The organism is Mycolicibacterium arseniciresistens (genome assembly GCF_030519285.1).
In the GTDB taxonomy this organism is placed as follows: domain Bacteria; phylum Actinomycetota; class Actinomycetes; order Mycobacteriales; family Mycobacteriaceae; genus Mycobacterium; species Mycobacterium arseniciresistens.
Window position 1 is genome coordinate 1 of the sequence record NZ_JAUMSQ010000036.1, and the last position, 49069, is coordinate 49069.

The following is a 49069-nucleotide window of genomic DNA, read 5'->3' on the forward strand; positions in this document are numbered from 1 at the left end:
TAAGGCCCCGACGCGGCGCGCCTGAGCGACGGCCCGGCGCGGCCTCAGACCTCGATGACGACCGCGCCGCCCTGACCGCCGCCCGCGCACATCGCCGCCACGCCGATACCGCCGCCGCGCCGCTGCAGTTCGTAGATGAGGGTGGTGACCATGCGCGCGCCCGACGCGGCGATGGGATGGCCGAGGCTGCAACCGCTTCCGGAGAAGTTCACCCTCTCCTCGTCCAGTCCGTACTCGCGGCATGCCGCGATCGGCACCGACGCGAACGCCTCGTTGATCTCCCACAGCGCCACGTCGCCCGGCGACAATCCGGCCCGCTGCAACACCTTTCCGATCACCTTCACGGCGCCGAGGCCGGTGTCGCGCGGCGCGACGCCCGCAGCGGCCCACGCCCGCACCCTCGCCAGCACGGCGAGATTCTCCGCGGCGGCGTAGTCCGCGTCGACCAGGGCCACCGCGGCGGCCGCGTCGTTGGTGCCACTGCTGTTGCCCGCGGTGATCGAGAAGCCCTCGATCTCCGGGTGCAGCACCTTGAGCCCGGCGAGTTTCTCGACGGTGGTGTCACGGCGCGGGTGCTCGTCGACACTGAAATCGACGAACGAGCCGTCGGCCTGGGTGACCTTCAGCGAGACGATCTCGTCGAGGAACTTCCCGGCGTCCATCGCGGCGATGGCCCGTTGGTGGGACCGCGCGGCCCACGCATCCATCTCCTCGCGGGTGATGCCGACCGCCTGTGCGGTGTTCCAGCCGACCGTGATCGACATGTCCTTGGCCGGCGCGTCGGGGGTCTCGACGTGCGTCGGCGGCATCCACCGCTCCTCGAACTTCAGCTCGGGACCGGGGATGCGCCAGTTGGTCAGCGGTGTCATCGACAGCGACTGCACGCCGCCGGCGACCAGCGCCCGCTCCATGCCGGAACCGATCTGGGCCGATGCGTTGCCGATCGCGGTGAGGCTGCCCGCGCAGTGCCGGTTCACCGACTGGCCCGGCACCTGCTCCATCCCGGTGGCCGTCGCGGCATACCGGGCGAGATCGCCTCCGCCGTAATGTGATTCGGCGAAGATGATGTCGTCGAACGCCGCCGGATCCACGCCTGATCGCCGCACCACCTCGGGCAGCACCGTGGTGATGAGGGTTTCGGGCGGCGTGTTGACCAGCGTGCCCTTGAACGATCGGCCGATGGCCGTGCGGGTCGCGCCGACGATGACGGGTGTGCCCATGGTGTCGAACCTCGGTGTGTCGGGCCGCCGCAGCGGCGATACTTGACACAAAAGGTATCAGGTGTAACGGGGGCCGTTCTAGTCCGTGTCCGGTTCCGGGACGTGGAAGTGCTCGTCACGCAGCCGGAACGCCTCCTTCGTCCCGTGCTCGGCACGGGTCTTGACGAAGTTGAATTCGCCGGGTGCGAACTGCAGGTTCGTGCCGTAGGCGTGGAAGAGGTAGCTCGCCACCTCCTCGCCCTGGTAGGCCTGGCTCTGCTCGACCAGCCGGAACGCCTCCTTGGCGATGACCACGCCGTCGGCGGGCATCTTGGCCGCCTTCTCCGCCCAGTACCGTGCCCGCGCGGTGACGGCGGTCGTCGCGCAGGTCTCGGTGAACACGCCGAGGTGCTCGATCGCACCCGCCTCGATGATGTCGCCGGTCAGCAACATCCGGCGGGCCAGCACCGGGCCGAGGCGGTGGAAGAACATGTGCAGGCTGCCCAGCGCCGGTCCGAGGAAACGGGTGGCGGGCATCCCGATCCTGGCGTCGCGGGCGATCACCGAGATGTCGGTCATCAACGCCATCTCGAACCCGCCGCCGAGCGCGTACCCGCTGATCTCACCGACGGTGACCTTCGGGAAGCCCATCAGGTTGTGGTAGAAGCCGAACGATTTGCGGTCGACGGTCAGCCGCCGGCGCTGACTCGGCCTGCGTTTGGAGCGCTCGTCCGCCGGTGAGCTCGCGCCGTACCACCCGTAGGCGTTGTTCATGTCCGCGCCGGTGGAGAACACTCCCTCCGCTCCGCGCAGCAGTACGACCGTGAGGTCGTCGTCCTCGGCCACCCGGTCCAGGCAGCGGGCGAGCGCGTCGCGCATCGTCGCGTCGTAGGAGTTCCGCTGCGCGGGATTGTTCAGCGTGATGGTGGCGATCCGCTTCTCCGGGTCGGCCTCGAAAAGCACCCGGTCGTCTCCTGCATCCGAAGTCGTCATCGACCGGACTCCTCTCGTCGGTGTGTGGCCGGTCGATGGCGATACTCGCCGCCGGCGTAGAGCCCGAAGTGCTCGTCGGCGATCAATCTCGCCTCGATGGTCCTGTCCCTGCCGTACTCCAGCGTGTTCCGCCGGGCGGCGGCCAGGTGATTGCCTGCGAGGCGCTCCGCCCGCACGGCATCGCCCTCGACGATGGCGTCGAGCAGCCGCTGGTGATCGCGCAGCGCCGCGCGCATGGTCCGCCGCGCCACCGGTCCTTCACCGTCGTCGCTCCACACCGCCGACTCGTGCGCCGACCAGATGAGTTCGAGCGAACCGATCAGCAGGATCATCGGCTCGTTGCCGCACCGTGCGACGAGGGCTTCGTGAAACCGCCGCGCGTTGGGCACGTAGCGCGACACGTCGTCGAACTGCGCACTCTGCCTGTCGATCTCGGCCTGCAGGTAGGGCACGACCTCGGTCAGCCGGTCGTCACGGGTGGCGCACATCCCGGCACAGATCGGCTCGAGATGCGTGAGCGCGCCGCTGACGTCGGCGGGCGTCGCGGCCCGTGACTGCAGCACCATGCTGATCATGTGCGCGGTCCGCTCCGCAGACGGCAGATGCACCACCGCGCCGCCGACGTTGCCCCGGCGCACCGAGATCAGGCCGTCGGCCTCCAGCATGTGGATCGCCTCGCGCAGCGCGGGTGGGCTCACCCCGAACTCGCCGAAGAGTTGCTCCTGGCTCGGCAGCACGTCGCCCTCCCGCAGCCGTCCGGACAGGATGTCGTCGCGCAGCCGGGACGCCACGATCTCGGCCACCCGCGGCTGGCGTATGCGCGGCACGACCACCTGCCCACATCCCGTCCGTCGTCGGTTCCGTCGAAGCGCTTTCCTTGCTAACTTGTACAAGATAGTAACGGTATTAGCTACTGTAGGGCTAACCGTAATTTGGAGAGGCGGGGCGCGGTGAGTCCAGAAGGTGGCACCCCTACCGAGGGCACGGTCCGCGTGGAACACTCCGGCGCCGTCCTGCGCATCACCATCGAGCGGACGTCCCGGCGGAATTCGCTCAGCCACACGATGGTCGACACCCTGGTCGACACCCTGACCCGCGCGGCGACCGACGACGCCCTGCGCGCGATACACCTCACCGGCGCGGGCGCGGACTTCTGCACCGGCGCGGACTGGGTCGCGACCAACGAGTCCTCGACGCGGCCGCGCACCGGCGACCTGGTCCGGCGGATCCCGCACACCGCGAACCGGGTGGTCGAACTCCTGCACGGCATTCATCTGCCGGTCGTGTGCGGCGTGCGGGGATGGGCCGTCGGCCTCGGATGCAATCTGGCGCTGGCGGCCGATTTCACCGTCGCCGCCGAGGACGCCACGTTCTGGGAACCCTTCGTCACCCGCGGGTTCTCCCCCGACTCCGGTGCCACCTGGCTGCTCCCCCGCCTGGTCGGACTGGCCAGGGCCAGGCGCATGCTGCTGCTCGGCGAGAAGGTCGGCGGCGCCGACGCGGCGCAGTGGGGCATGATCCACCAGGCCGTTCCGCCCGCGGATCTGGACGACGTCGCCGCGGACCTCCTGGCGAGGCTCACCGCGGGGCCGACGGTCGCGATCGGGCTGGCCAAGCAGGCACTGGGCGCCGCCGGATCCACCGGACTCGCCGAAGCCATGACCCGGGAGCTCCACCACCTCGAACTCTCATGCCGCACAGGTGACTTCAAGGAAGGCCTGGCGGCGTTCCGGGAGCGCCGTGACCCGGAGTTCCGCGGCCGATGACCATCACCCAGGAAGGGACACCCATGTCCGGCAGGTCCTACGACGACATCAGATACGAGGTCGACGGACACACGGCGACGATCACCCTCGACCGCCCCAAGGCCCTCAACGCGTTGAGCCCGCACATGATCGCCGAACTCCGCTCGGCATACCAGGAGGCGGAGAACGACGACGAGGTGTGGCTGCTCATCGTCACGGGCACCGGACGGGGCTTCTGCACCGGCGCCGACGTCACCGAGATCCCGGAGGACGGCCGGGTGATCTACGAGCGGCCCTATCTGTCCACCTACGACCAGTGGGAGGCGCCGCAGGAGGGCACGCCGCCGTTTCGCACCATGGCCAAACCGGTGCTCGCCGCCATCAACGGATTGTGTTGCGGCGCAGGGCTCGATTGGGTCACCACCGGCGACATCGTGATCGCCTCCGACCAGGCCACCTTCTTCGACCCCCACGTCAGCATCGGCCTGGTGGCCGGGCGCGAGATGGTGCGGCTGGCCCGGGTGCTGCCGCGGAACATCGCACTGCGCACCGCGCTGATGGGCAAGCACGAGCGGATGAGTGCCCAGCGGGCCTACGAACTCGGCATGATCAGCGAGGTCGTCGAGCACGACCGGCTACTCGAACGCGCCCACGAGATCGCCGACATCGTGAACTCCAACGCGCCGCTGGCGGTGCGCGGCACCAGGCTGGCGATCCACAAGACGCTCGATCTGCCGCTGCACGAGGCGGAGATCCTCGCCGAAACCTTCCGTGAACGCGTGGTGCGCACCGAGGACGCCGCCGAGGGGCCGAAGGCGTTCACGGAGAAACGGAAACCGAATTGGCAGTGCCGATGACGGGGTCGCCGGACTTCGAGACGATCCTGCTCGACGTCGATGCGGGCGACCACGTCGCCACCATCACGCTGAACCGGCCGGAGCGGCTCAACGCCTTCGATCGCACGATGTGCGAGGAGATGGCGCGTGCCTGGCGGACGGTCAAGCTCGACGATTCGGTGCACGCGGTCGTGCTGCGCGCCGCAGGCGAGCGTGCGTTCTCCGCCGGCCTCGACATCAAGAGCTCCTACGGCCAACCCGACAACGTGTGGAACCACGAGGATCCCGGCGAACTGCTCAGCCCCAAGTGGCAGAAGATGTGGAAGCCGGTGGTCTGCGCGGTGCAGGGGATGTGCACCGCAGGCGCGTTCTACTTCGTCAACGAGGCCGACGTGGTGATCTGCTCGACCGAGGCCACGTTCTTCGACTCGCACGTCACCGCCGGCCTGGTGTGCGCGCTCGAGCCGATCGGCCTGATGCGCAAGGTGGGCCTCGGCGAGACGCTACGCATCGCGCTGATGGGCAACGACGAGCGGGTTGGCGCGCAGACCGCCCTGCGGATCGGACTCGTGACCGAGGTGGTCGACACCGCCGACCTCTGGTCACGCGCACACGACATCGCCGCCACCATCGCCGCCAAGCCGCCGTCGGCGACCCAGGGCACCGTGAAGGCAATCTGGGAATCACTCGACCGGCCCTACCGGGCGGCGATGGAGCAGGGCCTGATCTACACCCGCCTCGGGAATCCGCTCGGCACCGCCGAACTGGCCGCCCGCGGCACCGTACCCGCCCGTCCGCCCCGAGTGCGCTAGATGCCGCATCCGCTCAGCAGACGGATCGACGACGTGCTCGGCCTGCAGGCCGAGTCCGGCGCCGTGGAGTTCGACCGGCAGTGGGTCACCCGGGGACACCTGCGCGACCTCGCCCGCGACATCGGAACCCTCGTCACGCAGCACACCGCGCAGCGCCCCGCGCAGGTCGGAGTGCTGTTGCGCAACCGCCCCGCGCACGTCGCCGCGCTGCTCGGCGTCCTCATGTGCGAGGCGACCGTCGTGGTGATCAACCCGTCCCGCGGCGACGAACGCACCCGCTCCGATATCGCCGCGCTCGCCCTGCCCGTCGTCATCGGCGAACCCGCCGACCTGTCGGCACTGGTGGCGCCCTCGCCGCACACCACGCTCGTCGAGCTGACCGGCATGGACACCGCGCCGAGGGTCACCGCGGCGGAGAGGGCAGGCGCCACCTGCGAAACCCGGCCGGGCGTCGCGGTGCGGATGCTCACCAGCGGCACCACCGGCCCGCCGAAGCGCGTCGACCTCGGCTACGACATGCTGGCGCACAGCGTGATCGGCGCGGACTTCGACACGGCGGATGCGCCCACCGCACCGCGCCGCGGCGTCGCGATCGTCAACTCCCCTCTGGTGCACATCGGCGGCGTCTTCCGGGTGTTGTCGTGTATCGCCGAGGCCCGCCCGTTCGTGCTGCTCGAGCGCTTCGACCTGGACCGCTGGGCCGACGCCGTGCGGCGCCACCGGCCCAGGGCCGCCTCGCTGGTGCCCGCCGCGCTGCGCATGGTGCTGCACTCCGATCTGCACCGCGACGACCTCAGCAGCCTGCAGGTGGTCACCTCGGGCACCGCGCCGCTGTCGGCCGACGACGCCGACGCCTTCGCCGCGCGATTCGGTGTCCCGGTGCTGACGTCCTACGCCGCCACCGAATTCGGTGGCGGCGTGGCCGGCTGGACCCTGGCCGACCACCGGCGATTCTGGGCCGCCAAGCGCGGCAGCGTCGGCCGCGCGAACCCGGGTGCGCAGCTGCGTGTCGTCGGTGATGACGGCACCCCGCTGCCGCCCGGCGATCCCGGGGTCCTCGAGGTCAGGCCGGCACAGCTCGGTCCCGAAGCCGGCTGGCTCCGCACCACCGACCTCGCCCGCATCGACGCCGACGGGTTCCTGTGGATACTCGGACGGGCCGATCAGGCGATCATCCGGGGCGGCTTCAAGGTCATGCCCGACGACGTGCGGACCGCACTGGAGAACCATCCCGACGTCGCAGGCGCGACCGTGGTCGGCAGGCCCGACGACCGGCTCGGCGAGACCCCGGTCGCGATGGTCGAGCTGCGCGATCGGCGCAGCACCGACGCCGCCGCACTCACGCGGTATCTGTCGGACAAGCTGGCGCGTTACGAGATTCCCACCGAGATCGCGGTGGTGGACTCGATCCCGCGCACGCCGTCGGGCAAGGCCGACCTCGCCGCCGTCCGCCGCTTCTTCGGCTCCTCCGCCAGCACCGGGCACGACGATGCCCGTTGACCCGCAGACGATTCCCGCGCTGCTGAGCCGACAGGCACGGCTGCGCGGGACACACCCGCTGCTGGTCTGTGACGACGACCGGCTGACCTACGCCGAGGCCGCTGACCGGTCGGCACGACTGAGCCGCGGCCTCATCGCGCTCGGCGCCGGCAAGGGCACCCATGTCGGCGTGCTGTATCCGAACGGTCCCTCCTTCGTCGTCGCCGCGCTGGCCGCCGCCCGCATCGGCGCGACGGTGGTGCCGTTCTCCACCTTCGTCACGGCCCGCGAGCTCGGTGACCAACTGCGTCACAGTGACGTCTCGATCCTGCTGTCCGCAACGGCGTACCGGTCACACGACTACCGCGAACGGCTCGCCGCGGTGTCGACCGGCGAACCCGCAGGCCGGACAACGGAACTGCTCGACCCCGCGGTGCCCAACCTGCGGCACGTGGTCTTCGGCCTGCAGTCGCTGGACATGTCCGTCGATGCGGTGGACGACACGCTGCTCGCGGCGATGGAGGACGACGTCGACGGAAGCGATCCGCTGGCGATCGTGTACACCTCGGGGTCGACCGGCGCCCCCAAGGGCGCCGTGCACACCCATGCCGCGCTGCTCGGCCACCAGCACAACCTCAACGCGGTCCGCCGCTACACCGCCGACGACACGCTGTTCTGCAACTCGCCGTTCTTCTGGATCGGCGGCTTCGCCTTCGCCCTGCTGGCCACCATGGCCGCAGGCGCCACCCTGGTGTGCTCCAACGCCGAGGACCCCGGCGTCACCCTCGACCTCCTCGAACGCGAATCGCCCACGCTGACCAACGGTTTCGCCGCCGGAGTCGCCCACCTGGCGCGGCATCCGAGCTTCGCCGGCCGCAATCTGTCGGCGCTGCGCCGGGGCAACCTCTACCCGATCATGGCACCCGAGGTGCGGCCCGCCGACCCCGAACTGCGCCACAACATGCTCGGGATGACCGAGGCCGGCGGCGTGGTGCTTCTCAGCGACGACGACACCGACCAACCGGAACACCGCCGCGGTTCGTTCGGCAGGCCGGCGCCCGGATTCGACATCCAGGTGGTCGATCCCGGCACCGCCGCTGCCGTCGGGACCGGCGAACCCGGCGAGCTGTGGATCCGCGGGCCCTACCTGATGCAGCACTACCATCGCCGCAGCCGGGAGGACAGTTTCGAACCCGACGGCTGGTTCCGCACCGGCGACCTGGTGCGCACCGACGCCGACGGATTCGTCTACTACCTCGGCCGGCTCGGGTCGATGATCAAGACCGCGGGTGCCAACGTCGCTCCCGCCGAGGTCGAGCGGGCCATCGCCAGGGTCACCGGTGTGCCCGCGCACGTGATCGGCATCCCCGACGCCGACCGCGGCCAGCTCGTCGCCGCCGTGCTCACCCCCGACCCAGGTGTCGAGGTCGACGAGGCCGGCCTCGCGCGCCGCCTGAGCGCCGAACTCTCCAGCTACAAGATCCCGCGCCGGGTCGTGGTGCTGCACCGCGGTGAGGTGCCGCTGCTGCCGAGCGGCAAGGTCGACGTCGGCGGCCTTGCGGAGTTCTTCCGATGACACGGACGATCGACCGCGTGCTGCGCGGCCACGCAGCCGACCACCCCGCAAGGCCCGCGGTGATCGACCCGACCACCCGCCTCACCTACGCCGAACTCGATTTTGAGACAGCTGAACTCGCGGCGGAGCTGATTCTCGCCGGTGTCACCAAGGGCACCCGGGTCGGGCTGATCATGCCCAACAGTGTCCGGTGGGTCGTCGTCGCGACGGCACTCACCCGGGTGGGAGCTGTCCTCGTACCGTTGAGCACGCTGCTGAGCGCTCCTGAACTCCTCGCCCAGCTGCGCACCGCAGCCGTTCGGCTCCTCCTCACGGTCGAAGAGTTCCGCGGCCATCGCTACCTGGACGGGCTACGCGCGGCGGCCGGCCTGCCGGACGACGTCGGCGGGCCTCTGCGATCACCGGAACTGCCCGCGCTGCGCAGGATCTGGATCATCGACCGGCTCCACGACGCGGTCGGCGACGCAACGGGGCGCGCGCAGAGCATGGTGGCGGCGATGGCCGGTGCCGTCGAGCCGAGCGACCCGCTGGCGATCCTGTTCACCTCCGGCAGCAGCGGCGCGCCGAAGGCGGTGATCCACTCGCACGGCAACGCGCTTGCCGCCGCGCGCTCCGGGCTGACCGCCAGGTGCATCGGCGCCGACACCCGGCTCTACCTGCCGATGCCGTTCTTCTGGGTGGGCGGATTCGGCAGCGGCGTCATCTCGGCGCTGGTCGCCGGCGCCACCCTGGTGACCGAGCAGATCCCCCGCCCCGAAACGACGATGGCGCTGTTGGAGCGCGAGCGCGTCACACTCTTTCGCGGTTGGCCCGAGCAGGCGGAGGCACTGGCGCGGGCGTCTGCGGTGGGACAGGCGGACCTCTCGGCGCTGCGGCCGGGCAGCCTTGAGGCGCTGCTGGCGCCGGAGCTTCGCGCCGAGCCGGGTGCCCGCGCGCGGCTGTTCGGCATGACCGAATCCTTCGGCCCCTACAGCGGATATCCGGCCGACACCGACATGCCCCGGCCGCAGTGGGGCAGCTGCGGACGCCCGTTCGACGGGATGACGGTGCGCATCGCCGACCCGTCGACCGGTGCGGCGGTCCCGGACGGGACAACGGGCGTGATCCAGATCCGCGGGCCGCACATCATGCGGGGCATGTGCCGGCGCAGCCGCGAGGAGCTGTTCACCCCCGACGGCTGGTATTCCACCGGTGATCTCGGCCACCTCGACGACGCCGGCTTCCTCTTCTACCACGGTCGCGTCGACGACATGTTCAAGGTCAGCGGCGCCACCGTCTACCCCGCAGAGGTCGAACGGGCCCTGCGCGCCGTCGACGGCGTGCAGCTCGCGGTGGTCACCAACGTGCTCGACGACCGCGTCGGGGCCGCCGTGGTGTGCGACCCCGCAACGATGACCGTCGGGCGACTCACTGCGGCGGTCCGGAAGTCGTTGAGTGCGTTCAAGGTGCCGACGGTGTGGGTGTTGCTGGACTCCGACGACGCGGTCCCGCGGCTGGCCTCGGGCAAGGTCGACGTGCGCGGACTACGAACGCTCCTGGAAAGTGAGGCGGACACATGAGAACCAAGGGCGCACTGCTGTGGGACTTCCACCGGCCCTGGTCGGTCGAGGAGATCGACATCGGCGACCCCCGTGCGGGTGAGGTGAAGGTCCGGTTGGAGACCGCTGGTCTGTGCCACTCCGATCACCACCTCGTCACCGGCGACATCCCGGCGGCGGGCTTTCCGATCCTCGGCGGGCACGAGGGCGCCGGCGTGGTCATCGAAATCGGACCGGGGGTGCACGATCTCGAGGTAGGCGACCACGTGGTGATGTCGTTCATCCCGTCGTGCGGCACGTGTCCGCCGTGCCGGAGCGGACTGCGCAACCTGTGCGATCTCGGGGCCGGCCTGCTGTCGGGGGCCTCGGTGTCCGACGGCACCTTCCGCATCCAGGCGGGCGGTACGGACGTGACCGCGATGTCGCTGCTCGGCACCTTCGCGCCCTACGTCGTGGTGCACCGGAGCTCGGTGGTTCCGATCGACCCCGCGATCCCGTTCGAGGTGGCCTGCCTGGTCGGCTGCGGCGTGACGACGGGCTACGGCTCGGCGGTCCACACCGCCGAGGTGCGGCCGGGTGAGGACGTGGCGATCGTCGGTGTCGGTGGTGTGGGAACGGCGGCGCTGCAGGCCACGGCCCTGTCGGGTGCGCGCAGGATCTTCGCGGTGGACCCGGTGGAGTGGAAGCGGGACCAGGCGCGGCGCTTCGGCGCCACGCACACCTATCCGGACCTGGTGTCCGCGGCCGCCGGCATCGCCGAGGCGACCGAAGGGGTGATGTGCCGCAAGGTGATCGTCACCGTCGGACGCGCCGAGGGCGCAGACGTCGACTCGTGGCTCGCGCTCACGGCGAAGGCAGGCACCTGCGTGGTCACCGCGATGGGAGATGTCCTGGCGAACGGCGTCACGATGAACGTCGCACTCCTCACCCTGCTGCAGAAGAGTTTGCGCGGCAGCATCTTCGGCGGGGCCAACCCGCAGCACGACATCCCGGAGGTGCTCGCCCTCTACCGCGCGGGCCGCCTGGACCTCGACGGGATGGTCACCCGCGAGTACGCGCTCGAACAGATCAACGAGGGCTACCGCGACATGCTCGAGGGCCGCAACATCCGCGGCGTCATCCGGTTCACCGATGCGGACTGGTGACGCGCAGAGCCGTCACACGATCTCTCGACGCCGCAGGTCGGCGATATCCGCAGCGCCGTAGCCGATCTCGCCGAGGATCTCGTCGGTGTGCTCGCCCAGCAGCGGCGCCCGCCTACGGATCGTGCCGGGCGTCGCGGACATCCGGAACGGCGTGTCGAGGATCGGCACGTCGCGCGCCGCGCCGGGAAACGGGATGCGCTGCAGATAACCCATCGCCCGAACGTGCGGGTCGTCGAGCACGTCCTGAGTCGAATGCAGCGGCGCCGCAGGCAGTTTCGCGGATTCCAGCAGCGCGAGCACCTCGGCCTTGGTCTTGTCCGCGCACCACGCCGACATCAGGTCGTTGAGGACGTCGCCGTGTCTCCACCGCTTGTCGTCGTCGGCGAACCGCGGATCGTCGAACAGGTCCTCCCGGCCCATCAGCCGGCACCACCGCTTGAACATCGGCTGCCCGGCCACCTGCAGCAGCACCCAGCCGTCGTCGGCGGTGCGGTACAGGTCGCACGGCGCCACCGACGCACCCTGGTTCCCCATCCGGGGTTTGTCGGTGCCGAGCAGTTCACGCTCGATCAGAAATGCATTGGACAGCATCATGGCGGTCGGCAGCAGCGCACCCTCCACGTGCTGGCCCTGCCCCGTGCGCTCGCGGTGATACAGCGCCATCATCACACCGATGGTCAGGGTCAGCGCCGTGCCGAAGTCGGCGTAGGGCACGACGGTCCGGATGGGCATATCGGGCAGTCCCTGCCGGAACACCGCGCCCGACATCACCTGTCCGGCGCCGTCGAAACCGATGCGGTCGCTGTAGGGACCGCCCTCGCCGTAGGCGGTGGCGCTGGCCAGGATGATGTCGGGCCGGACGGCGCGCAGCGTCTCGTAGTCCAGCCCGTTGGCCCGCATGCCCGCCGCGGGCATGTTCGCGACCACGATGTCGGCGTCCGCCACCAGCGTGCGGGTGATCTGCGCGCCGGCGTCGGTGGTGGTGTCCAGCGTCAGCGAGCGTTTGTTGCGGTTGCACTGCAGGAAGGTGCCACCCTCACCGCTCTCGGTGACCGCCTGCACCCAACGGTCCTCACCGCCTTCGCGTTTCTCGATACGGATGACGTCGGCGCCCATGTCGGCCAGCAGTGCGCTGCACCACGGCGCGGCGATGAACCGGCCGAAGTCGAGCACCCGCACACCGTCGAGGACACCCATCACGCGCCCCCCTTGACCGCGAGCAGACACGAATTCGCACGGAACAGCCCCGCGTTGTGCGACTTTGCGTCTGCTCGCGGGATCACCGGACCACTCCGCGGGTGAGCAGGTGAGCGATCAGCGGCTCCGCGCCTGCCGCGAGATGTTCCGACATCACCTCGCGCGCCATCGGTTCGTCGTGCGCCGCCAGCGCGGCCAGCAGCCTGCGGTGGTGGTCGGTGGACTGGGCGGGCCAACCGGCGATCGTCGGGAACACCGACTCCGGTGCGTATCTGGTGATCAGCGACATCAGCTGCGCCAGCTTCGGCGAGTCAGCGGCGACATTGATGGCCCGGTGGAAATCGTGGTTCAGCCGCGTCGCGGCCTCGTCGTCGTCGCGGGCGTAGGCGGCCTCCAGCGCCTCCTGGATGGCGGCCAGCTCGCGGACCTGTTCGTCGGTGACGGCGGCGGCCGCCCGCGCGGCGAGTTCACCTCCGACGTGGGCCTGCAGGTTCGCCACGTCGGCGATGTCGCGGCTTGTGACCGGAAGCACCACGAAGCCCCGGCGCGGCTGCTGGTCGAGCAGGCCCTCGGCGCGCAGCGCGAACAGTGCCTCGCGGACCGGCGTGACACTGATGCCGAGTTCGACGGCGAGTTGGTCGAGCCGGATGTACTCCCCCGCCGGGTAACTGCCATCGAAGATCCGCCTGCGCACCAGCCGGGCGACGTCCTCCGAGAGTTGAGGCCGCGCAGCGAAATCCGGGACGGTCATCGGTCAGACCCGGTAATCGGCCAGCAGGCGCTTGCTGATGATGTTCTTCTGGATCTCGCTCGTGCCCTCGCCGATGAGCAGGAACGGCGCATCGCGCATCAGCCGCTCGATCTCGTACTCCTTGGAATAGCCGTAGCCGCCGTGGATCCGGAAACTCTGCTGGGTGACCTCCGAGCACACCTCGCTGGCGAAGTACTTCGCCATCCCCGCCGCGACGTCGTTGCGCTCGCCGGAGTCCTTGAGCCGGGCGGCGTTGACCATCATCAGATGCGCGGCCTCCACCTTGGTGGCCATCTCGGCGAGCTGGAAGGCGATCGCCTGGTGCTCGGCGATCGGCTTGCCGAACGTCTGGCGCTGCTGTGCGTATCGGACGGCCAGCTCGAAGGCCCGCACACCCACACCGCACGCCCTGGCCGACACGTTCACCCGGCCGACCTCGACGCCGTCCATCATCTGGAAGAACCCCTGCCCGGGTGCCTCCCCCAGCACGGTGTCCGCGGCAGCCTGGTAGCCGTCGAAGATCATCTCGGTGGTGTCGATTCCCTTGTACCCGAGCTTGTCGAGCTTGCCGGGGATCAGCAGCCCCGGTGCGACCTCGCCGAAGCCGGCCGGCTTCTCGACCAGGAAGGCGGTCAGGTTGCGGTGCGGCTTGTCCGCGCCCTCGTCGGTGCGCACCAGGGCGGCCACCAGGGTCGAACTCCCGCCGTTGGTGAGCCACATCTTCTGCCCGTCGATCGTGTATCCGCCGTCGCCGTTGTGCCGGGCACGGGTGCGGATGGCTGCGACGTCGGAGCCGAGTTCGGGCTCGGACATCGAGAACGCGCCGCGGGTCTCGCCGGTGGCCATCCGCGGCAGGAAGTGGCGCTTCTGCTCGTCGGTGCCGTGCTGACGAATCATGTAGGCGACGATGAAGTGGGTGTTGATCACCCCCGACACGCTCATCCACCCGCGCGCCAACTCCTCCACGCACAACGCGTAGGTGAGCAGCGACTCGCCCAGGCCGCCGTACTCCTCCGGGATCATCAGCCCGAACAGACCCATCTCCCGCATGGCGTCGACGATCGCCTGCGGGTAGGTGTCGGCGTGTTCGAGTTCCTGTGCGGTCGGGATCACCTCTTTGTCCACGAATTGCCGCACGGTGGCGAGGATCTCGGTCTGGAACTCGCTGAGCCCCAGCGTCTGCGCGAGTCTGGTCATGCGCCCACCCTCTCGAACACGGCCGCCAGCCCCTGGCCGCCGCCGATACACATGGTCTCCAGGCCGTAGCGCCCGCCCCGGCGGTGCAGTTCGCGCGCCAGTGTCGCCAGCATCCGTCCCCCGGTCGCTCCCACCGGGTGGCCGAGCGAGATCCCCGAGCCGTGCACGTTGGTGCGCTCCAGATCGGCGGATGAGAATCCCCACTCGCGGGTGCAGGCCAGCGCCTGCGCAGCGAACGCCTCGTTCAGTTCGATGAGATCCATGTCGGCGAGGCCGAGTCCGGCCCTGGCCAGTGCGGCCTCGGTGGCGGGAACCGGGCCGATGCCCATCTCCTCGGGCGGCACGCCGGCGACGGCCCAGGACACCATCCGGACCAGCGGCGTGAGCCCGAGGTCGGCCGCCCGCTCCGCCGTGGTCACCAGGCACATCGCCGCGGCGTCGTTCTGCCCGCTCGAATTCCCGGCCGTCACAGTGGCTTCCGGGTCGGTCCTGCCGAGCACGGGCTTGAGTTTCGACAGCGACTCCATCGAGGTGTCGGCGCGGGGGTGCTCGTCGGTGTCGACCACCTCCGTCCCGCTGCGTGTCGACACCGTCACCGGGACGATCGTCTCGGCCAGCAGCCCGTCGGTCTGCGCCCCGACGGCGCGCCGGTGGGACAACACGGCCAGTTCGTCCTGCTCCTCGCGCGGTATCGAGTACCGGCGGCGCAGGTTCTCGGCGGTCTCCAGCATGCCGCCGGGCACGGGATGGTTCCTGCCGCCTGCGGTCGTCCTGCCGCGCGCGAGCGCATCGTGGACGGTGATGCCGCCGCGGGCGCCACCCCATCGCATGTCGGTGGAGTGGAACACCACGTTGCTCATGGACTCGGCGCCACCGGCGACGACGAGTTCGTTGTGGCCGCCCGCCACCTGCATGCACGCCTGGATCACCGCCTGCAAACCGGATCCGCAGCGGCGGTCGATCTGCATACCGGGCACCGACACCGGCAGTCCCGCGTCCAGCGCGATCACCCGCCCGATCGCCGGCGCCTCCATACTCGGATAGCAGTGCCCCACGATCACGTCCTCGACCGTGTCGGGAGCCAGACCGGTCCGCTCGAGCAGTCCCTGAAGTGCGGCGACGCCGAGGTCGACCGCGGTGAGCGACGTCAGCGATCCGTGATAGCGCCCGATCGGCGTGCGCACGGGTTCGCAGATGACCGCCTCACGCATCACAGATGCCGTCCCCCGGTGACCTCGAGGACCGTGCCCGTCATGTACGAGGACAGGTCGGAGGCAAGGAAGAGGGCCACCTTGGCGACCTCCTCGGGCTCGCCGGCCCGGCCCATCGGGACCTCGGCCACCTTGGAATCCCAGATGCGTTGCGGCATCGCCTCGGTCATCGCCGACCGGATCAGTCCCGGCTGGATCGCGTTGACCCGCACCCCGAGATGGGCGAGCTCCTTGGAGGCGGCCTTGGTCATCCCGACGATGCCCGCTTTGGCCGCCGAGTAGTTGGTCTGCCCGACCATGCCGACCTTGCCCGAGATCGACGACATGTTGACGATGGCGCCGCGCTTGTTCTCGCGCATCACCGCGGCGGCTGCCCGCAGGCCGTTCCAGGTGCCCTTCAGGTGGACGGCGATCACCTGGTCGAACTGGTCCTCGGTCATCTTGCGCAGGGTCGCGTCGCGGGTGATGCCGGCGTTGTTCACCATGATGTCGAACCGGCCGAACCGCTCGGTCGCCGCGGCGACCAGTGCGTCGACGTCGGCGCCCGAGGTCACGTCGCACTGCACTGCGACCGCCGTGTCGTCCCCTCCCAGCCGCTCGGCGGCGGCCTGCGTGGCCTCCAGGTTCAGGTCGCCGAGTACGACGCGTGCCCCTTCGGCGACGAACCGCTCGGCGATGGCCAGGCCGAGACCCTGCGCACCGCCGGTGACGACCGCCGTCTGACCACTGAGCAACGACACTGCCTACCCCTCTCCTCGACCCCGGACCGCCCGGTTCGGGTGATCATATTTCATATACGATGCACGAGAACCCTGGCCCGCGGAAGGAGAATCTCCATGAGTGAAGTCGGCGACGAAGATTTCCGCGAGATCCTCGACCAGACCCGGCACTTCGTGCGCACCGCCGTGGTGCCGCGCGAGCAGGAGATCCTGGCCGCCGACCGCGTCCCCGACGACCTGCGTGAGCAGGCCAAGAAAATGGGACTGTTCGGCTACGCGATCCCCCAGGAGTGGGGCGGCCTCGGCCTCGACCTCGCCCAGGACGTGGAACTGGCGATGGAGTTCGGCTACACCTCGCTGGCGCTGCGGTCGATGTTCGGCACCAACAACGGCATCGCCGGACAGGTGCTCGTGGGCTTCGGCACCGATGAACAGAAGACCCGCTGGCTCGAGGACATCGCGTCCGGCGCCGTGGTCGCGTCGTTCGCGCTCACCGAACCCGGCGCCGGTTCGAACCCGGCGGGGCTGCGCACGAAGGCGGTTCGCGACGGTTCGCAAAACGACGCGGACTGGGTGATCACCGGGAGCAAGCAGTACATCACCAACGCCCCGACGGCCGACCTCTTCGTCACCTTCGCGCGGACCCGGCCGGCGGATTCCGACGGGCCCGGCATCGCGGTGTTCCTGGTTCCCGCCGACGCCGACGGCGTCACGGTCGGCGCCAAGGACGCGAAGATGGGCCAGGAGGGCGCCTGGACCGCGGACGTCAACTTCGACGACGTCCGGGTCGAAGCCTCGGCGCTGATCGGCGGCGCCGAGGACATCGGCTATCGCGCCGCGATGACGTCACTCGCCCGCGGACGGATCCACATCGCCGCGCTGTCGGTCGGGGCGGCCCAGCGTGCGCTCGACGAGTCGGTCGCCTACGCCGCCAGCGCCACCCAGGGCGGTACGCCGATCGGAAGCTTCCAGCTCGTCCAGGCGATGCTCGCCGACATGCAGGCGGGCGTGATGGCCGGCCGTGCGCTGGTGCGCGACGCGGCCAGGATGTGGGTGACCGGTGAGGACCGCCGGATCGCCCCGTCCACCGCGAAACTGTTCTGCACCGAGATGGTCGGCAAGGTCGCCGACCTGGCGGTGCAGGTCCACGGCGGCAGCGGCTACATGCGCGACGTGCCCGTCGAGCGGATCTACCGCGATGTCCGGCTGCTGCGCCTCTACGAAGGCACCAGCGAGATCCAGCGGTTGATCATCGGCGGCGGGCTGGTACGGGCGGCACAGCGCCGAAGCTGAGCCACCTCGACACACATGACCGAGACGACATAGGAGTACGGATTTGAGCGAGAGACTCAGTGGCAGAGTGGCGTTCGTGACCGGGGCCGCGCGCGGACAGGGGCGGGCCCACGCCGTCCGGCTGGCCTCCGAGGGCGCCGACATCATCGCGGTGGACGTCGCGGGCAAGTTGCCGTCGTGCGTCCCCTACGATTCCGCCACTCCGGAGGACCTCGCCGAGACCGTCGAGCTGGTGGAGGCGACCGGACGCCGGATCCTGTCCTCGGTGGTCGACACCCGCGACCACGACGGACTCCGCGAGGCGGTCGACGCGGGGGTCGCCGAGCTGGGCCGGCTCGACGTCGTCATCGCCAACGCCGGGATCACCGCACCGCAGGCGTGGAACACCATCACGCCCGAGGACTTCCGCGACGTGACCGACGTCAACATCACCGGCACCTGGAACACGGTGATGGCAGCCGCACAGCACCTCATCGACGGTGGCCGCGGCGGGTCGGTGATCCTGATCAGTTCGGCCGCAGGGTTGAAGATGCAGCCGTTCATGGTGCACTACACGGCCAGCAAGCACGCCGTCACTGGCATGGCGCGGGCGTTCGCCGCCGAACTGGGCAAGCACCGGATCCGGGTCAACAGTGTGCATCCCGGAGCGGTCAACACACCGATGGGCACCGGCGACATGGTGGAAGGGCTGGTTCGCGCCGACGCGACGAACCCGGGTCTGATGAACATGGTCACCCCGTTCATCCCCGACATCGCCCAGCCCGAGGACATCGCCGACGCGGTGGCCTGGCTGGCCAGCGACGAGTCACGCTTCGTGACCGCCGCCGCGATCGCCGTCGACTGCGGCTCTACCCAGTTCTGACCGGCGGGGCCTGCTGCGCGAGCGCGCGCCGAAGGAAGGCGACCTGGTGTCCGGCGGCGGTCATGAACCAGTCGTGCCCCGGCCACACGTCGAAGTGGTCGCACGGGTAGTGGTGCACCTGCGCGCGGGCCTGCACGGCGGTGCGGGCGACCGAGTCAGCAGGCACGAACCGGTCGAAGTCGGCGATCTGCACCAGGACGTGGGCGCGAATCTGCTTGGCGGCCTTCGTGGTCCGGATCTTGGCCAGCTCGAAGCCGATTCCGGCGTCGATCTCGTTGCGCCACGTCGGTCCGGCGATGCGGCGGTAACTCTCGTAGGCACCGTCGAGGGCGAGTGCACCCGACTCGCCCGGCGGCGCCGCCAACGGCATCAGAGACGGACGCCGCCCCCGCGCCACCTGCACCCGGCTCTTCACACCCACCAGGGTCCACCGCAACGCGGCGAGGAGGTCTCGGTGCGCCACCGCCGCACGGCTCGCCGCCAGCCCACTGGTCAACGGGGTCATGGCGATCACCGCCGCGACCTCCGGGCACTCGGCGGCCACTCGCAGCACGTGACTGCCCGAGAACGACGAGCCCCACAGCACGACGCGACGACGGTCCACGCCGGGTAGGCGCTGCGCGGCCGCCAAAGCGGCGCGGTAGTCCGCCAGCTGCCGGGCGACGGAGACGCTCTGGCGCGGTTCACCTTCCGAGGAGCCGAAGCCGCGGTAGTCGAACGCCAGAACATCGAGGCCTGCGGCGCTGAACTGCTCGGCGAACGGCGCCAGTCCCGAATCCTTGGTACCGCCGAACCCGTGCGCCATCACCACCACAGGACGCCCGCCCGGTGAGTCGAAGTCCGCAGTCCGCGCCGGGAAATGCCAGGCGCTGCACGTGACGCCGTCCGATTCGAAGGAGATCTCGTTGCGGGTCATGCCAGCTCCTGCGATCGGTCCAGCGTCGTGTTGATTCCGTAGATCGTGCCAAGCCAGACCGCGGCGGCGCCGTCCAGCAGCTGCTGCGGGGTCAGCGTCCCGCCCAGGGTCAGCCGTTCCAGCAGCCGGTCGTTGAATTCCAGCAGCACCGTCGCCAGCACCTCCGCATCGGCGCCCTCGGGTGCGATGCCCGCAGCGCGGTCGGCACGGATCATCGCCGCGATCGAGTCGACGAAAGCCTCACGCGCGCGGTCCCAGATCTCGCGCACCGACGCGCTGGACCCCCGCGCTTCGAGCATCGCCTGGAACAGGTGCCGATGGCGCTCCCAGGTGTCGAAGAGTCCGTCGAGCATCGCCCGCACGCGGGCCGGGGGCGGCTGAGGCGTCGCGGTGAACGCATCGTTGACGACGAAGGTCTCGTCGACGATCCGCTCCATCAGCGCCGCGACCGCGGCGGCCTTGTTCTCGAAGTAGAAGTAGAACGCCGAGCGCGTCACTCCGGCCTGCTGCGCGATGTGGGCGATGTTGACGTCGTCGAGGCTGGTCTCGCGCAACCACTGGTCGAGTGCGGACAGGATCGCCTCGCGGCGCACATCGCTGCGGTTCGGCGGTCGGCGGTCGGTCGCCGATCTCACGACGCCGCCTGCACCAGTGGCGATGTGGCGGCGGCTCTCCTGGCGCCCGCGGGAAGCTCGCGGGTCCGGATGTCGTGCTCGTAGTAGAAGTAGTCGACCTGCTGCGTGTGCCGTGGCCGATCCGTGCAGTGCCCGACGTAACGCTGCTGGTCGGCGTCGATCACCCGGTCCATCTCCCCGGCCGGCGGCAGCGCATAGCGCCCGATCGCGTAGGCGGCCAGCAGGCGGGACTGGCACTCGACGAACGGGAAGAGCGTCGGGACGGCCTGGGCGAATCCGATGAACACCAGATCGGCGATGCCGGGCATGAACATCCGCTTGTAGAGCCGAATGGTGTTGTCGGGTGCGCTGATGAAGTCCGGATCGAAGAACGGGAACGTGATGTTGTAGCCGGTGGCGTAGACGATCACGTCGAACTCGTCGCTCGTGCCGTCCTCGAAGTGCACCGCCGCGCCGTCCAGCCTTGCGACATTCGGCTTGGGGATGACGTCGCCCGATCCGAGTCGCAGCGGCAGCTCGACCGATTGCGTCGGATGCGCCTCGAACAGTTTGTGATTCGCCGGCGGCAGGCCGTACCGGGTCGGGTCGGTGCCCATCGCCGGCGCCACCATCTGCAGTGCCTTGCGCTGCCACGAAAGCGGGAGGTACGGGGTGGTGCGCCACATGGTGTCCCCGGGCCGGCCCGCGATGTACTTCGGGACGATCCACGCGCTCGACCGTGTGGAGAGGGTGACCCGGTTCTGCAGCGCCTTGGACGACAGTTCGACGGTGATGTCGGCGGCGCTGTTGCCCAGACCGACCACGAGGATCCGCTTCCCGGTGAGCACGAGCGGTGCCGTCGGGTCGACGTAATGGTGCGAGTGGATCGACTGACCGGTGAAGGTGCCCGGGAATTCCGGGAACCGGGGGTCCCAGTGGTGGCCGTTGGCGACCACCAGCAGGTCGAACCGGCGCCGCTCCCCACCCTGGTCGAGGATCTCCCAGCCGCCCCCGTCGAGGCGATCCGCGCGGACCACGCCGTTGCCGAACTCGATGTGGTCGAGCAGTCCGAAGGTGTCGGCGTAGGCGTCCAGATACTCCTTCACATCCGAATGGTGCGGAAAGGTCGGGAAGTGTTCCGGCATCGGGAAGTCCTTGAACGACAGGCGTTGTCTGGACGTGTCGATGTGCAGCGAACGGTAGGCGCTGCTGTGGCCGTTGGGATTGCCGAACGCCCAGTTGCCGCCGATGCGGTCCGAGCTCTCGAACGTGGTGTACGGCACCCCGTAGTCGTTGAGCATCTTGCCTGCCGTGAGGCCACTGATGCCCGCACCGATGACTGCGACCCGCGGATGCTGCGTGCCCATGCCCACCTCCTGCTGTGAGCCAGGACACTAACAGCGCTTCTGACACACGTCAATGAACGTTGACGTGTGTCAGATACTGCGCGGCCGCCCGCGCCGCGGAGTCGACCTCGGCGACGAGTTCGAGCGTCCGCAGGTCGCGGACGGCCACGCAGGCGCGGTGCAGCATCGCGAGCAACGGGTCCGCCGCATGCCCGCCGGATGTCGCCACGGTGAGCGCCGACACGCAGCTCAGCACGGCCTGCAACATGGCGTACCGGTAGTCGTGCCAGCAGGTTTCGAGGTCGTATCCGGTCACGCCGCGCTCGACCAGTGCGGAGTGGTAGGCCGTCACGAGATCATGGTCTGCCGTCGACCTGAGCTCGGGCTCCAGGCCGGTTCCGGCCAGGCAGGCGACATCTCGGGCCGGTAGTCCGACCGTGAGTGTCTGCCAGCCGGTCACCCGGACCGCCACACCGTCGGGGGCGAACAGCAGATGCTCGAGGCGGAAGTCGCCGTGCAGCAGGCTGTATCGGCCCTGTGCGACAGACACCCACGAGCTGACCGCCGCCATGGCCTCGGCAAGGGTCGCGGTGTCCTCGACGGTGAGCCGCCCGCCGAACCGCTCGACGATCTGCTCCCCTCCCGCGCGGGCGGCGTCGCCGAGCGCCCTGGCCGCGGCACTGTCCGGCAGCGGTGCGGTGAGGCCGGGAAAGCGCAACCATTCGGGCGCACACCAGGTCGGCGCGTGCAGCCCGGCGATTGCCGAGGCGGCCACCCGTGCGCGCTCCTCGTCGCAGCCGTCAAGCGGGTCAACCAGGACCACGGGCGCTGGATCGGCCAGCAGCAACACGGATTCACCAGTGTCGGCGTCGATCTCACAGAGCATGCACTCGGGCGCCGGCACCTCCACCCGACCGCGGACCGATGCGTAGAACGCGCACTCGCTGCGGTGTGCGAAGTCCCCGGATGTCTCGAGGATGAAACTGCCAGGCAGGTCCGGCTGCGCAGCCGCATACGTCGGTGTCAGCCGGAACGCTCCGCTGTCAACGGATCCGATCGGCGTCACCTCGACGGCGTCCACACCGACGTGGCGACCGCCTGCGCTGAGCACCGCCCCCAGCCAGGCGCCGGTGATCTCGGGCGGACGCGGGGTCGGCGGGCTCACGTCGCGGTCTCCGGTGCCGCCGCGGCGCGCTGACGAGCGACGAAGCGGATCGCCATCCGCTGCATGAGCCCCGGTGCGAACCGGGCGAACATCCAGCCCGCGTACGCCTGGCGGGGCGTGACCAGCAGCGCGCGGTTGCGCCGCACGGCGCGCAGGGTATCGCGTGCCAGTTTGTCGGGGTCGTGGAAGTGCTTGCTGCCCTGGCCCCGTCGATAGAATTCGCGGCCGTCGAAGGGGCCCACCGCGCCCTTGTCCAGGATGGGCGTCTCGACTGCCGTCGGGCACACGGCGAGCACCCCCACCCCGTGCGCGGCCGCCTCGCTGCGCAGCGCCAGAGACAGCCCGACCACCGCGTGCTTGGTCATCACGTAGCTCGTGATCTGGCCGGCTGCAGCCAGTCCGGCCATCGACGCGGTGTTGACGATGTGGCCGCCGCCCTGGCGGATCATCTGCGGGTAGGCCGCCGCGACGCCGTGCACGACTCCCCGGATGTTGACGTCGATGATCGCGTTCCAGTGCTCCAGGGTCAGCAGCTCCGTGTCGCCGGCCCACGTGATGCCCGCGTTGTTGAACATCAGGTCGAGCCGGCCGGCACGTGCGACGACGCCGTCGACCGCGGCTTGCACGGCGGCGGCGTCGGTGACGTCGAGACGCGCCGATCGCGCCGCAGCGCCCAGTCCGGCGGCCGTGCCCGCCGCGGCGACCTCGTCGATGTCGGTGCACAGCACCTCGGCTCCCGCCGCCACGAGTGCGCGGCACAGCGCCGCCCCGATACCCGATCCGGCACCGGTGACGATGGCCTGCCTGCCTGAGAAGTCGGACACCCTGCCTCCAGTCCAGCCACCTGCGAACTGCCGTGACGATACGTCGACTGTAAGCAATACGGTAGGGACGCGGGGCAGGCCCCGTTGGGGTCAGCCGATGAAGCGGACGATCGACTCCGCGACCGCGGCCGGCTTGTCCGACCCGTCGACCTCCACGGTCACGGTCATGGTCGCCTGCACGGCGCCGTCGAGCTGCTTGACCTCGGCGATCTCGGCGCGCGCCCGCAGTTTCGCACCGACCGGCACGGGCGTGATGAACCGAACCTTGTTGTAGCCGTAGTTGATGGCCATCGCCACGTTCTCGACGCGGTAGAGCTGATGGGTGAAGTGCGGAAGCAGCGAGAGGGTCAGCAGACCGTGCGCGATGGTGCCGCCGAACGGACCCTCCGCCGCACGCGCCGGGTCGATGTGGATCCACTGATGGTCGTCGGTCGCGTCGGCGAACAGGTTGACGCGCTCCTGGCTGACCTCCAGCCATTCGGTCGGACCGAGCTGAACGCCCTCCGCGGCGACGAGCTCGTCGAGACCGGCGAACACCTTCATGACTTCTCCTCTCGACGCCGTCCTCGCGGCGGCGGCACTCGACCACAAGATAACCGCTCGAGGGCCGCGTGGATCCACCCGGCACGGCGGATCCGCAGTACCGTGCACCACGGCACGTTCACCGTTCGCGGTCACGAACGGGCCAGAAGGCCCGTGAGCCGCCGGCCGACGTCTGCCCCGCCCGCCCCTCGAGTCGTGTGCTGCCGCGTCTGCCAGCTTCGTACCCGAACAGTCGCGGCGTCAGCCGGCTCACTGCCCGACGGATCGACCGCTTGTCGTTTTCGAACATCGATCGACGATTTACGGCCGCGCCATTTTTTTCATTGCGTCAATTGTCAATTCCGCCCCGCAGCGACCCGATGTGTGGTTTGACGCAGCAGACAATTGGACGGCCGTAACAGTTATTGGTCCGGTGTGAGCAACGACACTGCGATTGGTGCCCCCACCGGGCACGTGATCTGCGCTTTCACCACAGTGGCGAACGATATTGCCGTCGCTGCGACGGCAAAACACGAAGCCTGTCAACGTACCGGGCCGGCCCCGTTTTCTGCACGCCGGCGTTTCTGATCATGAATGGTCGACCGCCGGAAGGCGGCAGCCGTCACCGCACCGGCCGACCACCACGGCGAGCGGCGCGTGTATCGGCGCGTGCGCCGGAAGACATGGCCGGTGCGACCGGCTCCGCGGCCGCACCGCATCGTTCGACGCCGGACCACACCGGCGAAACCGGCGCGGCGGCCGGGAACTTCCCTGCAGCGACGCGATCGGCCCCGTTTTCTGTGAACCGCGTGAACGTTCAACGATCGACGACCGGCAGGCAAACACCGCGACGCCGGCCGTCCGGCCGGTCCAGCGGCCGGCGAGACGCGCGAGCCGGGTCATCCCGTGGTACCGCTCACCTGGGCGCCCAGCGTCCGACCTGCGGCCGGGGACGCCATCGGGGGTGACGGAATGCGGCCGGCCACCGTTCCCGACGAATCCCGCCGGACGCGCGGGGACGCTCTACGCCACTGTCCAATGGCGAGGAAATCGACTTCCCGGCTCACCTCTGCGGCAAACACGAAAAATTGCGATGCGGCCTCTCACGACGGCCTTTCGGTCCGCCGAAACTATTGCAAAGTTCGCCAGCGCACGACGATGACGCAATACGACCAGCGGTGACAATGATTAGCCGAGATTGCCATCTTTCGCGGGCCGGGTGCGAACTCCGATGCACAGTCGTAACCATTAAGCGCAATGCTGGACAAGTCTCTCTCGCTAGCTGGAATTGAAGTCGCCGTGAGCGGGATACTCATCAACGCGTATTCGTAACCCCGCGTGATGCGCGCCAGAATCAGCCGCTTCGACCCCGGTGGTCGGCTGCCCGAAGGATGGACTCACATGACCGCTCCCCAGCTAGACACCTCCGGCTCGGTCGACCTGCGCCTGGAGACGAGCCCGAGCTGGTGGGACCCCGACAGCGAATGCACCATTGTGGTGGCACAACCGGCGGCCGAACCCGAGCTGTGGTCCGAGTATGTTCGCGGCGCCGAACTCAGCTATCGAAAGCACGGCGTGGAAGCAGCCCTCGATGTGCCGGCATTGCGTAGCGGAAATGACACGGCTTTGTTTTGCGCGGGAATCAATACCGACGGCCGCGTCGTCGGCGGAGTGCGGGCAAAGGGTCCATACCTGAATGTCGACGATTGCCATGCCGTTGTTGAATGGAGCGGTCAACCGGGATTGGACGCGGTGCGAAAAATGGTCAGTGATCGACTACCGTTCGGCGTCGTGGAGATCAAATCGGCGTGGGTGTCCGATGACCCCGAACAGAGCCGAAAGCTGACAAATGTGTTGGCACGTATGCCCCTGCATTCGATGGTATTGCTCGATATCCAGTTCGCCGTCGCGACCGCAGCGGCCTACGTCCTCAACCGCTGGCTATCATCGGGTGGTGTGCTGGCGGCCAGGATCCCGGCGACGCCATATCCCGACGAGCGCTATCAGACCAAGATGATGTGGTGGGACCGGCGCACCTTCGCCAACCGCGCGGACGCCCACCAGGTGTCCACCTTCTTCTCAGAGCTGCAGAAGATCGCTGCGCTGACCGGATCCGGAGAGCCGGCGGCGGCCGCCGTGACCACCTGATGACCGCCGGCGCCGACCGGGGCAGCCTCGACGATCTCGTCGCGGCGGTCGCGACCGAGTTGATGGCCGTCGATGCCGCGACATCGGCGCAGGCCAGTGACCGGGTGCTGGCCCTCGTGGGCACGTACTTCGAAGTCGACACCGGATTCCTGCGGCACAACGACCACAGCAGCCGCGAATCCGTCCTGATCGCCGAATGGCCGCCCCGCGACGCCGCCGACCCGTACAGCGTCCAGCCGTTCGACACGGACGCGGACTTCGGCCGCGTCGAGCACCTCAAGGAGCCTCTGGTTCTCGAGAAGCGGCTCGACAGCGCGTCCACTTCGGCCGAGCAGCGATCGATCGAGACGGCATTGGTGCCGTTGCTGTCCGGCGACGTGACCACCGGCGTCCTCGGCTTCGCCACGTCGGGTCACCACGAATGGCAGGCGGCGGAGTTCAATGCGCTCAAGGCAATCGCGTCACTGTTCGCGCAGGTGCAGGCGCGCATCACCGCCGAAGACAGGTTGCGCTACCTCGCCGACCACGACGACCTCACCGGCCTGTACAACCGCCGGGCGCTCTGGTCGCACCTCGACGCCAGACTGGCGCCGGGCCGGCCCGGGCCGGTGTCGGTGCTGTTCATCGACCTCGACCGGCTCAAGGCCATCAACGACTACCTCGGCCACACCGCCGGCGACTGGTTCATCCGGATACTGGCCGAGCGCCTCCGACAGGACGACGGGGACCACAAGCTGATCGCGCGACTCGGCGGCGACGAATTCGTGGTCGTGCCCGCCTCGCCACTTTCGCCCGAGGAAGCCGAACGGCTGGCCTACCGACTGCAGGCGGTGCTGCGCGAGCGCGTCTCGATCGACGGCGAGATGCTGACCCGCACGGTCAGCATCGGCGTGGCCGTCGGTGTGCCGGGACATGACACCACGTCGAACCTTCTCAGCCGCGCCGATCAGGCTGTGCTGACCGCGAAGTCGCACGGCGGCAATCAGGTGGCGGTCTACTCGGCGGAGATGTCGCTGGACAGCGAATTCCGCAACGACATCGAACTGCACCTGCAGAACGTCATCGAGAGCGGGTCTCTGGTGCTGCACTACCTGCCGGAGGTGGACATGCGCACCGGCGAGATCCTCGCTGTCGAGGCACTCGTGCGGTGGCAGCACCCGACCCGCGGCCTGTTGTCGCCGGACGCGTTCATCGGCGTGGCCGAGTCGATCAACCTCGCCGGTGAGCTCGGCCGGTGGGTGATGCGCAACGCGTGCGCGGAGTTCGCAGGGTGGCGTGCAGCCGGCGTCGGACACGGGATCGTACTGCGCATCAACGTCTCTCCGGTGCAGCTGGTCACCGACGGCTTCATCGACTCGGTGGCCGAAATCGTCGAGGAGTTCGGCCTCGAGCGCGGTTCGGTGTGCCTGGAGATCACCGAGAGCGTGGTCGTCCAGGACATCGAGACGACCAGGGTGACGATCGGCGGCCTGAAGGACGTCGGCGTGCAGGTGGCGATCGACGACTTCGGGACGGGTTACAGCGTGCTGTCGCTGCTGAAGTCACTGCCGGTGGACGCCCTCAAGATCGACAAGGGCTTCGTCGTGGATCTCGGCTCCAATCCCGGTGACCTGGCCATCGTGCGCGCGATCATCGCCCTTGCCGAGGCGTTCGGCCTCGAGCTGGTGGCCGAGGGCGTGGAGACCGAGGCCGCAGCCGTCGCGCTGCTGCGACACGGCTGCCATCGGGCGCAGGGTTTCCTGCTGTCGCGACCGCTGCCCAGCGACGCGATGGAGGCGCTACTGGCCGGCGGGCGGGTACCGGTGCAGTTTTCGCCCACGCCCAGCTTCTGAACGCAGTGCCCGCCCATCGCGGGGCGGCTGATGGAGCTGCCGGCTCATCGAGTGGCAGCTCAGCGCGCGTTCCGGGATCGTCGACCCCATGTTCAGCAGCTCGAGGCGGGCGAACCGGCTGGCGGACTCGCTGACCAGGCACAGCTGCTGGTATCCCTCGTAGCCCTGCAGGGGCCGCCGGCCGATGGCCACCGCGTGACTGTCGGCGGGCGCGATCGTCACCCCGTGCCGGGCCCGGACCGCATGCGGACCGTCCACGCCGTCGACGACCACGCCGGCGACCTCCCCGTCCTCGAACACGACCCGCTGCAGCGCGACACCGGTGTGGATGCTGATCTGCCGATCATGCGCCTGTCCCCCGAGCCAGTCGGCCAGCGAGAGCACTGTCCCAGCCGTTCCCACCGGGCCCAGCGGCTTGACCTCGATCGCCCGCCCGGCCGGTGTCCGCATCGTGGTGGTCTGCCAGTCCGCCACTCGTGAGTGCAGTAGACCGTAGGGCGACCGCAGGCACTGAGTGGCCCACTTCCTGAGACGACCGCCGTAGAAGGGTTCGACCCATCGGCCGTCGCGTTCGTCGCGGGTCTGAGCCCGCACGACGCGGGTCGGCAGTTCCATGTCGCCCGCAACGGGGTCGAGCGTCGCGAGGTCCTCCGAGAGCTCCGCGAAGTACTCGCGCGTCTCGTCGTCCTCGGGCGCGTGGGTGAGCCAGCCGCGCTCGAGATACGAGGGTGGTGGCGCCACGACGTCGTCGTCCACCGGTGGCGGCGCCGTGGCGACGAACACCTCGGCGCCGGCGTCCACCGCGATCATGGCGCTCGCCAGGCCTCCGACGGCTCCTCCGACACAGACGACGTCGACTTCTTCGTCCCACATTGTTAATTACCTCAACGTTGCTGATGGACGCGGACTCGAGAACACGGTCGACGGGCTCCGATGCAAGACAGCCGAGCCGCTTCGGCCGAACACTGCTGCTACGACGAGAGTTAACGCATCTACCGACTGCTTCTTCACGCGGACACGACCGCGTACGAATTGAGTGATATGGGTCACCACAGCCCGCACTGAACTTCGAGGGGTTTGCCAGGGCGGGCAGTGGCAACAACACCAAACGTAGCACCCGACCGACCTGCACAAAGAGTCCGGCCGCTGGTACGCCGACCCGGAACCGGGCGCGGCGACGTCACCGGCCGTCCCGCCGGTCGCGAACCAGAAGTCATCACGATCGGGCACTTTACATACTTTAGGCATGCTTTGCACCCTCTGACATGACTTAGAGTATTGACGTGTCGTTAAATCACCAGCGACCGGCTGTCCCTCGAGGGTTCGGCGGGCGATCAACCAACCAGCGGGTGCCGTGCCCGTCCGTCCCATCACAGAGAGAATCGTCTGTCAGTCCAGTTGCCGAGGTGACCCCGTGAGCGATCAGGTCGACCGGAAAGCAGACGCCACGCGCCTGCTGATCCTGCAGGCCGCAGCGCGGCAGTTCTCGCGGCGCGCCTACAGCATGGTCAGCCTCGACGACATCCTGGCCGACGCGGCGGTGACCAAGGGCGCGATGTACTTCCACTTCCGGTCCAAGTACGCGCTCGCGGTCGCGATCGTCGACCACCGGGCCGAACAGAGCCGCGCCGTGGTTGCCGAGGTGCTGGCCCGGCGACTGCCCGCCACGGAGACGCTCATCGACGTGATGTTCGTGATCGCCGTGGAGGACATCGGTGACCACCTCGCCAGGGCCGGGCTCAACCTTCTCGAATCCATCGGGCGCACAGACGGACTGGCCATCCGCGTGCACGGCTCGTGGGTCACCGGCTTCGCAGGCATCGCGCAGCGCGCCATCGACGAGGGCGACCTGCTCGAGGGTCGCGACGCCGATGACATCGCCGTGTTACTGGTCGCGATGTACGTGGGCATCCGGCAGACAACCGACCTCGACGAGCCGCACGCGTTCCTGACGCGGCTCGTCGACGCCTGGGACGTCGTGCTGCCGGGCATCGCACGGCCCGAGCGGTTGAGCTACCTCACCCAGTTCGCCCGGCGGCGCGGAGCGCAGGCACTCAAGCGGGCCACCCCGCTGCCCGCCGATGACTTATGATCGCCCTCCGGGCTGCAGTCCGGAGAACTCGAGGCCATCGCCGGAGGTGATCGCGTATGCCGCGGCAGGCCCGCTCTGAGGCGACGCGGCGCCGGATCGTCGACGCAGCGGTCGATCTCATCGGCGAGATCGGTTATCCGGCAGTCGGTCTGGGAGACATCATCGAGCGCGCCGAGCTGACCAAGGGCGCGCTCTACTACCACTTCGACTCCAAGGAGTCACTGGCGGTCGCCATCATCGCCGAGGGCGGGGCCAACCTGCTGGCGACGTTCCGCAGCATCAGCGCATCCACGTCGCCGGCTCTGGAGAACATCATTCACGGGTTGTTCATGGTGGTCGACCGGGTCGCCACCGACCCGCTCACCCGCACGGCCGCGCAACTGCTGCGGGTGTTCGGCGGATTCAGCGAAGTGTCGCGACTGGTCTATGCGGGCTGGCTCGACGAGATGGCAGACGAGGTCAGGCGGGCCGCTACCGAAGGGGATCTGCGGGCCGGGCTGGAACCGGGCGCAGTGGCCGAGATCATCGTCGGCGCGATGCTCGGCGCCGAACTGCTGTCGGGTGTCGACGACGATCTCCGCAACCGGTTGACCCGGATGTGGCAGGTGCTGTTGCCCGCCGTCGTCGCCGACGAGTCACTCGGGTACTTCCGCGAATTCCTCGCCCGCGAGGCACTGCGAGCGCCGTCCGGCGGCTGAACCGGCCGGTCTCTAGAGTTCCTCGACCCACAGCCGCTCGGTGAGGTCCTGGAACGTGGCCAACGCGACCGGGTCATCGCCGCGCAACAACGCCGAACGACTCATCTGCGCACGGACTGTCGACCCCTCGCGGTCCACGAGCTCGACGATCATGTCGGCGTGCTCGTGCACGACCGACAACACCGGTCCGTCGGTGGGAACCGTTGTGCAGATGTCTGCGAACTGCATCCGCTGGATGTCCTCGGCGTTGCGCCCGAGCATCGCGGCGAACGCACCGTTGGCGAACAGGATGGCGCCGCCCTCGGCAACCGCGAGCACAGGCACGGGGAACCGCTCGAGCAGCACCAGCGCCGGCATCTGCTCGAGCAACGCCATGGGTGACCGATTGGCCTGACTACTACGTCGCCGATCCACGTTGTGGGTCCCGTCCTCGTGTGGTGTCGGTTCGGGGTGACTCCCGGCCCGACGCTGCGCCTCGTGCAGCAAAGCCTAGTCGGCCGTCATCATCACCGATCGGGCCCGCCGCGGCGGCCGATTGGCGAACTTGCGCCGACCGCCCGTCCCTGGGCCCCTAACCTCCACCTGACTAACTAGGTTTACTCTGTGCGTAACCAATCGACAGACGGGAGGTCCGATGGACCTGGACTGGTCACCGGACGACCTCGCTTTCCGTGACGAGGTGCGAGCCTTCCTCGACGAGCGGCTCACTCCCGAACTGCGGCAGGCGGGGCGGCTGATGACGAGCGTGTACGCCGACCACGACGCCAGCATGGAGTGGCAACGCATCCTGCACGAGCGGGGCTGGGCGGCGCCCGCATGGCCTGTCGAGTACGGCGGCTGCGACTGGACTTTGACGCAGCACTACATCTTCAGCCGCGAGGCCACCCTGGCCGGCGCCCCGTCGCTGTCGCCGATGGGCATCCGGATGGTCGCCCACGCGATCGTGAAGTTCGGCACCGACGCGCAGAAGGAGTACTTCCTGCCGCGGATCCTGACCGGCGAGGTGTTCTTCTGTCAGGGCTACTCCGAACCCGAGGCCGGCTCCGACCTCGCCGCGCTGTCGATGGCGGCCGTCGACGACGGCGAACACCTGGTGTGCACGGGAAGCAAGATCTGGACCACCCACGCACAGGAGGCGAACTGGATGTTCGCCCTGGTGCGGACCACCCGCGCGGCGAAGAAGCAACAGGGCATCACGTTCGTGCTGATCGACATGACCAGCCCCGGGATCGAGATCCGCCCCCTGGTGATGACGTCCGGTGAGGAGGTCCAGAACCAGGTGTTCTTCGACGACGTCCGGGTGCCCAAGGCCAACGTGATCGGCCGGATCGACGACGGCTGGACGGTGGCGAAGTACCTGCTGGAATTCGAACGCGGCGGCGGGGCTGCGTCGCCCGCGCTCCAGGTGCTCGCCGAGGAGATCGCCACCGTCGCGGCGGGCCGGCCCGGTCCGGACGGCGGCCTGCTGATCGACGACGCCGCCTTCGCCCTGCGGCTCGCCGACGCGAGGATCCGGACCGAGGTGCTCGAGATACTGGAGTACCGGGTGCTGGCGGCCGTCGCGGCGGGCAGGAACCCCGGATCGGCGTCGTCGATGCTCAAGGTGCTCGGCACCGAGCTGAGCCAGACGCTCACCGAACTCTCGATGGAGGCCGCGGGGCCGCGGGCGCGGGTCTACCAGCCGCATGCCACCAAACCCGGCGGACCGATCGCCGAATACGAGCCGCCTCCGGATGGCTACGTCAGCGGCGAACCATGGCAAGCCGTGGCGCCACTGCGCTACTTCAACGACCGGGCCGGCTCGATCTACGCCGGCAGCAACGAAATCCAGCGCAACATCCTCGCCAAAGCCGCATTGGGGCTCTAGATGGACTTCACACTCACCAACGAACAGGAACTCCTGCGCGACGGGCTGTCGAAGTACCTCTCGACACGCTACGACCTGGAGAAGAGCCGATCGGCGGCCAAGACCGGCGCCGGCTGGCAGCCCGAGATCTGGCGCGGGTTCGCCGAAGAGCTCGGCATCCTCGGCGCGGGCCTGCCCGAGGACGTCGGCGGCATCGGCGGTGGACCTGTCGAGACGATGGTGATCGCCGAGGCGCTCGGCCATGCCCTGGTGGTCGAGCCCTACATCGACACCGCGGTGGTGGCCGCCGGACTGCTTCTCCGGGCGGGCGGACCGGCTGCCACGGCGCTGCTGGAGAAGATCGCCGACGGCTCGGCGATCGTCGCGCTCGCCGCCACCGAGGCGGAATCGGGCGATGACTGGCAGCGGGTGACGACCGAGGCCCGACGCGACGGGTCCGGCTGGGTGCTCCACGGCGAGAAGATCGTCGTCATGAACGCGCCGCTGGCCACGCATCTGCTCGTCACCGCGCGCACCCCGGACGACGGCGTGTCGCTGTTCCTGCTCGAACCCGATCGGCCGGGTCTGCACGCGCACGGCTACCGCACGATCGACGATCGTCGCGCGGCCGACCTGGTTCTCGACGGCGTGCAGGTGTCCGCGGACGCACTGCTCGGCGCCGCGGGACGGGCCGGGCCGTCACTGGCCCAGGCACGCGACGAGGGTGCGGCCGCGGTCTGCTCGGAGGCGGTGGGTGGCATGCGGAAGGTGGTGGCCGACACCGTCGAGTACTGCAGGCAACGCCAGCAGTTCGGACAACCCATCGGCTCCTTCCAGGCGCTGCAACACCGCATGGTGGACATGCACATGGAGCTCGAGCAGTCGGTCGCCGCCACGTATCTCGCGGTGCTCAACCTGGGCGCCGAACCGGCGGAGCGGGCCCGCGCGGTGTCGGCGGCCAAGGTCACGGTCGGGCGCGCAGCGCGGTTCGTGGGGCAGAACGCCGTCCAGTTGCACGGCGGAATGGGCATGACCGAGGAACTTGCGATCGGCCACTACTTCAAGCGGCTCACGGCCGTCCAGTACGAGTTCGGGTCGACCGACCACCACCTGAAGCGATACGCACGGCTGACCCGGTCCTGAGTCGCAGCGGGCTGGACACATGTCCGATCTGATCGGTTCATGAAACGAGGCCGCCTCAGCCGAAGTCCCGCATTGCCCACGGCTCGCGCGAAAACAGCCATCTGCTCGAATCATCCGGCGTTGATTGCGATGCACTGTCGGACCGACTAACCTGGACACATGTCCAGTGCAGATGTGGTGCACGTCACTTCTCTGCGCGACTCACATCACCGGCGCAGGCGTACCTGCCAACGGGTCTTCACCGCGGCAGCCCAACTGCTCGACGAGTCGAGCGACGCACCCGGGGTCGTCGATGTCTCGCTGCCGGCACTGGCCGCGCGGGCGCGGGTCGCCCCGACCGCACTGCGCGCACATTTCGATTCCCTCGACGCGATGTTCGCCGAGCTCTATCTGCACCGGATCTGTGCCCTACCGCTGAACGTCGATCCCGGGCTCGGCGCCGCGGCCCGGGTGAGCGCCCAACTCCGGGCCATAACGATGGTGCTGGCCGACGAACCGCGACTGTCCGAGGCGTGCAGCCGCGCCCTGCTCCGCAACGACGACGACGTGGTGGCCGATGTCCGCACGCGGATCGGCGCAGAAGTGCAGCGGCGCATCGCCGCGGCGCTCGGCACCGGAGCATGGCCTGAGGTGCAGGCCACCCTCGAGACCGTGTTCTGGGGCGCGCTGCTGCAGGTGCGGTCCCGCTCCGTCAGTTGTCACCGGATGGCCGACAGGCTCGACACGATGCTGGCGCTGATCCTGTCCGACGCCGACCACTGACCACTACCCGTCCTCGATCAGCAGCACCCGGTCGCACGACGCGCTCGTCGCGGCGATCAGCCGGGCGTTCGGTTCGTCGACGGTGTCGACCCAGTGCTGCGCGTCGACCGCGCCGAGGCCGGCTGTCACATGCCGGTCGATCAGCCGCCGGCGCCGCACCTCCGCATCGGCGTCGATGTAGTACAGCCGCTCGAGCAGTGGACGCACCGCAGCCCAGCCGTCGGCGACCAGCGCCAGATAGTTGCCCTCGGTGACCACGACGCGCGCCTGCGCGGGCACCACCCGTGCCGCGGCGACCGGATCGTCGAGCGCCCGGTCGAAGTCGGGGACGAAGACGTCGGCGACGCCGTGACTGTCCGCGATTCGGGTCAGGGTGGCGCAGTAACCGCCGACGTCGAAGGTGTCCGGAGCTCCTCTGCGCCGGCGCAGACCCAGACGGTCGAGCTGGGCCTTGGCGAGGTGGAAGCCGTCCATCGGCAGGTACGCCGCCGGCGTCGACCACCGCTCGTTGAGCTCTTCGACGACGGCGAGGGCGAAGGTCGACTTCCCGACGCCCGGCGGCCCGGTCACACCCGCCAGCACCCGCCGGGCGGGGCGTGCGACCGCACCGGCCAGTTCGGCGGCCACAGCACGCCGCGCTTCCTCGCTGGTCAGGATCGCGGGGGCCATCGGCTTCACGGTACGTCGCCGTATTCCCAGGTGAGAGGCCGCCCGGCGGATCGGTTCGTGACGAGTTCGCCGGAGCGGTTTACCTCCGTCGCGCACGGGGGAACCTCAACCGCATGACGGGTCGACATCGAATGCAAGAAGCACCGGTCCGAATACCTGCGGCGACCGGTCGTAATGTCACGCGGACCTCTTCTCGGTCCAACGTGGTGATCGGCGCCATCTCCGCCTCAGTGGCCGGTGCCGGAGTGGTGGCCGCCGCGGCCGTCCAGTTGCTGGCGCCCGCCGAGTCCCCCGCCCCGCCTGCGGCGTCCACGGCGCCCGTGACCGCCGGCGCGCCCGCGCTCAACCACGAGGGCCGCCTGATCGCCGTCACCCCGGATTCGGTGACCGCGCGCAGCGCAGACGGTGTCACGCAGACCTACCGCATCACCCCCGAGACCACGGCACTCACCGAGCGGGGCAACCACACCGTGAGTCCCGCGACGACCTTCGACGTCGACGACGAGGTGGCGATCGTCGCGATCGTCCAGAACGGCACCCCGGTCGCGACCACCGTCGCCGACCGCCGCGTCAGCGGCCTGAACGGGCCGCCGATGGATGCGGTGACCGTGCAGCCCGCGAGCCACTCCAGCGCGACCGCCGCCACCGGCTGAGCCCGCGCCGAATCCCTTCGCTGAAGCCGTCCGGGTCTTCCGCAGTCCCATAGACTCGGCCCGCATGAGGCCGTTACTCGCGATAGTGCTGCTGGCCGGACTGCTCACCGGGTGCAGTACCGCGATCCAGGGCCGTGCTGTCGCCGGGGCGGAACTGACCGCTCCCGTCCCCGTGACCGAAGCCTGGAAGCGGGATGTCACCTCGGCGGTCGCCGCCATCGGCAGGGCGCTGGGCACCGCGGGAGAAGCGATGGTCAACAGCGAGTACTCGACCGTCCGCAGCGGCTGCCGCGATCTCGAGGAGGCCACGGACCTGCTCGAGGATCAACTGCCCAGCGAGGACGAAGACGTCAACGAGGCGCTGCAGAACGCCGTGGACGAATACCGGTCGTTCGCCGGCATCTGCGTCACCCTGACGCCGAACAGCAGCGGCGCCGAGATCGACCGCCTCGAAGCGACACTCGACCGGGCGGACGCCAGCATCCGGGACGCGATGGCACTGCTCGACATCGACATGCCCGGGGGCTGAAAATCCCGTGGCGGAACGCGTCGCCGTCATCGGGGCAGGCCCGGGAGGCCTGGTCGCCGCGCGCTGGCTGTCATCGTGCGGCTTCGAACCGACGATCTTCGAACGGAATCCCGTTCTCGGCGGACAGTGGTCCGGACTGCCGGGCCGCAGCGGCGTGTGGCCGTCGATGCACACCAACACCAGCCGCATCCTGACCGCCTTCAGCGACCTGCCCTTCGGCGGTCACCTCGTGCACCCGCCGTACGCCGACGTGCTGCGCTATCTGCACCGCTACGCCGAATCATTCGGATTGACCGCCCGGATCAGATTCGGCACGGCGGTCGACTCGGTGAACCGGGACGACACCGGATGGCTGGTCGGGCACTCCGACGGCACCGAGGTCTTCGACCGGGTGGTGGTGGCATCCGGTCGATTTCATTCACCGGTGATCCCGGCCGTTCCGGGGCTCGAGTCGTTCTTCGGCGACCCCGGCATCGGTTCCACGTATGACTTCCGCTACCACGACCGGTATCTGGGAAGGCGGGTGCTCGTCGCGGGCGGCGCCATCAGTGCGCTCGAGATCGCGGCCGAACTGGCCCAACTCGGCGCGTCCCGCGTCGTCGTCACACAGCGGCGGCAGCGTTATGTGCTGCCCAAGTTCGCCGCCGGTGTGCCGTCCGACCATCGGATCTTCACCCGATACGGCACGCTGTCGAACGAGGTCCTGCCCGCGGCCGAGATCGACCGCCAGCTGCGGGAGATCGTCACCGAGGCCGGCGGCAGCCCGGACCAGTACGGCGCACCGGCACCCGATCCGTCACTGTTCGCCGCCGGTGTCACCCTCGGCCAGAGCTACCTTCCCCTCGTGGCGGAGGGCCGGATCACGGTGCGCCCGTGGGTCGATTCGGTCGCAGGGGACACCGTCACGTTCGCCGACGGGCAGGCCGAGAGATTCGACGCCATCCTGTTCGGCACCGGATTCGAGCTGAGCCTGCCGTTCCTCGGCCGAAACGTCCACGCGACACTCGACATCGACGGGGAACACCTCGACGCCGACCGTCACACGTTTCATCCCGACCTCCCCGGCCTGGCCTTCGTGGGGATGTGGGACCAGTCCGGCGGGTACTTCGTGCCGCTGGAGCTGCAGGCGAGATGGATCGCCTACCTGTGGAGCGGCATCCTGCCGGCGGTGACCGAAGCGGAGCAGCGCGCGTCGGTCGCGGCATACCGGTCACGTCGCGGCGCGTCGCAGAAGACCCGGATGAATCTGGCGGCACTGACCTTTGCGCGGGCCGCCGGTGTCGAACCGGAACTGTCGCGATGGCCCGAACTCCGCCGTGCACTGCTGTTCGGTCCGCTGGCGCCGAGCTGTTTCCGGCTCGAGGGTCCCGACGCGCTACCCGACGCTGCAACGATGTTCGCGCAGGACGCTGCGGAATTCGGCGCGATCACCGGCAACGACCTCACCGAACGCGAACGCCGGTACTGGTCGATGGTCGAGGCTCAGCCGCTGTAGGTCAGACAACAGCGCTCTAGCGCCCCGAGCGATTCGGCGATGAAGTCCTCGGAAAACGGTGGCATGCCGCCGATCTCATCGCGGAAGCTCTGCGGCGTCGCCGTCCAGTCGTAGGTCAGCGTGACCGCCGTCCCGTCACCGTCGGGGGCGAGGTCGTAACGCCAGGACCAGCCACCGGGAACGTGGGCACCGGACTCGTCGCGTTGTCCTGGTAGCCAAGCGATCACCCGGTCCGGCTCGAAGTCGGTGACCAGGTTGTCCATCACATAGTGTCCGCCTGCGGCCTCCAGGTACATGTTCACCGTGAAGATCTGTCCCGTGCCGCTGATCGGCGTCGGGTCCACCGCGTCGCGCACCCAGTCCCCCGGCTCGGTGTCCTTGTGCCGCGCCGGGTCGGCGAGGACGGCGAACACCGCCGACGGCGGCGCCGCGATCTTCCGGCTGGCGACGAATCGTTCCGCACTCACCTACCGGCCTTTCCGTAGAACCGGGCAATATCCGGCGAGTCCAGCCAGCCCGAGTAGGTCGGTCTGCTCGGCCAGCCCTCCGGCGAATCGAGCCACTCCTCCTGACGGCCGTACGGGAGGATGTCGATCAACGGGAAGCTGTGGCTGAGCTGCTCGGTGCCACGGCCGTTGGTGTGCCAGGTGCGGTAGACCGTGTCGCCGTCGCGCAGGAAGACGTTGACGGCGAAGCCGCCTCCCGGCGGTGCGTCGACGTCGGCGCCGAACGAGCTCTCCGACGACGAGTACCAGTCCATCCTGTTGCCCACCTTGTCCCGGTAGGCCAGCGCCTCCTCGATCGGGCCGTTGGTGACGACGACGAATCGGGCGTCGTAGCTGTCCAGGAACTCCAGCCTGGTGAACTGGCTGGTGTAACCGGTGCAGCCGCCGCACTGCCAGTCCGCGCCGTCGCTCCACATGTGGTGATAGGTGATCAACTGCGAGCGGCCGCCGAAGACGTCGGCCAGCCGGGCCGGGCCCTCGGCGCCGATCAGCGTGTACTCGGGCAGTTCGACCATCGGCAGCCGCCTGCGCTGCGCGGCGATCGCGTCGAGCTCGCGGGTCGCCGCCTTCTCCCTTCGCCGCAGGTCGTCGAGTGCGGCGCGCCACGTGTCGTGGTCGGCCACCGGCGGCTTCGCGGCCGATGTGGTGGTCTGGTTCCCTGTCATCACAGGCTCCCTTCCGAGCAGTCGGAATCCTCTTACGACTATCAGACTCGACGGCGACCCGGGACTCATCGCCCACGTCGGTACCGTCGGAGGAATGAAGCATCTCGACGTCGAAGGAATCGGACCGGTGAGCCGCATCGGCCTCGGCACGTGGCAGTTCGGTTCGCGGGAATGGGGGTACGGCGACCAGTACGCATCGGGCCCCGCTCGCGACATCGTGCAGCGCGCCCGCGCACTGGGGGTGACCTTGTTCGACACCGCCGAGATTTACGGATTCGGCAAGAGCGAACGGATCCTCGGTGAAGCACTCGGCGACGAGCGCGCCGACGTTGTGGTGGCCAGCAAGATCATGCCGATCGCGCCGATCCCCGCCGTGGTCAGGCAGCGCGCGCGGGCCAGTGCGCAGCGGCTCGGGGTGGACCGCATCCCGCTGTACCAGATCCACCAGTCCAATCCGCTGGTGCCCGATTCGGTCATCATGCCCGGGATGCGGGATCTGCTGGAGCGCGGCGAGATCGGTGCCGTCGGGGTGTCGAACTACTCGCTCGAGCGGTGGCGCAAGGCCGACGCCGCACTGGGCAGGCCGGTGGTGAGCAACCAGGTGCATTTCTCGCTCGCCCATCCCCAGGCGCTCGACGACCTGGTGCCGTTCGCCGAACGGGAGAATCGCATGGTGATGGCGTACAGCCCGCTGGCGCAGGGCCTGCTGGGCGGCAAGTACGGGCCGGACAACCGGCCCGGCGGTGTGCGCGCGATGAATCCGTTGTTCGGCACCGAGAACCTGCGTCGCATCCAGCCGCTCCTGAACACCCTGCGCGACGTCGGGGCCGATGTCGGCGCCAAGCCCGCGCAGGTGGCATTGGCATGGCTGATCAGCCTGCCCGGCGTGGTGGCGATTCCCGGCGCGTCGAGCGTGGAGCAGCTCGAGTTCAACGTCGCTGCCGCCGACATCGAGCTGAGCACGGAGTCAAGGGATGCGCTCACCGCGGCGGCGCGGGCGTTCCGGCCGGCGTCGGCGGGCCGGTTCTTCACCGACCTGCTGCGCGAGAAGGTCGGCCGCTAGGCGATCCTCAGCCGCCGACGTAGGCGGTGAGGTGCTCACCGGTCACGGTGGAGCGGTCGGCGATCAGGTCGGCCGGCGTGCCTTCGAAGACGATGCGTCCGCCGTCGTGGCCGGCTCCCGGGCCGAGGTCGATGATCCAGTCGGCGTGCGCCATGACGGCCTGGTGGTGCTCGACGACGATCACCGATTTACCGGATTCCACGAGCCGGTCGAGCAGGGCGAGAAGCTGTTCGACATCGGCGAGGTGAAGGCCGGAGGTCGGTTCGTCGAGGACGTAGACCTCTCCGCTCTCCGCGCCCTTGTCGCTCATCCGGGTGGCCAGCTTGAGCCGTTGCCGCTCACCGCCGGACAACGTGGTCAGCGGCTGGCCGATGGTGAGGTAGCCCAGTCCCACCGCCTCCAGGTTGTTCAGGATGCGCTGGGCTGCGGGCAGTTTGGCGTCACCGTCGGTGAAGAACGCCAGCGCGTCGGACACCGGGAGGCCGAGCACCTCACTGATGTCCTTACCGCCGAACGTGTACTCGAGCACCGACGCGTCGAAACGCCTGCCCTCGCAGACCTCGCAGGTGGCGGCCACACCGGCCATCATTCCCAGATCGGTGTACACCACGCCCGCGCCGTTGCAGTTCGGGCATGCGCCGTCGGAATTGGCGCTGAACAGCGCGGGCTTGACGCCGTTGGCCTTGGCGAAGGCCTTGCGGATCGGTTCGAGCAGTCCGGTGTAGGTCGCCGGGTTGCTGCGCCGGGAGCCACGGATCGGGGTCTGGTCGACGACGACGACGCCGTCGCGGCGCGCCACCGAACCGTGGATGAGCGAACTCTTCCCCGAGCCCGCGACGCCGGTGATCACCACCAGCACACCGAGGGGGATGTCGACGTCGACGGCGGCCAGGTTGTGGGTGTCGGCGCCGCGGACCTCCAGGACGCCGGAACGCTCACGCACCGCGTCCTTGAGAGAGGCCCGGTCGTCGAGGTGGCGACCGGTCAGCGTGTCACTTCCGCGCAGCCCGGCCACCGTCCCCTCGAAGACGATCTCGCCGCCCGCGGAGCCCGCGCCGGGGCCGAGGTCGACCACGTGGTCGGCGATGGCGATCACCTCGGGCTTGTGCTCGACGACGAGCACGGTGTTGCCTTTGTCGCGCAGCCGCAGCAACAGCGCGTTCATCCGGGCGATGTCGTGGGGATGCAGCCCGACCGTCGGCTCGTCGAACACGTAGGTGACGTCGGTGAGGGCCGAGCCGAGGTGCCGGATCATCTTGACGCGCTGCGCCTCACCACCCGACAACGTGCCCGACGACCGGTCCAGCGAGAGGTAACCCAGCCCGATCTCGACGAACGCGTCCAGACCCTGGCGCAGCGCCGCGACCAGCGGCCCCACCTTCGCTGCGGCGTCACCCAGGTCGCGCACCCACTCGGCGAGGTCGCTGATCTGCATCGCGGACAGCTCGGCGATGTTGCGGCCGTTGATCTTCGACGACCGGGCGGTCTCGGACAGCCGCGTTCCGTCGCAGTCGGGACACGTGGTGAACGTGACGGCGCGCTCGACGAAGGCACGGATGTGCGGTTGCATCGCCTCGACGTCCTTGGCCAGGTAGGACTTCTGGATCTGCGGGATCAGTCCCAGGTAGGTCAGGTTGACGCCGTCGATCTTGAGCTTTGTGGCCTCCTTGTACAGCAGGGCGTCGAGTTCCTTGGCCGTGAAGTCCCGGATCGGCTTGTCCGGGTCGAAGAAGCCGCAGCCGTTGAAGATCCGGCCGTACCAGCCCTCCATGCTGAAACCGGGGATGGTGAGCGCACCGCCGTTGAGCGACTTGCTGTCGTCGTACAGCGCGGTCAGGTCGATGTCGTTGACCGCACCGCGGCCCTCGCACCGCGGGCACATTCCGCCGACGACGGCGAAGTCGCGGCGCTCCTTGACCGTTCGTCCGCCGCGCTCGATGGTGACCGCACCGGCTCCGCTGATCGAGGCGACGTTGAACGAGAACGCCTGCGGCGATCCGATGTGCGGTTCGCCCAGGCGGCTGAACAGGATGCGCAGCATCGCGCCCGTGTCGGTGGCCGTGCCGACGGTGGACCGCGGGTCGCTGCCCATCCGCTGCTGGTCGACGATGATCGCGGTGGTCAGGCCCTCGAGCACATCCACCTCGGGCCTGCCCAGTGTCGGCATGAAGCCCTGGACGAAGGCGCTGTAGGTCTCGTTGATCAGCCGCTGCGACTCGGCGGCGATGGTGCCGAACACCAGCGAACTCTTGCCGGAGCCGGAGACACCGGTGAACACGGTGAGCCGGCGTTTGGGCAGTTCGATGTCGATGCCCTTGAGGTTGTTCTCGCGTGCCCCGTGCACGCGGATGACGTCATGGGTGTCGGCGGCGGGAAGTCCTCTGCTCATCGGGTCAGATCGTGCCACGGGGGTGCCCGCGGCCGGAACCCTGGCGGCGGCCGCCGACTCAGCTCCCTACGGCCACCGGGGTGTCGAATTCCACCGGCAGGCTGGTCGGGCCGCTCATGCCGAGCATCGGCTTCCACGGGGCCGGACCGGCCCGGCGCAGATTCGGCAGCCGTCCCGCCAGTATCCGCAGCGCTTCGGCGAGCTCCAGCCTCGCCAGGTTCGCCCCGAGACAGTAGTGCACCCCGCCACCGAACGTGAGGATCGCCGGCGGGTCCTCGCGGGTGATGTCGAATCGGTCCGGATCGCGGTAGACGGCCGGATCGCAGTTGGCGGCGAACGTGTTCACGAGGACGAACGTGCCGGCGGGAAACATGTAGCCGCCGACGGTGAGGTCGGCGTTCACCGTCCGCAGGGTGCTGCACACCGCGGGCGAGTGACGCATGCTCTCCTCGACCGCACGCATCGCCAGGCCGGGCTCGGTCCGCAGCATCGCCCACTGTTCGGGGTGGTCGCACAACACCTGAACAGAGGCGGACAACTGGTTTCGGGTGGTGTCGGTGCCGGCCACCAACAGGCTGGCGACAGTCATGCGCAGTTCGTCGGCGCTCAGCCGGTCGCCGTCGTCCTCGGCGCGGATGAGTTCGGAGAGGAGATCGTCGGTGAGATCGCGGCGCCGCTGCGCGATCATCGTGTCGACGTAGGCGTCGAGCTCGGCCCATGCGCCCAAGACGGCGGGGATCTCGGCGACGAGATCGACGTCGAAGCTGACCATCTTGAAGATCTCCTCCGCCCAGCGCGAGAACATCTGCCAGTCCTCACGTGGCGCGCCGACCAGGGCGCAGATCACCGGGATCGGGTAGTGCCGGGCGATGTCGGTGACGACATCGCAGCGCTTCGTCTCGGCGACACCGTCGGCCAGCTCGTTGACCACCGCGACGATGGTGCCGTGCAGGCGGGCGGTTGCGCGCGGCGTGAACGCCTTCGACACCAGGCTGCGCAGCCGATGGTGATGTGCGCCTTCTGCGCACATGATGCTGCCGACCACCCGGTCCCAGAGCGGCCCCGAGGTCACGCCCTGCGCCGTCAGATGTATGCCGGGCGGAATCACGAACCGGCTGTCACGCAGGATCGTCCGGGAGAGTTCGTAGGACAGCACCTCCGGACCGAGCGGACCGATGGCGACCGGCGCCTGCGCCTGGGCTTCCCGAATTCTCGGCAGCACCTCGCGCGGCGTCTCCGTGGCCTCGTAGTGCAACACCGGGAGATTCGATTCGAACACGCTCGGCGCCGCGGTCTCGACGTTCATGGTGCCTCCTTGGCGGCGAGGAATCTGACGGGCAGTCGCGGCAGGGTGCAGGTGGCGGCGGGCCAGGCGATCTCCGGTGTGTAGTGGGAGGCGAGCTCGAAATCGGGTATGCGGCTCAGCCATTCGGCGATCACCAGATTCAGCTCCATGCGCGCCAGGTGCGAGCCCAGGCAGCGGTGCGCACCGCCGCCGAAAGCCCAGTGTCTGTGCAGCTTGCCGTCGAGGACGATGTCGTCACCGGAGGTCGGATCGCTGCCGTCGCGGTTGATCGCACCCAGGCAGAGCCGGACCTGCGCTCCGGCGGGGATCGTGTGGCCCGACACGGTCACCGGCCGCGTCGTCACCCGCCCGACGACCGGGGCCGGGGGTTCGAGCCGGAGGATCTCCTCGACGAATCCCGGTATCGCAGCGGCGTTGTCGCACAGCTCGCGACGCAGGCCCGGACGCCTGGCCAACTCGAGCATCGCCGCGCCGATCGCCGAGGTGACGGTGTCCAAACCGGCGAGGACGAGGACGAAGGCCAGTCCGAGCGCCTCCTGATCGGTGAGTGCGTCGTCGCCGGTGAGCAGTCGCGACAGGATGTCGTCACCGGGGTCGTTCCGATGGGAGGTGACCGCCTGGCTGAGGTACTGGAACAACTCGACGGCGGGCACCAGAGCGGCGGGGTCGGGGTCACTGTCGAGGCTGATGCCGATGACGCCGTCCTTCCAGGCGATCAGCCGCTGCCGGTCGGTGAGCGGCAGACCGAGCAGGGTGAGGAACACCTGCGAGGGGTACGGGGTGGCGAGGTCGGCCATCACCTCACACCCGTCACCGCCGCCCGCGATCCGCTCGATGATCTCGGCGGCCTGCGCCTGCATCGAAGGGAGCATGCGTCCGAGCGTCTGCGGACTGAAGAAGGAATGCAGCAACCGACGGTAGCGGGTGTGGTCCGGGGGATCGCAGGCGAGCGGAATGAGCGGCACGGGGCTGACCATGGTGTCGAACGCCCTCGATGACGAGAAGGCCTCGGAGTCGCGCAGTGCGGCGAGCACATCCTCACGCCGGGTGAGGTAGTACCACCCGTCTCCGGTCACCACGGGTCCGAGGTCGCGCAACGCCGCCCACCCGGCGCCGCGGTCGCCTGCCATGGGTAGACCGTCGTACAGGATGTGCGGCAGTGCGGTCTGCTCGCCGGGCGTGGCCATGTCATCCGCCCTGTCGGTGTCGCCGGTGACCGTCATGGCACATTGGTCGCGAGGAAGGTCAGCGGCAGGCCGAGCACCGAGAGGTCGACCTCGTCGAGATAGGTTCCGTCCCCGTCGAAGTGCTGCCGGAAACGCGTCGTCCCGCCGTAACGCCCGGCGACGGATTCGGCCGCCTCGGCCCCGGGGACCCGGATGACGACGGTGTACACCCCGTCGCCGTGCCCGGCGAGAAAGTCCCGAACCGACGCGGCGACCGTGGCCGTGGCTCCGGCCAGCGGACTGATCAGTTCGATCCCCCGTTCCCAGTCGAGGTGGACCTGCAGGCCGAGCTCGGTCAGCTCCAGGTCCTGCAGTGCGAACCCGATCTCGGTGAACATCCGCGCCGCCTCGGCGTGGCGTTCGGGCGCGACGGCGAACACGACGTGGTGCAGCCGGGTCGCCGTCGGTCCCTCGGTCACGGCCGCACCAGTCCGCGCGGCCGGACGAGACCGAGGTCCAGATGGGTGATCCAGCCGGGCGCGGCGTCGCACACGTCGGGGATCGCGTTGATCGCACCCATCGCGGTCCACGCGTAACCGGGGTGGGAGAAGGCGCCGTCCGGCTGCTCGACGCCCTGCAGTGTCAGCTCCGTCGGCGGGTCACCGTCGATCACGATGCGGTACCGCGTTTTTCCCCAGTCCCATGCGGGGTCGAGTCCGTCCGGCCCTGTGGTCAGGTAGATCGCGTGGAACACGATCAGGGGCCGGCCGTCGACCCACGCCGTCCACTCGTGGTGCTGGGCGGCGACCGTGCCGCGCGCGATCGTGCCCTCGTCGTGCGGGATGTCCTGCGTGGCGGTGGCGGCCCGCAGGTCCGCGGTCACCTCGGCTATCTCGACGCCGAGCCCGTCGGCGATCATGTGCATCGACTGCGCGAAGAACGGCACCCCGAGGCCGAGAATCGTCGGCGTGGAGAGGAACTCCTCCTTCGGCTTGCCGAAGCCCAGCCAGTCGATGTGGTCGACCGGCGCGTCGGTGAGGACGTTCACCACCTCGTAGACCTCGATGCGCTCGATCCTGTCGACCACCCGGGCGAGGGTGAGGGGCAGGATGTCGCCGGCGTAGCCCGGGTGTATCCCGCCGCCGTGGAACGACACACCGCCGTCGGCGCACGCGGCGCGGATCTGGTCGCCGTACTCGGCGAAATCGGCGCTCGGGTAGAAGAAGCCACTCGTGGTGACGACGTTCTTGCCCGATCGCAGCAGACGGCAGACGGTGTCGACGTCCATGATGACCGGCGTGTAGAAGACGCAGTCGGCGTCCAGTGCGACGATCGCGTCGATGTCGTCGGTCGCCAGGACGCCGTTGGGTGCGGTGCCGGCGATCTCTCCGGCGTCCTTGCCGACCTTCTCGGGCGCGTGCACCAGCACACCGACCAGTTCGAAGGTCGGATTGCCGGTGAAGTGCCGGACCCCGACCTGCCCGACGTCGCCCGTCATCCACTGGATGACCCGATATGTTCTCGAAGGGTTGTCAGACATCGAGCTTCGACCTTTCACCGGGCGGCCAGAACGCCGCGGGGCAGCATCAGCGGGAGAGTGGTGTACGTGGCGATGCCGGGCGGCGCCGCGACCACGGCAGGGATGGCGGTGATCGCCGGCATGGCCGTGATGGTGAGGCCGAGCATCACGAAGTCGTCGAGTGTCTCGGCCCGGAAGTCCGGCGGCGGCTCGAAACTGAGCGTGGTCCTGATCGTCGGCCGGCCCTGGACCTCGACGGTGTAGCCGAAGTCCATCGGCCAATCCGGGTCCAGTGACTGGCCCTTGCGCCAGCGGCCGCGCACCTCGATCACCTCGCGTCCGCCGATGACGCCCTGCCAGCGCACATCGACCCCCGCGACGCAGCCCTTGCCGATGGTCCAGCCGCCGGGGAGTTCGAGATCCTCAGTGGTCTGGGCGTAGTCGACGCTGCACCGCACCTCGTCGAGGCGGGCGCCGAGGGCGTCGGCGACCAGGAGCACGGCCTCCCGGAAGATCCACGACCCCTTTTCGGTGATCGCGGGGAGGTCCGGCTGATCGATGGGATAGCCGAAGCCCATCGGCTTCTCGGTCGCAGGCGAGTTGTAGATGGTGGTGTCGAAGGACTCCAGGATCGAGATGCGGTCCACCCGGTCCGACAGCCCTGCCGTGACGATCGACAGCATCTGCATGAATCCGGGGTTGATGCCACTGCCGAAGATCGTCGCGTCCCCGCGCAGACAGGCCTCGACGATGCGCTCCCTGTCCGGCCCCAGTCCGTCGCCGGTGATGAACTCCGACGTCGTCACCACGTTGGCCCCCGATTCGAGGATCCGGATGAGTTCCTCGACGTCGGCGAACATCGGGTTGTAGACGACGCAGTCCGGCCGCAGTGCGAGCAGGGCGTCGATGTCGTCGGTGGCCGTTATGCCCAGGGTGGGGATCCCGGCGAGCTCACCGGCGTCGCGGCCGACCTTGTCCGCCGACCAGGCGTAGCAGCCCACCAGTTCCAGCAGCGGGTTCGCCGCGATCGCCTGCACGGACTTCGTGCCGACGTTGCCGGTGGTCCACTGGACGACGCGGTGGGTCACCCGCCGGCAGGCTTCCTCGACAGCACGCCGCGGCCCACGATCGTCGGCAGATCGAGGAATGTGCGGATTCCCGGTTCCGCCGCGCAGACGGGGGCGATCGCATGCACGGCGTGCATGGCGGTGCCCAGGCAACCCTGGTCGGTGTCGTCCTCGCCATGGGTGGCGATCCGGGATTCGAGGACCATCGACGGCAGACCCTCGACGGTGACCTTCCAGCCCCGGCCGTTCGGCCAGTCCGGCGCCTGCTCGGCGCCGAGGCGGGTGATGTGCTCGACGGTGAGCGCCCGGCGCCCCTCGATGATGGCGGTGTAGCTGAAGCGCTGCGCGGCAACGGTTCCCGCCTCGATCCGGCCGGCCTTGACCTCGATCGGCTTGTCGGTGACGGCGACCTGCCGTTCCCAGACGTAATCGTCGATCGTCGCGCCGAGACCGTCGGCCAGCAACATCAGCGGGGCCTTGAACGACAACCCGCCGACGGCCTCCTCGTCCATCGGCACCTTCTCGTCGGGTGGCTTGCCGAAGCCCATGACGTCGAACAGCACGAACGGAACGCCATAGGTGCTGTAGTCCATGAGTTCCTGCACCAGCAGCGAGTCGACCCGGCGGAACAGTCCGGACATGGTCAGCGGCAGCACCTCGGCGGCCCAGCCGGGTTGGATACCGGTGCCGTGGAACGACGTTCCCCCTTCATCGCATGCCGCCTGCAGCCGTGCGACCACCTCGTCACCGACGCTGTGCGGGTAGATCCAGGCGGTCACCGCCGTCGAGACCACGTTCTTGCCCGAGGCCAGCAGCCGGCAGACGTCGTCGAGGGCGACCGGCGGGTTCCACTCCCCCTCGGCCATGTACAGCACGCAGTCGGCGTCCAGGGCGATGATCTCGTCGGCGTCGTCGGTGGCCGTGACGCCGATCGGGCCGATGCCGCAGATGTCGCCGACGTCGCGGCCTGCCTTGTCCGCGTTGTAGACCCGGGCGCCGACCAGTTCGAGATCGGGGTGTTCGTGTACCGCCGCGACGGCGTGGCTGCCGACGTTGCCGGTGGCCCACTGGATCACCCGCAGCTTCTTCGTCACGGTTGTTGTCCGGGAGTTTGTCCGGCCGCCTCGCGGGCCTGGCGCGCCTCGTAGCGGTCGACGAGCTCGCGGAAGCCGAGCCTGTCGTATTTCGGGATCGGTTGGATCCCCCACTCGTCCTTCGCGGTGTCCTTGCCCTCTGCGCCTTCCGGCGGGCCCAGTGGCGGATAAGGGTACTTGCACTCGAGGGTGTCGTCGGAGTAGCGGACCTTGAGCAGCTCACTGCAGATCTGGGTGAGGCTCAAGGTGGGGTAGCCGTAGTAGACGGCCATGAACGGCAGGGTGAAGGCGCCCTCGATCACCAGCGCGACCAGGCACACCAGCACCGCACGTTTGATCCATTTGTGCATGCGCGCGTAGTAGGGCGTGGTGCCGGGCGGCAGGTCCTCGGCGGTGGTCTGTTCCTCGGTGGGTGACGGTGTGGTCACAGTCGTTGCTCCTTGCGCTCAGTCGGAGAAGATCTCGCGGTTCACGGTGTGCAGGTACG

47 protein-coding genes are annotated in these 49069 nt (G+C 69.0%); 20 read left to right on the forward strand and 27 right to left on the reverse strand.

The features are described from left to right. Positions 1 to 44: 44 nt before the first annotated feature. The 3 genes from Q2100_RS07815 to Q2100_RS07825 form a co-directional block, all read right to left on the reverse strand. A complete protein-coding gene (locus Q2100_RS07815; protein ID WP_302913546.1) occupies positions 45 to 1220 on the reverse strand; it encodes a thiolase family protein in 1176 nt (391 codons plus the stop codon). A 78-nt stretch (positions 1221 to 1298) separates the two neighbouring features. After that, entirely contained in the window at positions 1299 to 2192 is an 894-nt protein-coding gene (locus Q2100_RS07820; protein ID WP_302913547.1) for an enoyl-CoA hydratase/isomerase family protein, read from the reverse strand. Continuing rightward, entirely contained in the window at positions 2189 to 3025 is an 837-nt protein-coding gene (locus Q2100_RS07825) for a FadR/GntR family transcriptional regulator (RefSeq protein WP_264012075.1), read from the reverse strand. Before Q2100_RS07825 ends, Q2100_RS07820 begins: the two co-directional genes overlap by 4 nt. 117 nt (positions 3026 to 3142) lie before the next feature. Between Q2100_RS07825 and Q2100_RS07830 the strand changes: the two genes are divergently transcribed. Genes Q2100_RS07830 through Q2100_RS07860 form a run of 7 tightly spaced genes read left to right on the forward strand, consistent with a single transcriptional unit; the run spans position 3143 to position 11323 of the window. Beyond that, on the forward strand, positions 3143 to 3958 hold the full coding sequence (locus Q2100_RS07830; protein WP_302913548.1) for an enoyl-CoA hydratase-related protein: 816 nt from the start codon (positions 3143 to 3145) through the stop codon (positions 3956 to 3958). Positions 3959 to 3981: 23 nt separating this feature from the next. After that, positions 3982 to 4794 (forward strand): enoyl-CoA hydratase/isomerase family protein, encoded by an 813-nt coding sequence (locus Q2100_RS07835; protein ID WP_264012255.1) that lies wholly within the window; start codon positions 3982 to 3984, stop codon positions 4792 to 4794. Continuing rightward, positions 4791 to 5585: an enoyl-CoA hydratase/isomerase family protein gene (locus tag Q2100_RS07840; RefSeq protein ID WP_302913549.1), complete on the forward strand. Its 795-nt coding sequence runs from the start codon at positions 4791 to 4793 to the stop codon at positions 5583 to 5585. The genes Q2100_RS07835 and Q2100_RS07840 overlap by 4 nt, the downstream gene beginning before the upstream one ends. Next, positions 5586 to 7085, forward strand: coding sequence for a class I adenylate-forming enzyme family protein (locus tag Q2100_RS07845; protein ID WP_302913550.1), 1500 nt, complete (start codon positions 5586 to 5588; stop codon positions 7083 to 7085). After that, the gene (locus tag Q2100_RS07850) at positions 7075 to 8640 is read left to right on the forward strand and encodes a class I adenylate-forming enzyme family protein (RefSeq protein ID WP_302913551.1); all 1566 of its coding nucleotides are present in this window, start codon (positions 7075 to 7077) and stop codon (positions 8638 to 8640) included. The genes Q2100_RS07845 and Q2100_RS07850 overlap by 11 nt, the downstream gene beginning before the upstream one ends. Continuing rightward, the gene (locus Q2100_RS07855; RefSeq protein ID WP_302913552.1) at positions 8637 to 10199 is read left to right on the forward strand and encodes a class I adenylate-forming enzyme family protein; all 1563 of its coding nucleotides are present in this window, start codon (positions 8637 to 8639) and stop codon (positions 10197 to 10199) included. Before Q2100_RS07850 ends, Q2100_RS07855 begins: the two co-directional genes overlap by 4 nt. Beyond that, the gene (locus Q2100_RS07860; RefSeq protein ID WP_302913553.1) at positions 10196 to 11323 is read left to right on the forward strand and encodes an NDMA-dependent alcohol dehydrogenase; all 1128 of its coding nucleotides are present in this window, start codon (positions 10196 to 10198) and stop codon (positions 11321 to 11323) included. Before Q2100_RS07855 ends, Q2100_RS07860 begins: the two co-directional genes overlap by 4 nt. Positions 11324 to 11335: 12 nt before the next feature. Here Q2100_RS07860 and Q2100_RS07865 read toward each other — a convergent pair whose 3' ends face one another. From Q2100_RS07865 to fabG, 5 genes are all read right to left on the reverse strand, one after another. Continuing rightward, positions 11336 to 12520: a CaiB/BaiF CoA transferase family protein gene (locus Q2100_RS07865; protein ID WP_302913554.1), complete on the reverse strand. Its 1185-nt coding sequence runs from the start codon at positions 12518 to 12520 to the stop codon at positions 11336 to 11338. 82 nt (positions 12521 to 12602) lie between these two features. After that, complete coding sequence (locus Q2100_RS07870) at positions 12603 to 13271, reverse strand: GntR family transcriptional regulator (RefSeq protein ID WP_302913555.1); 669 nt, start codon at positions 13269 to 13271, stop codon at positions 12603 to 12605. 3 nt (positions 13272 to 13274) lie between these two features. Continuing rightward, positions 13275 to 14468, reverse strand: coding sequence for an acyl-CoA dehydrogenase family protein (locus Q2100_RS07875; RefSeq protein WP_302913556.1), 1194 nt, complete (start codon positions 14466 to 14468; stop codon positions 13275 to 13277). Further along, complete coding sequence (locus Q2100_RS07880) at positions 14465 to 15679, reverse strand: acetyl-CoA C-acetyltransferase (protein ID WP_302913557.1); 1215 nt, start codon at positions 15677 to 15679, stop codon at positions 14465 to 14467. Before Q2100_RS07880 ends, Q2100_RS07875 begins: the two co-directional genes overlap by 4 nt. Further along, positions 15679 to 16419: a 3-oxoacyl-ACP reductase FabG gene (fabG, locus tag Q2100_RS07885; protein ID WP_302913558.1), complete on the reverse strand. Its 741-nt coding sequence runs from the start codon at positions 16417 to 16419 to the stop codon at positions 15679 to 15681. The genes Q2100_RS07880 and fabG overlap by 1 nt, the downstream gene beginning before the upstream one ends. Before the next feature lie 96 nt (positions 16420 to 16515). On the opposite strand from fabG, the gene Q2100_RS07890 reads away from it, so the two are divergent. Together Q2100_RS07890 and Q2100_RS07895 are read left to right on the forward strand one after the other, a co-directional pair. Next, entirely contained in the window at positions 16516 to 17691 is a 1176-nt protein-coding gene (locus tag Q2100_RS07890; RefSeq protein WP_302913559.1) for an acyl-CoA dehydrogenase family protein, read from the forward strand. A gap of 43 nt (positions 17692 to 17734) precedes the next feature. Next, complete coding sequence (locus tag Q2100_RS07895; protein ID WP_302913560.1) at positions 17735 to 18553, forward strand: mycofactocin-coupled SDR family oxidoreductase; 819 nt, start codon at positions 17735 to 17737, stop codon at positions 18551 to 18553. Here the strand turns inward: Q2100_RS07895 and Q2100_RS07900 are convergent. From Q2100_RS07900 to Q2100_RS07925, 6 genes are all read right to left on the reverse strand, one after another. Continuing rightward, complete coding sequence (locus Q2100_RS07900) at positions 18540 to 19469, reverse strand: alpha/beta hydrolase (RefSeq protein ID WP_302913561.1); 930 nt, start codon at positions 19467 to 19469, stop codon at positions 18540 to 18542. The two genes, Q2100_RS07895 and Q2100_RS07900, sit on opposite strands and share 14 nt — an antisense overlap. Further along, entirely contained in the window at positions 19466 to 20104 is a 639-nt protein-coding gene (locus Q2100_RS07905; protein ID WP_302913562.1) for a TetR/AcrR family transcriptional regulator, read from the reverse strand. The genes Q2100_RS07900 and Q2100_RS07905 overlap by 4 nt, the downstream gene beginning before the upstream one ends. Then, positions 20101 to 21450: a flavin-containing monooxygenase gene (locus tag Q2100_RS07910; protein ID WP_302913563.1), complete on the reverse strand. Its 1350-nt coding sequence runs from the start codon at positions 21448 to 21450 to the stop codon at positions 20101 to 20103. The genes Q2100_RS07905 and Q2100_RS07910 overlap by 4 nt, the downstream gene beginning before the upstream one ends. 49 nt (positions 21451 to 21499) lie before the next feature. Then, a complete protein-coding gene (locus Q2100_RS07915) occupies positions 21500 to 22594 on the reverse strand; it encodes a phosphotransferase family protein (RefSeq protein WP_302913564.1) in 1095 nt (364 codons plus the stop codon). Continuing rightward, positions 22591 to 23418 carry an SDR family NAD(P)-dependent oxidoreductase gene (locus Q2100_RS07920; protein ID WP_302913565.1) on the reverse strand — a complete coding sequence of 276 codons (828 nt, stop codon included), beginning with the start codon at positions 23416 to 23418 and terminating at the stop codon, positions 22591 to 22593. The genes Q2100_RS07915 and Q2100_RS07920 overlap by 4 nt, the downstream gene beginning before the upstream one ends. A gap of 90 nt (positions 23419 to 23508) precedes the next feature. After that, on the reverse strand, positions 23509 to 23961 hold the full coding sequence (locus tag Q2100_RS07925) for a MaoC family dehydratase (RefSeq protein WP_302913566.1): 453 nt from the start codon (positions 23959 to 23961) through the stop codon (positions 23509 to 23511). A 1380-nt stretch (positions 23962 to 25341) separates the two neighbouring features. Here Q2100_RS07925 and Q2100_RS07930 point away from each other — a divergent pair. Both Q2100_RS07930 and Q2100_RS07935 read left to right on the forward strand, forming a co-directional pair. Continuing rightward, complete coding sequence (locus Q2100_RS07930) at positions 25342 to 26088, forward strand: hypothetical protein (protein WP_264012096.1); 747 nt, start codon at positions 25342 to 25344, stop codon at positions 26086 to 26088. Then, the gene (locus Q2100_RS07935) at positions 26088 to 27920 is read left to right on the forward strand and encodes a putative bifunctional diguanylate cyclase/phosphodiesterase (RefSeq protein WP_302913567.1); all 1833 of its coding nucleotides are present in this window, start codon (positions 26088 to 26090) and stop codon (positions 27918 to 27920) included. The genes Q2100_RS07930 and Q2100_RS07935 overlap by 1 nt, the downstream gene beginning before the upstream one ends. Here Q2100_RS07935 and Q2100_RS07940 read toward each other — a convergent pair. Continuing rightward, the gene (locus tag Q2100_RS07940; RefSeq protein ID WP_302913568.1) at positions 27867 to 28793 is read right to left on the reverse strand and encodes a hypothetical protein; all 927 of its coding nucleotides are present in this window, start codon (positions 28791 to 28793) and stop codon (positions 27867 to 27869) included. The genes Q2100_RS07935 and Q2100_RS07940 overlap by 54 nt on opposite strands. A gap of 541 nt (positions 28794 to 29334) precedes the next feature. Here Q2100_RS07940 and Q2100_RS07945 point away from each other — a divergent pair. Both Q2100_RS07945 and Q2100_RS07950 read left to right on the forward strand, forming a co-directional pair. Then, positions 29335 to 30012, forward strand: coding sequence for a TetR family transcriptional regulator (locus Q2100_RS07945; protein ID WP_264012099.1), 678 nt, complete (start codon positions 29335 to 29337; stop codon positions 30010 to 30012). A gap of 56 nt (positions 30013 to 30068) precedes the next feature. Beyond that, on the forward strand, positions 30069 to 30710 hold the full coding sequence (locus Q2100_RS07950) for a TetR family transcriptional regulator (protein ID WP_264012100.1): 642 nt from the start codon (positions 30069 to 30071) through the stop codon (positions 30708 to 30710). Between the two features lie 12 nt (positions 30711 to 30722). Here Q2100_RS07950 and Q2100_RS07955 read toward each other — a convergent pair whose 3' ends face one another. After that, a complete protein-coding gene (locus Q2100_RS07955) occupies positions 30723 to 31085 on the reverse strand; it encodes a PAS domain S-box protein (RefSeq protein ID WP_264012101.1) in 363 nt (120 codons plus the stop codon). A 259-nt stretch (positions 31086 to 31344) separates the two neighbouring features. Between Q2100_RS07955 and Q2100_RS07960 the strand changes: the two genes are divergently transcribed. The 3 genes from Q2100_RS07960 to Q2100_RS07970 all read left to right on the forward strand — a co-directional run bounded on the left by Q2100_RS07960 (position 31345) and on the right by Q2100_RS07970 (position 34461). Next, positions 31345 to 32577 (forward strand): acyl-CoA dehydrogenase family protein, encoded by a 1233-nt coding sequence (locus Q2100_RS07960; protein WP_302913569.1) that lies wholly within the window; start codon positions 31345 to 31347, stop codon positions 32575 to 32577. Continuing rightward, positions 32578 to 33699, forward strand: coding sequence for an acyl-CoA dehydrogenase family protein (locus Q2100_RS07965; protein WP_302913570.1), 1122 nt, complete (start codon positions 32578 to 32580; stop codon positions 33697 to 33699). A 159-nt stretch (positions 33700 to 33858) separates the two neighbouring features. Then, entirely contained in the window at positions 33859 to 34461 is a 603-nt protein-coding gene (locus tag Q2100_RS07970; RefSeq protein WP_302913571.1) for a TetR/AcrR family transcriptional regulator, read from the forward strand. A gap of 3 nt (positions 34462 to 34464) precedes the next feature. Here the strand turns inward: Q2100_RS07970 and Q2100_RS07975 are convergent, their stop codons facing one another. Beyond that, a complete protein-coding gene (locus Q2100_RS07975; RefSeq protein ID WP_264012105.1) occupies positions 34465 to 35130 on the reverse strand; it encodes a nucleoside/nucleotide kinase family protein in 666 nt (221 codons plus the stop codon). A gap of 203 nt (positions 35131 to 35333) precedes the next feature. Here Q2100_RS07975 and Q2100_RS07980 point away from each other — a divergent pair, with 203 nt between their 5' ends. The 3 genes from Q2100_RS07980 (at position 35334) to Q2100_RS07990 (ending at position 37807) form a co-directional block, all read left to right on the forward strand. Continuing rightward, positions 35334 to 35783 carry a hypothetical protein gene (locus Q2100_RS07980; RefSeq protein ID WP_302913572.1) on the forward strand — a complete coding sequence of 150 codons (450 nt, stop codon included), beginning with the start codon at positions 35334 to 35336 and terminating at the stop codon, positions 35781 to 35783. Between the two features lie 64 nt (positions 35784 to 35847). After that, entirely contained in the window at positions 35848 to 36312 is a 465-nt protein-coding gene (locus tag Q2100_RS07985; RefSeq protein ID WP_302913573.1) for a hypothetical protein, read from the forward strand. Between the two features lie 7 nt (positions 36313 to 36319). Next, positions 36320 to 37807, forward strand: coding sequence for a flavin-containing monooxygenase (locus tag Q2100_RS07990; RefSeq protein WP_302913574.1), 1488 nt, complete (start codon positions 36320 to 36322; stop codon positions 37805 to 37807). On the opposite strand, the gene Q2100_RS07995 is transcribed toward Q2100_RS07990, so the two are convergent. Both Q2100_RS07995 and Q2100_RS08000 read right to left on the reverse strand, forming a co-directional pair. Then, complete coding sequence (locus tag Q2100_RS07995; RefSeq protein WP_302913575.1) at positions 37795 to 38274, reverse strand: SRPBCC family protein; 480 nt, start codon at positions 38272 to 38274, stop codon at positions 37795 to 37797. The genes Q2100_RS07990 and Q2100_RS07995 overlap by 13 nt on opposite strands. Next, complete coding sequence (locus Q2100_RS08000; RefSeq protein WP_302913576.1) at positions 38271 to 38978, reverse strand: DUF899 domain-containing protein; 708 nt, start codon at positions 38976 to 38978, stop codon at positions 38271 to 38273. Before Q2100_RS08000 ends, Q2100_RS07995 begins: the two co-directional genes overlap by 4 nt. 94 nt (positions 38979 to 39072) lie before the next feature. Between Q2100_RS08000 and Q2100_RS08005 the strand changes: the two genes are divergently transcribed. After that, entirely contained in the window at positions 39073 to 40041 is a 969-nt protein-coding gene (locus Q2100_RS08005) for an aldo/keto reductase (RefSeq protein WP_302913577.1), read from the forward strand. A gap of 7 nt (positions 40042 to 40048) precedes the next feature. Here Q2100_RS08005 and Q2100_RS08010 read toward each other — a convergent pair whose 3' ends face one another. Genes Q2100_RS08010 through Q2100_RS08045 form a run of 8 tightly spaced genes read right to left on the reverse strand, consistent with a single transcriptional unit; the run spans position 40049 to position 48932 of the window. Continuing rightward, positions 40049 to 42430: an ATP-binding cassette domain-containing protein gene (locus Q2100_RS08010; protein ID WP_302913578.1), complete on the reverse strand. Its 2382-nt coding sequence runs from the start codon at positions 42428 to 42430 to the stop codon at positions 40049 to 40051. Positions 42431 to 42488: 58 nt separating this feature from the next. Beyond that, positions 42489 to 43736, reverse strand: a complete 1248-nt coding sequence (locus tag Q2100_RS08015) for a cytochrome P450 (protein WP_302913579.1) — start codon at positions 43734 to 43736, stop codon at positions 42489 to 42491. Further along, the gene (locus Q2100_RS08020; RefSeq protein WP_302913583.1) at positions 43733 to 44923 is read right to left on the reverse strand and encodes a cytochrome P450; all 1191 of its coding nucleotides are present in this window, start codon (positions 44921 to 44923) and stop codon (positions 43733 to 43735) included. The genes Q2100_RS08015 and Q2100_RS08020 overlap by 4 nt, the downstream gene beginning before the upstream one ends. A gap of 32 nt (positions 44924 to 44955) precedes the next feature. Then, a complete protein-coding gene (locus Q2100_RS08025; RefSeq protein WP_302913584.1) occupies positions 44956 to 45342 on the reverse strand; it encodes a hypothetical protein in 387 nt (128 codons plus the stop codon). Between the two features lie 35 nt (positions 45343 to 45377). Next, positions 45378 to 46442, reverse strand: coding sequence for an NAD(P)H-dependent amine dehydrogenase family protein (locus tag Q2100_RS08030; RefSeq protein WP_302913580.1), 1065 nt, complete (start codon positions 46440 to 46442; stop codon positions 45378 to 45380). 14 nt (positions 46443 to 46456) lie between these two features. Next, positions 46457 to 47509 carry an NAD(P)H-dependent amine dehydrogenase family protein gene (locus Q2100_RS08035; protein WP_302913581.1) on the reverse strand — a complete coding sequence of 351 codons (1053 nt, stop codon included), beginning with the start codon at positions 47507 to 47509 and terminating at the stop codon, positions 46457 to 46459. Then, positions 47506 to 48582 (reverse strand): NAD(P)H-dependent amine dehydrogenase family protein, encoded by a 1077-nt coding sequence (locus tag Q2100_RS08040; protein WP_302913582.1) that lies wholly within the window; start codon positions 48580 to 48582, stop codon positions 47506 to 47508. The genes Q2100_RS08035 and Q2100_RS08040 overlap by 4 nt, the downstream gene beginning before the upstream one ends. Continuing rightward, the gene (locus tag Q2100_RS08045; RefSeq protein ID WP_264012117.1) at positions 48579 to 48932 is read right to left on the reverse strand and encodes a hypothetical protein; all 354 of its coding nucleotides are present in this window, start codon (positions 48930 to 48932) and stop codon (positions 48579 to 48581) included. The genes Q2100_RS08040 and Q2100_RS08045 overlap by 4 nt, the downstream gene beginning before the upstream one ends. Positions 48933 to 49069: the final 137 nt, after the last annotated feature.

Bases quoted from the DNA above. Each gene is read 5' to 3' on its own strand.
- Q2100_RS07960 (WP_302913569.1), top strand. From the start codon at position 31,345: ATGGACCTGGACTGGTCACCGGACGACCTCGCTTTCCGTGACGAGGTG.
- Q2100_RS07890 (WP_302913559.1), top strand. From the start codon at position 16,516: ATGAGTGAAGTCGGCGACGAAGATTTCCGCGAGATCCTCGACCAGACC.
- Q2100_RS08030 (WP_302913580.1), bottom strand. From the start codon at position 46,442: ATGTCTGACAACCCTTCGAGAACATATCGGGTCATCCAGTGGATGACG.
- Q2100_RS07955 (WP_264012101.1), bottom strand. From the start codon at position 31,085: ATGGCGTTGCTCGAGCAGATGCCGGCGCTGGTGCTGCTCGAGCGGTTC.
- Q2100_RS08020 (WP_302913583.1), bottom strand. From the start codon at position 44,923: ATGGCCACGCCCGGCGAGCAGACCGCACTGCCGCACATCCTGTACGAC.
- Q2100_RS07930 (WP_264012096.1), top strand. From the start codon at position 25,342: ATGACCGCTCCCCAGCTAGACACCTCCGGCTCGGTCGACCTGCGCCTG.
- Q2100_RS07940 (WP_302913568.1), bottom strand. From the start codon at position 28,793: ATGTGGGACGAAGAAGTCGACGTCGTCTGTGTCGGAGGAGCCGTCGGA.
- Q2100_RS07925 (WP_302913566.1), bottom strand. From the start codon at position 23,961: ATGAAGGTGTTCGCCGGTCTCGACGAGCTCGTCGCCGCGGAGGGCGTT.
- Q2100_RS07935 (WP_302913567.1), top strand. From the start codon at position 26,088: ATGACCGCCGGCGCCGACCGGGGCAGCCTCGACGATCTCGTCGCGGCG.
- Q2100_RS07820 (WP_302913547.1), bottom strand. From the start codon at position 2,192: ATGACGACTTCGGATGCAGGAGACGACCGGGTGCTTTTCGAGGCCGAC.
- Q2100_RS07975 (WP_264012105.1), bottom strand. From the start codon at position 35,130: ATGGCCCCCGCGATCCTGACCAGCGAGGAAGCGCGGCGTGCTGTGGCC.
- Q2100_RS07840 (WP_302913549.1), top strand. From the start codon at position 4,791: ATGACGGGGTCGCCGGACTTCGAGACGATCCTGCTCGACGTCGATGCG.
- Q2100_RS08005 (WP_302913577.1), top strand. From the start codon at position 39,073: ATGAAGCATCTCGACGTCGAAGGAATCGGACCGGTGAGCCGCATCGGC.
- Q2100_RS07855 (WP_302913552.1), top strand. From the start codon at position 8,637: ATGACACGGACGATCGACCGCGTGCTGCGCGGCCACGCAGCCGACCAC.
- Q2100_RS07860 (WP_302913553.1), top strand. From the start codon at position 10,196: ATGAGAACCAAGGGCGCACTGCTGTGGGACTTCCACCGGCCCTGGTCG.
- Q2100_RS07865 (WP_302913554.1), bottom strand. From the start codon at position 12,520: ATGGGTGTCCTCGACGGTGTGCGGGTGCTCGACTTCGGCCGGTTCATC.
- Q2100_RS08000 (WP_302913576.1), bottom strand. From the start codon at position 38,978: ATGACAGGGAACCAGACCACCACATCGGCCGCGAAGCCGCCGGTGGCC.
- Q2100_RS07985 (WP_302913573.1), top strand. From the start codon at position 35,848: ATGAGGCCGTTACTCGCGATAGTGCTGCTGGCCGGACTGCTCACCGGG.
- Q2100_RS07880 (WP_302913557.1), bottom strand. From the start codon at position 15,679: ATGCGTGAGGCGGTCATCTGCGAACCCGTGCGCACGCCGATCGGGCGC.
- Q2100_RS08015 (WP_302913579.1), bottom strand. From the start codon at position 43,736: ATGAACGTCGAGACCGCGGCGCCGAGCGTGTTCGAATCGAATCTCCCG.
- Q2100_RS07875 (WP_302913556.1), bottom strand. From the start codon at position 14,468: ATGACCAGACTCGCGCAGACGCTGGGGCTCAGCGAGTTCCAGACCGAG.
- Q2100_RS07845 (WP_302913550.1), top strand. From the start codon at position 5,586: ATGCCGCATCCGCTCAGCAGACGGATCGACGACGTGCTCGGCCTGCAG.
- Q2100_RS08045 (WP_264012117.1), bottom strand. From the start codon at position 48,932: ATGCACAAATGGATCAAACGTGCGGTGCTGGTGTGCCTGGTCGCGCTG.
- Q2100_RS07815 (WP_302913546.1), bottom strand. From the start codon at position 1,220: ATGGGCACACCCGTCATCGTCGGCGCGACCCGCACGGCCATCGGCCGA.
- Q2100_RS07850 (WP_302913551.1), top strand. From the start codon at position 7,075: ATGCCCGTTGACCCGCAGACGATTCCCGCGCTGCTGAGCCGACAGGCA.
- Q2100_RS08010 (WP_302913578.1), bottom strand. From the start codon at position 42,430: ATGAGCAGAGGACTTCCCGCCGCCGACACCCATGACGTCATCCGCGTG.
- Q2100_RS07970 (WP_302913571.1), top strand. From the start codon at position 33,859: ATGTCCAGTGCAGATGTGGTGCACGTCACTTCTCTGCGCGACTCACAT.
- Q2100_RS07870 (WP_302913555.1), bottom strand. From the start codon at position 13,271: ATGACCGTCCCGGATTTCGCTGCGCGGCCTCAACTCTCGGAGGACGTC.
- Q2100_RS07965 (WP_302913570.1), top strand. From the start codon at position 32,578: ATGGACTTCACACTCACCAACGAACAGGAACTCCTGCGCGACGGGCTG.
- Q2100_RS07835 (WP_264012255.1), top strand. From the start codon at position 3,982: ATGTCCGGCAGGTCCTACGACGACATCAGATACGAGGTCGACGGACAC.
- Q2100_RS07910 (WP_302913563.1), bottom strand. From the start codon at position 21,450: ATGGGCACGCAGCATCCGCGGGTCGCAGTCATCGGTGCGGGCATCAGT.
- Q2100_RS07900 (WP_302913561.1), bottom strand. From the start codon at position 19,469: ATGACCCGCAACGAGATCTCCTTCGAATCGGACGGCGTCACGTGCAGC.
- Q2100_RS07950 (WP_264012100.1), top strand. From the start codon at position 30,069: ATGCCGCGGCAGGCCCGCTCTGAGGCGACGCGGCGCCGGATCGTCGAC.